General features: G+C 73.5%; 14 protein-coding genes (2 of these 14 running past the window's edge). 12 read left to right on the top strand and 2 right to left on the bottom strand.

Annotated features, from left to right (window positions below):
• The 9 genes from RLT58_RS17345 to RLT58_RS17305 all read left to right on the top strand — a co-directional run.
• Window positions 1-11,109, top strand: partial view of an SDR family NAD(P)-dependent oxidoreductase gene (locus tag RLT58_RS17345; RefSeq protein ID WP_311311289.1) — the 3' portion only. It extends 5,130 nt beyond the left edge of the window; 11,109 of the gene's 16,239 nt are visible here — the last part of the coding sequence; its start codon lies beyond the left edge, outside the window; the stop codon is at window positions 11,107-11,109.
• A gap of 25 nt (window positions 11,110-11,134) precedes the next feature.
• Entirely contained in the window at window positions 11,135-21,475 is a 10,341-nt protein-coding gene (locus tag RLT58_RS17340; RefSeq protein ID WP_399131642.1) for an SDR family NAD(P)-dependent oxidoreductase, read from the top strand.
• A 259-nt stretch (window positions 21,476-21,734) separates the two neighbouring features.
• Entirely contained in the window at window positions 21,735-25,058 is a 3,324-nt protein-coding gene (locus RLT58_RS17335) for a type I polyketide synthase (protein ID WP_311311288.1), read from the top strand.
• Window positions 25,059-25,090: 32 nt separating this feature from the next.
• Window positions 25,091-29,959 carry a type I polyketide synthase gene (locus RLT58_RS17330; RefSeq protein ID WP_311311287.1) on the top strand — a complete coding sequence of 1,623 codons (4,869 nt, stop codon included), beginning with the start codon at window positions 25,091-25,093 and terminating at the stop codon, window positions 29,957-29,959.
• 103 nt (window positions 29,960-30,062) lie between these two features.
• Entirely contained in the window at window positions 30,063-46,490 is a 16,428-nt protein-coding gene (locus RLT58_RS17325) for an SDR family NAD(P)-dependent oxidoreductase (protein WP_311311286.1), read from the top strand.
• 43 nt (window positions 46,491-46,533) lie between these two features.
• Complete coding sequence (locus RLT58_RS17320; RefSeq protein ID WP_311311285.1) at window positions 46,534-48,126, top strand: AMP-binding protein; 1,593 nt, start codon at window positions 46,534-46,536, stop codon at window positions 48,124-48,126.
• A 168-nt stretch (window positions 48,127-48,294) separates the two neighbouring features.
• Window positions 48,295-49,923: an MFS transporter gene (locus RLT58_RS17315; protein WP_311311284.1), complete on the top strand. Its 1,629-nt coding sequence runs from the start codon at window positions 48,295-48,297 to the stop codon at window positions 49,921-49,923.
• A gap of 228 nt (window positions 49,924-50,151) precedes the next feature.
• Window positions 50,152-51,534, top strand: coding sequence for a KamA family radical SAM protein (locus RLT58_RS17310; RefSeq protein WP_311311283.1), 1,383 nt, complete (start codon window positions 50,152-50,154; stop codon window positions 51,532-51,534).
• Window positions 51,531-52,781, top strand: coding sequence for a pyridoxal phosphate-dependent aminotransferase (locus RLT58_RS17305; RefSeq protein WP_311311282.1), 1,251 nt, complete (start codon window positions 51,531-51,533; stop codon window positions 52,779-52,781). The genes RLT58_RS17310 and RLT58_RS17305 overlap by 4 nt, the downstream gene beginning before the upstream one ends.
• A gap of 71 nt (window positions 52,782-52,852) precedes the next feature.
• Here the strand turns inward: RLT58_RS17305 and RLT58_RS17300 are convergent, their stop codons facing one another.
• The gene (locus RLT58_RS17300; RefSeq protein ID WP_311311281.1) at window positions 52,853-53,122 is read right to left on the bottom strand and encodes a phosphopantetheine-binding protein; all 270 of its coding nucleotides are present in this window, start codon (window positions 53,120-53,122) and stop codon (window positions 52,853-52,855) included.
• A 73-nt stretch (window positions 53,123-53,195) separates the two neighbouring features.
• Between RLT58_RS17300 and RLT58_RS17295 the strand changes: the two genes are divergently transcribed.
• A complete protein-coding gene (locus RLT58_RS17295; RefSeq protein ID WP_311311280.1) occupies window positions 53,196-54,791 on the top strand; it encodes an AMP-binding protein in 1,596 nt (531 codons plus the stop codon).
• A 44-nt stretch (window positions 54,792-54,835) separates the two neighbouring features.
• Entirely contained in the window at window positions 54,836-56,431 is a 1,596-nt protein-coding gene (locus RLT58_RS17290; protein ID WP_311311279.1) for a BamB-related PQQ repeat family beta-propellar protein, read from the top strand.
• A gap of 73 nt (window positions 56,432-56,504) precedes the next feature.
• On the opposite strand, the gene RLT58_RS17285 is transcribed toward RLT58_RS17290, so the two are convergent.
• Window positions 56,505-57,470 carry an ACP S-malonyltransferase gene (locus RLT58_RS17285; protein ID WP_311311278.1) on the bottom strand — a complete coding sequence of 322 codons (966 nt, stop codon included), beginning with the start codon at window positions 57,468-57,470 and terminating at the stop codon, window positions 56,505-56,507.
• A 146-nt stretch (window positions 57,471-57,616) separates the two neighbouring features.
• Between RLT58_RS17285 and RLT58_RS17280 the strand changes: the two genes are divergently transcribed.
• On the top strand, window positions 57,617-57,671 hold the start of the coding sequence (locus RLT58_RS17280; protein ID WP_399131641.1) for a fatty acyl-AMP ligase. 1,766 nt of this gene lie beyond the right edge of the window; the window shows 55 of its 1,821 coding nt (coding positions 1-55); the start codon lies at window positions 57,617-57,619; its stop codon lies off the right edge, out of view.

Below are 57,671 nucleotides of genomic sequence, written 5' to 3'. Positions count from 1 at the left end.
GACGAGCCGGCCGTGGTCCCCGTACGCGTCAACGCGCGTGCGGTACGGGCCCGTACGGACGGCACGCCCACCCTGCTGCGGGCGCTCGTCCGACCCCGCACGGCCCTCCGCACCGCCGGTGCGAGCACCGCCGCCACCACAGGGGCGGCCCCGCTCGCGGTGCGCCTCGCGGAGCTGGGCGCGGCCGACCGCCTCGCCACCGTCCTGCACCTGGTCCGCACCGAGACCGCGGCCGTCCTCGGCTACCGGAGCGCCGAAGAGGTCACCGCCAACCGGGCGTTCATGGAGACGGGCTTCGACTCCCTCGCTGCCGTGGAGCTGCGCAACCGGCTCGCCACCGCCACCGGACTGCGGCTGAGCGCGACCCTGACCTTCGACTACCCCACGGCCACGGCCCTGGCGGAGCACCTTGTCACCAAGCTCGTGGCCTCCGCCGCGCCCGAGACAGCGGCGGCGGCTCCGGTGGCCCGTACGCGGGCCACGGAGGACGATCCGATCGTCATCGTCTCCATGGCCTGCCGCTACCCGGGCGGGGTGACCTCGCCCGAGGAGCTGTGGCAGCTCGTCGCCGAGGGCTCCGACGCCATCGGGCCCTTCCCGACCGACCGGGGCTGGGACGACGACCTCTACGACCCGGAGATCGGCAAGCCCGGCCGGACGTACTCGACCGAGGGCGCGTTCCTGTACGACGCCGCCCGGTTCGACCCCGCGTTCTTCGGGATCAGCCCGCGCGAGGCCCAGGCCATGGACCCGCAGCAGCGGCTGCTCCTCGAGGTCGCGTGGGAGACCTTCGAGCGCGCGGGGATCGACCCCCGCTCGGTGAAGGGCAGCTCCACCGGTGTCTTCGCGGGCGTGATGTACCACGACTGGGGGCTGCGGCTCGGCCCGCTCCCCGAGGACGTGGCCGGCTACCACGGCAACGGCAGCCTCGCCAGCGTGGTGTCCGGAAGGGTCGCGTACACGCTGGGACTCGAGGGCCCGGCGGTCACGGTCGACACGGCGTGCTCGTCTTCGCTGGTGGCCCTGCACATGGCGTCGCAGGCGCTGCGGTCCGGTGAGTGCTCGCTTGCCCTGGCCGGCGGGGTCACGATCATGTCCACCCCGGACACCTTCCTCGACATGGCCCGCCAGCGCGGGCTGGCCTCGGACGGCCGCTGCAAGTCCTTCGGCGTCGGCGCGGACGGCACGGGCTGGGGCGAGGGCGCGGGTGTCCTCCTGCTGGAACGCCTTTCCGACGCCCGCCGCAACGGACACCGGGTGCTGGCCGTGGTGCGCGGCTCCGCGATCAACCAGGACGGCGCGAGCAACGGCCTGACCGCCCCGAACGGACCGGCCCAGCAGCGCGTGATCCGCGGGGCCCTCGCCCATGCGGGCCTGACGGCCGCCGAGGTCGACGTGGTGGAGGCGCACGGTACGGGAACCCGGCTCGGCGACCCCATCGAGGCGCAGGCGCTGCTGGAGACGTACGGGCAGGAACGCCCCGACGGGCAGCCGCTGTGGCTGGGCTCCATCAAGTCCAACATGGGCCACACGCAGGCGGCGGCCGGGGTCGCGGGCATCATCAAGATGGTCATGGCCATGCGCCACGGCGTCCTGCCCAGGACTCTGTACGCGGAGACGCCGTCGGACCAGGTGGACTGGGCCGCCGGTGAGGTGGAACTGCTCACGGAGGCCCGGGAGTGGCAGCCGGTGGACCGGCCCAGGCGGGCCGGTGTCTCCTCCTTCGGGATCAGCGGCACAAACGCCCACGTGATCATCGAGCAGGCCCTCGAAGAGCCGGCGGACGTGGCCGTTCCCGCCGCGCTCCCCGCCCTCTCCTGGCCGGTCTCCGGTGCCACGCCCGAGGCGCTGCGTGCCCAGGCCGACCGGCTCCGCGCCCGGCTGGACCTGCTGACCGACGAGGAACTGGTCCCCGCCGCCCTCACCCTGGCCACCGGACGGGCAGCGCTGGAGCACCGCGCGGTCGCCCTCGGCGCCGACCGCGAGGAACTCGCCCGCGCGCTGGAACTGCTCGCGGCTGCGGAGGGCGCGGACCCGGTGCAGGACGGCAGGACCGCTTTCCTGTTCACGGGTCAGGGTGCGCAGCGGCTGGGGATGGGTCGTGGGTTGTACGAGGCGTTCCCGGTGTTCGCGGCGGCGTTCGATGCGGTGTGTGCGGAGGTTGACGCGCACTTGGGTCGGTCGTTGCGGGATGTGGTGTGGGGTGAGGATGCGGGCGAGCTGAATGCGACCGCGCACGCTCAACCGGCTTTGTTCGCCTTTGAGGTGGCGTTGTTCCGGTTGGTCGAGGGCTGGGGTGTGACGCCTGATGTGGTGGTGGGGCACTCCATTGGTGAGGTGGCTGCCGCGCATGTGGCGGGGGTTCTGTCGCTGGCGGATGCGGTCCGGTTGGTGGTGGCTCGTGGTCGGTTGATGCAGGAGCTTCCTGCTGGTGGTGCGATGGTCGCGGTCCAGGCGACCGAGGCGGAAGTCCTGCCGCTGTTGACGGAGGGTGTTGGCATTGCGGCCGTCAACGGACCTACGTCCGTGGTGGTTTCCGGTACGGAGGCTGCCGCGCTGGCCGTGGGCGAGCACTTTGCCTCCGCAGGCCGCAAGACCAGCCGGCTCGCTGTCTCGCACGCCTTCCATTCGGCGTTGATGGAGCCGATGCTGGACGAGTTCCGTGCGGTGGCGCAGGGGCTGGCCTTCAGCGAACCGCGTATCCCGGCCGTCTCCACCGCCACCGGGGAGCTGTCCTCGGAGTGGCAGTCGCCGGAGTACTGGGTCGGCCAGGTCCGTGAGGCAGTGCGCTTCGCCGACGCGGTGCGGACGGCCGAGGGCCTGGGCGCGCGGACGTTCGTGGAGATCGGGCCGGACGCGGTGCTCACCGCGCTCGGGGCCGGGGCCGTCGACTCCGGCACGTTCGTCCCGCTCGTGCGGCGGGACCGCGACGAGGCGCGCGAGGCGCTGGCCGGGCTCGGAGCGGTCTGGGCGCGCGGGACCGAGGTCGACTGGCCTGCCGCGCTCGGTGCCCGGGGCGGCAACGGGCCCCTCGTCGATCTGCCCACGTACGCCTTCCAGCGCAAGCGCTACTGGCTCGATGTGACCGCCGGGGCCGGCGATGTCGGCTCGGCCGGGCTCGACCCCGTCGACCACCCCGTGCTCAGCGCGGCCGTCCTGTCGCCGGAGTCCGGGTCCCTGGTCCTGACGGGACGGCTCTCGACCGCCGCCCAGCCCTGGGTCGCGGACCACGGCGTGCACGGCGCTGTGCTGCTGCCCGGCACCGGGTTCGTCGAGCTGGCGGTCCGCCTCGGTGACCAGATCGGCTGTGACCTCCTGGAGGAACTGACCCTGGAGGCGCCGCTCGTGCTGCCCGGGTCCGGGGGCGTGGCCCTGCGGGTCGCCGCCGGTGCTCCGGAGCCCTCGGGCCGTCGTCCGCTGCACATCCACTCGCGGCCCGACGGTGCTCCCGAGGACGCCTGGACCCGGCACGCCACCGGCTTCCTCGCCACCGGCGCACCCGCGCAGGTGGACGCGGATCTCACCCAGTGGCCGCCGCGCGGGGCCACCCCCGTGGACGTCGAGGGCGCCTACGAGCGGCTGAGCGAGCGCGGATACGGCTACGGCCCCGCGTTCCAGGGCCTGACGGCCGCCTGGCGGCGCGGCGACGAGCTGTTCGCCGAGGTCGCCCTGCCCGAATCCGTGCGTGCCGAGGCCGCCGACTACGGGCTGCACCCGGCGCTCCTGGACACCGCGATGCATGTGGACGTCCTCGTCGACCAGGGCGAGGGCGGCACCGAGGCGCTGCTGCCCTTCGCGTGGAGCGGGGTGTCGCTGCACGCGACCGGAGCCGCCGCGCTGCGGGTGTACGTACGCCGCATCCGGGGCGCGGAGGAGTCGGCGATGGTCGTCGCCGACGAGACCGGCAGCCCCGTGATGACCGTGTCCTCGCTGATCTGCCGTCCGGTCTCCGCCGACCAGCTGGCGCGGGCGGACGGCCCGGTCTCCGACGCGCTGCACCACATCGCGTGGACGCCGCTCGCGGAGCCGGTCGAGCCCCTGCCGGCCTCCACCGTCGTGCTCGACGAGTACGGGCTCGCGATCCTCAGCGACCCGTCGGCCGCCGTGCTGGCCTGCTGCCCCACCCCGGCCGGCCGGCCGGTGCCCGAGGCCACGCGCACGATCACCTCGTACGTGCTCGACCTGCTCCAGTCCTGGCTGATCGACGAGCGGTTCGAGTCCACCACGCTGGTGGTCGTCACCCGGGGCGCGGTCGCCACCGACGAGGGCACCGCCCCCGATCTGACCCAGGCCCCCGTGTGGGGCATCGTCCGGGCGGCCCAGGCCGAGAACCCGGGCCGGATCGTCCTGCTCGACGCCGACCCCGGCGACACCGCCGACGCGGCGGGCTTCCCGGCCGCCGCCGCTGCCTCCCTGGCCCTCGGGGAACCCGAACTCGCCCTGCGTGAAGGCAGGTTCCTCGTCCCGCGCCTGGTCCGTACGGCCGTGCCGGAGGGCGACGCCCCCTGGAACGGCGACGACACCGTCCTGATCACCGGCGGCACGGGCGGGCTCGGCGCACGCATCGCGCACCACCTCGTCGCACGGCACGGCGCCCGTCACCTGGTGCTCACCAGCCGTCGGGGCCTCGACGCGCCCGGCGCCGTCGGCCTCCGCGACCGGCTCGTGGAGGCCGGTGCCGCGGACGTCCGGATCGCCGCCTGCGACGTCTCCGACCGGGACGCCCTGGCCCGGGTCCTCGACGGCATCCCGTCCACGCACCCGCTCGGCGGCGTCGTCCACGCGGCCGGAGTCGTCGACCCCGGGCTGATCGGCGCGCTCACCCCCGAGCGGCTGGACACCGTCCTGCGGCCCAAGGCGGACGCGGCCTGGCACCTGCACGAACTCACCTCGGACATGGACCTGTCGGCGTTCGTGATGTTCTCGTCCGCCGGCGGGCTCGTCCTGCCCGCAGGACAGGGCAACTACGCGGCGGCCAACGTCTTCCTGGACGCCCTCGCCGCCCACCGGCACGCCGCCGGACTGCCGGCCACCTCACTCGCGTACGGGCTGTGGGCCGTCAACACCGGGCTCGGCGGTGAACTCACCGACGCCGACGTGGAGAAGATGAACCGGCTCGGCCTCCCCGCCCTGCCCGCCGCGCGCGGCATCGAGCTCTTCGACGAGGCTCTGCGCACCCGGCACGCCCTGCTGGCGCCCCTGCTCGTCGACCCGGCCGCCCTGCATGCCCGGGGCGGCGACGTACCGCCGCTGCTGCGCGCCGCGGCGGCCGCCGGCCGGCCCGCGCTCCGCCGTACGGCCGCCGCCGCACCCGTGGGCGACAGCCTGGCCCGACGGCTGGCCCCGCTCACCGCGGCCGAACGCCGCCAGAGCCTCCGCGACCTGGTCGCCGGGCAGGTCGCGGCCGTCCTCGGCCACGAGTCCGCCGACACCGTCGGGATCGACCGCGCCTTCAAGGAGCTCGGCTTCGACTCGCTGGCGGCGGTGGAACTGCGCAACGCGCTCAACTCCGTCACCGGGCTCCGGCTCCCCGTCACTCTCGTCTTCGACTACCCGAACACCCGGGCCGTCGCCGACTACCTCGACACCGAACTCGGCGGTACGGAGGACGAGTCGGCGGCCCTGACGGCCGGCACGGCCCCGTCCGCCCTCTCGGACGACGAACCCATCGCGATCGTCGGCATCAGCTGCCGCTTCCCCGGCGGGGTCCGCTCCGCCGAGGATCTGTGGACGCTCGTCGCCGAGGGCCGCGACGCCGTCGACGTGTTCCCCGCCGACCGGGGCTGGGACACCGACGGCATCTACGACCCGGAACCGGGCCTGCACGGCAAGACGTACGCCCGCGAGGGCGGATTCCTTTACGACGCCGCCGAGTTCGACCCCGCGTTCTTCGGGATCAGCCCCCGCGAGGCCGTCGCCATGGACCCGCAGCAGCGGCTCCTGCTCCAGTCGGCCTGGGAGGCCTTCGAGGACGCGGGGATCGACCCGACGGCCATGCGCGGCAGTCAGACCGGGGTCTACGCCGGGGTGATGTACCACGACTACGCCTCCCGGCTCCAGCACATCCCCGACGACGTCGCCGGCTACCTGGGCAACGGCACCGCGGCCTCCATCCTCACCGGCCGTGTCGCCTACACCCTCGGCCTGGAAGGGCCCGCCGTCAGCGTCGACACCGCCTGCTCCTCCTCCCTGGTCGCCCTCCACATGGCCTGCCAGGCGCTGCGGCGCGGCGAGGTCGGCATGGCCCTGGCGGGCGGTGTCACCGTGATGTCGACCCCCGAGATCTATGTCGAGTTCGCCCAGCAGCGCGGGCTCTCCGCCGACGGCCGCTGCAAGGCGTTCGCGGGCGGCGCCGACGGCACGGGCTGGGCGGAGGGCGTCGGCCTGCTGCTCGTCGAGCGGCTCTCCGACGCGGAACGCCTCGGCCACGACGTCCTCGCCGTGATCCGTGGCTCCGCGATCAACCAGGACGGCGCGAGCAACGGCCTCACCGCCCCCAACGGCCCCTCGCAGCAGCGGGTCATCCACCGCGCCCTCGCCGCGAGCGGCCTCACCACGGCCGATGTGGACCTCGTCGAGGGCCACGGCACCGGCACCCGGCTCGGTGACCCCATCGAGGCCCAGGCCCTCCTGGCGACCTACGGCCAGGGACGTCCCGCCGACGACCCGGTCTGGCTCGGCTCCATCAAGTCCAACATCGGCCACGCCCAGGCGGCGGCCGGCGTCAGCGGGGTCATCAAGTCCGTCATGGCCCTGCGCCACGGTCTGATGCCGCAGACCCTGCACGTGGACGAGCCCTCGCCCGAGGTGGACTGGGAGGCCGGAAACGTACGTCTGCTCACCGAGGCCCGCCCCTGGCCGCGCCGGGCGGACCGGCCGCGCCGCGCGACCGTCTCCTCCTTCGGGCTCAGCGGCACCAACGCCCACCTGATCGTCGAAGAGGCACCGCAGCCGGTGGCGGCGGCCGGGGAGTCACGGGTGCGGCCCGTGACCGGCCACCCGCTGCCCCTGGTCCTCTCGGGTTCGGACCCCGAGGCCCCCGCCCGCCAGGCCGCCGCGCTCCGCGACCGCCTGCTCGCGGACCCGGACACGGACCTGGCCGACATCGCGTACACCCTGGCCACCGGCCGGGCGACGCTGGAACACCGCGCGGTGGCCCTGGCCACGGACACGGAGAGCGCGCTGCGCGAGCTGGACGCCCTGGTGGACGGCGAGGGCGTGCGGGACACCGCCACGCAGGGCAGGACGGCGTTCCTGTTCACGGGTCAGGGTGCGCAGCGGCTGGGGATGGGGCGTGGGTTGTACGAGGCGTTCCCGGTGTTCGCGGCGGCGTTCGATGCGGTGTGTGCGGAGGTTGACGCGCACGTGGGTCGGTCGTTGCGGGGGGTGGTGTGGGGCGAGGATGCGGGCGCGTTGAACGCGACGGCGATGGCTCAGCCCGCACTGTTCGCGTTCGAGGTGGCGTTGTTCCGGTTGCTCGAGGCGTGGGGTGTGACCCCGGATGTGGTGGTCGGTCACTCGATCGGTGAGCTGGCTGCCGCGCATGTGGCGGGGGTTCTGTCGCTGGCGGATGCGGCCCGGTTGGTGGTCGCGCGTGGTCGGTTGATGCAGGAGCTGCCGACCGGGGGCGCGATGGTCGCGGTCCAGGCGACCGAGGCGGAAGTCCTGCCGCTGTTGACGGAGGGTGTGGGCATTGCGGCCGTCAACGGACCTACGTCCGTGGTGGTTTCCGGGACGGAGGCTGCCGCGCTGGCGGTGGGTGAGCACTTTGCCGCGCTCGGTCGTAAGACGAGCCGCCTGTCTGTCTCGCATGCGTTCCATTCGGCGTTGATGGAGCCGATGTTGTCGGCGTTCCGGGAGGTCGCGGCGGGGCTGGTGTACTCCGAGCCGCAGGTCCCGGTGGTCTCCACCGTCACCGGGGAGCTGTGTTCGGAGTGGCAGTCGCCGGAGTACTGGGTCGATCAGGTTCGCCGGCCGGTCCGGTTCGCGGACGCCGTCCGCAGTGCGGAAGAGGCGGGTGCGCGGACGTTCGTGGAGATCGGGCCGGATGCGGTGCTCACCGCGCTCGGGGCCGGGGCCGTCGACTCCGGCACGTTCGTCCCGCTCGTGCGGCGGGACCGCGACGAGGCGCGCGAGGCGCTGGCCGGGCTCGGAGCGGTCTGGGCGCGCGGGACCGAGGTCGACTGGGAGGCGTTCTGCGCCGGTACCGGTGCGCGCCGGGTGGACCTTCCCACGTACGCATTCCAGCGCACGCGGTACTGGCTGGACGCCCCCGCCGCCGTCGGTGATGCCGCCGGGCTCGGGCAGCTGCCCGCCGGGCATCCGCTGCTCAGTGCCGTCGTGGTCTCGCCGGAGACCGGGGCGCCCGTGCTCACCGGCCGGCTCTCCGTCGCCACGCATCCGTGGCTCGCGGACCACGCCGTGCACGGCAGCGTCCTGCTGCCCGGCACCGCGTACGTCGAGATGGCGCTGCGCGCCGGTCACGAGGCGGGCTGCGGGCAGTTGGAGGAGCTGACCCAGGAGACCCCGATGCTGCTGCCGGCCAAGGCCGGTGTCGCGGTGCAGGTCGCCGTGGGGGAGGCGGACGAGTCAGGGCGGCGCGATGTCGCGGTGTACTCGCGGGCCGAGGATCTGCCCGCCGACGCGCCGTGGACGCGGAACGCCCGTGGTGTCCTGGCCGCCGAGCCCGCGCCCGTCGTGCCGGACCTGGAGGCCTGGCCGCCGGCCGGGGCCCAGGCGGTCGATGTGAGCGGGATGTACGAGGACCTGGCGGGGCTCGGATACGGCTACGGGCCGGTCTTCCAGGGGCTGACGGCGGCCTGGCGGCGCGGGGACGAGCTCTTCGCGGAGATCGGCCTGCCCGAGCACGCCCGCACCGACGCCGCCGCGTTCGCTCTGCACCCCGCGCTGCTCGATGCCGCGCTGCACGCCGAGCGCATCTTCGACGCGGACCACGACGGACCGGTCCGGGCCTCGCTGCCCTTCGTCTGGAACGGCGTCACCCTGCACGCCACCGGCGCCCCCGCCCTGCGGGTGCGGCTGACCAAGCCGGGCCCCGACGCCGTCGCCCTGCGGATCACCGCGCCGACGGGCGAGCCCGTGGCCGCGGTCGAGTCGCTGGTGGTCCGTGAGGTGTCCGCCGCGCAACTGGCGGGCGACGGGGACGGCCGGGGCGCGGCTCTCTTCCGTATCGACTGGCAGGCGCCGCAGGCGAACCAGGCGGCCACCGCGCCCGGTTCCACCGATGACTGGCTCGTCGTCGGTGCCGCGCTCCCCGGCATCCGGTCGGTCGACTCGCTCGCGGAGGCGGTCTCCGGGGCCGGGGTCCCCGGCACGGTGCTGCTGACCGCGCCGGACGTCTCCGACGTCTTCGGCACGGCGGGCGGGGTGCCCGAGCAGGTGCGCACGTCGGTCGGGCGGCTCCTCGACGGGCTCGGCCAGTGGCTGGCCGACGGGCGGTTCGCCGACACACGGCTGGTGCTGGTCACCCGGAATGCCGTGGTCGCGGGCGACGGGGACGAGGTGGACTGCGTGCAGGCCCCGCTCTGGGGTGTCCTGCGCGCGGCACAGGCCGAGAACCCGGGCCGCTTCACCGTCGTCGACCTCGACAGCGCCGACGCGTCGGTGGCGGCGCTGCCCGCGGCCCTCGCCTCGGCCGAGACCGAGATCGCCGTCCGCCGGGGCCGGATCCTGGTCCCCCGCTACACCGCCACCACCGGCGACGCCGGGTCCCCGGTGTGGTCGCCGGACGGCACCGTACTGATCACCGGCGGCACCGGCCTGCTGGGCGCGGTCCTCGCGAAGCACCTGGTCGCGGAGAAGGGCGTACGACACCTGGTGCTCACCAGCCGACGGGGTGCGGACGCCCCGGGGGCGGAGGAACTGCGGTCGCAACTCACGGAGTCGGGCGCCGAGTCGGTCCGGATCGTCGCCGTCGACGCGGCCGACCGGTACGCGCTCGCCGCGCTGCTCGACGAGATCCCCGCCGCGCACCCGCTGACCGGCGTCGTGCACGCGGCCGGGGTCATGGACAACGCGCTCGTCGGAGCCGTCACCCAGGAACAGGTCGGCAAGGTGCTGCGGCCCAAGGTGGACGCGGCCTGGCACCTGCACGAGCTGACCCGGAACCTGGATCTGTCGGCGTTCGTGCTGTACTCCTCGGCCGGCGGCCAGATCCTCTCCGCCGGGCAGGCCACCTACGCAGCCGCCAACGTCTTCCTGGACGCCCTGGCCGCCGAGCGCCGAGCGGCCGGTCTGGCCGCCACCTCGCTGGCCTGGGGGCTGTGGGAGGGCACGGTCGGGGAGGGCCCGGAGCTGACCGAAGCCGACCTGCGCCGGATGGGCCGCTCCGGGGTGCTGGAACTGTCCTTCGCCGACGGGCTCGCGCTGTTCGACGCGGCCCTGGGCGTGGACGCGGCGCTGCTCGCACCGGTCCGGCTCGACCGGGCCGCGCTGCGCGAACGGGCCGACGAGATTCCGGCGCTGCTGCGGGGCCTGGCCGGTCCGCCGGTCCGCAGGGGGCCCCGGCCCGCCGCGGTCCCGGCGGCGGGTGCCGGCGACACCGGCGGCTCCCTCGTCCGGGCCAAGCTGGCCGGGCTGCGGCCCGGCCCGGAGCAGACCCGCTGTCTGGAGGAGCTGGTACGGGGCCACGCGGCCGCCGTGCTCGGCCACGGCGACCCGACCGGGGTCGCGGCAGACCGGGGCTTCACCGAACTCGGCCTGGACTCCCTCGGCGCGATCGAACTGCGCAACCGGCTCCAGAAGGCGACGGGGCTCCGGCTCCCCGCCACCCTGATGTTCGACTACCCCAACTCGGCCTCCCTGGCCGCGTTCCTGCTGGAGGAACTGGCGCCCGAACCGGCGGCCACCTCCCCGGGCGGGGAGTCGCTGGACGAGGACGGCATCAGGCGGGCCCTGCTGTCGATCCCGGCCGCGCGGCTGCGCGAGGCGGGACTCCTCGACACCCTGCTCGGCCTGGCGGCCGGCACTTCCGATGCCGCCGACGCCGCCGAAGCGTCCGACGCCTGCGCCGAACAGGGTCCGGCCATCGAGGAGATGGCCGTGGACGACCTCGTACGAGCCGCCATGGCCGGCGGCGAACTCAGCTGATCCCGACCTGGATGATGAGGATGACGTGACCAGCACATCGATGGAACAGGTCGTAGCAGCGCTCCGTAAGTCGCTCACGGACAACGAGCGGCTGCGCGAGGAGAACGCCCGGCTCACCTCCGTGAGCAACGACCCGATCGCGATCGTGGCCATGGCGTGCCGCTACCCCGGCGGGGCCGGCACGCCGGAGGACCTGTGGCGGCTGGTGGCCGACGGCGTCGACGCGGTCTCCGGCTTCCCGGCCGACCGGGGCTGGGACCCGGAGGTGTACGACCCCGAGCCGGGTGTGCCGGGGAAGTCGTACGCCCGGGACGGCGCGTTCCTGTACGACGCCGCCGAGTTCGACCCGGCGTTCTTCGGGATCAGTCCGCGCGAGGCGCTGGCCATGGACCCGCAGCAGCGGTTGCTGCTGGAGGTGTCGTGGGAGGCGATCGAGCGGGCCGGGGTCGACCCGACGACGCTCAAGGGCAGCCGGACCGGTGTGTACGCCGGGGTGATGTACCACGACTACGCCGACGGCAGCGCGGGCAGCTTCGTCTCCGGCCGGGTCGCGTACACGCTGGGCCTGGAGGGACCGGCCGTCACGATCGACACGGCGTGCTCGTCCTCGCTGGTGGCGCTGCACACCGCCGCCCAGGCGCTGCGGTCCGGGGAATGCTCGCTGGCCCTCGCGGGCGGCGTCACCGTCATGTCCACCCCGGACATGCTGGTGTACTTCAGCGAGCAGCGCGGCCTGGCTCCCGACGGCCGCTGCAAGCCGTTCGCAGCCGCTGCCGACGGCACCGGCTGGGGCGAGGGGGCCGGGGTCCTGCTGCTGGAGCGCCTCTCCGACGCACGCCGCAACGGCCACCCGGTGCTGGCGCTCGTCAGCGGCTCGGCGGTCAACCAGGACGGTGCGTCGAGCGCGATGACCGTGCCCAACGGACCGGCCCAGCAGCGGGTGATCCGTGGCGCGCTGGCCGACGCGGGCCTGACGGCCGCCGAGGTCGACGCCGTGGAGGCCCATGGCACGGGGACCCGGCTCGGTGACCCGATCGAGGCGCAGGCGCTCCTCGCCACCTACGGCCGGAGCAGGCCCGAGGGCCGGCCGCTGTGGCTGGGTTCGGTGAAGTCGAACTTCGGCCACACGCAGGCGGCTGCCGGGGTCGCGGGCATCATCAAGATGGTCATGGCCATGCGCCACGGCGTGCTGCCGAAGTCCCTCCATGTGGACACGCCGTCGGACCAGGTGGACTGGTCGGCGGGCGAGGTGGAACTGCTGACCGAGGCCCGGGACTGGCAGCAGGCGGGTCACCCGAGGCGCGCGGGCATCTCCTCGTTCGGGCTGAGCGGGACGAACGCCCATGTGATCGTCGAGGAGGCCCCCGCGGAGGCCGCGGAGCCTGCGGCGGAGCGGTCCGAACTCCCCGCCGTTCCCTGGGTGGTGTCGGCCAGGACGCCGGAGGCCCTGGCCGACCAGGCGGAACGGCTGCTCACCGTGACCGGCGCCCACAGCCCCGAGGACATCGGATACTCCCTGGCCACCACCCGTACTGCCTTCCCTCACCGAGCCGTGGTGCTCGGCGACCGGACGGACGCGCTCGCCGCCCTTGCGAGCGGCGAGGAGCACCCGGGGCTGGTGCGGGGAGCGGTGGCGCAGGGCAGGACGGCGTTTCTGTTCACGGGTCAGGGCGCGCAGCGGCTCGGGATGGGCCGTGGGTTGTACGAGGCGTTCCCGGTGTTCGCGGGCGCGTTCGACGCGGTGTGCGCGCAGGTGGATGCGCACGTGGGCCGGTCGTTGCGGGACGTGGTGTGGGGTGAGGACGCGGGCGCGCTGAACGCGACCGGGTATGCCCAACCGGCTCTGTTCGCCTTCGAGGTGGCGTTGTTCCGGCTGGTCGAGGCATGGGGTGTGACCCCTGATGTGGTGGTCGGGCACTCCATCGGTGAGCTGGCCGCTGCCCATGTGTCGGGAGTGCTGTCCCTGGCGGATGCGGCCCGACTCGTGGTGGCCCGGGGCCGGTTGATGCAGGAGCTTCCCACCGGCGGCGCGATGGTGGCAGTCCAGGCGTCGGAGGCCGAGGTCCTGCCGGTGCTGACGGACGGTGTGGGTATCGCGGCCGTGAACGGCCCGCAGTCGGTGGTGGTGTCGGGCACGGAGGCTGCCGCGCTCGCGGTCGGTGAGCACTTCGCCGCCGCAGGCCGCAAGACCAGCCGCCTGTCCGTCTCGCACGCCTTCCACTCGGCCCTGATGGAGCCGATGCTGGACGAGTTCCGGGCGGTGGCGCAGGGTCTGGTGTACAGCGAGCCGCGTCTCCAGGTCGTCTCCACCGTCACCGGGGAGCTGTGTTCGGAGTGGCGGTCGCCGGAGTACTGGGTCGACCAAGTCCGCCGGCCGGTCCGGTTCGCGGACGCCGTCCGCACCGCCGAGGGCCTGGGCGCGCGGACGTTCGTGGAGATCGGACCGGACGCCGTACTGACCGCCCTCGGCACCGACTCCGGCGTGTCCGTCCCGCTGCTGCGCAGAAACCGTCCGGAGCCGGAAGCCGTGGTCGCGGCCCTGGGGCGGCTGTATGCCGAGGGCGCCCGGGTCGACTGGGAGGAGTTCTACGCCGGTTCCGGTGCCCGGCGCATCGGCCTGCCCACGTACGCCTTCCAGCGCACCCGCTACTGGGTCGACGCGATCCGGCCGGGGAGTGCTCAGCACACACATCCGCTGCTCGGTTCGGTCGTCACGCTGGCCGACTCCGGTGGCGCGGTGCTCACCGGCCGGCTCGCCGTCGCCGCGCAGCCCTGGCTCGCGGATCACGTCGTGCGGGACACGGTCCTCTTCCCCGGTGCGGGGTTCGTGGAGCTGGCGGTGCGCGCGGGTGACCACGTGGGCTGCGAGGCGCTGGAAGAACTCGCGCTGCACGCGCCCCTCGTTCTCCCCGAGGACGGTGCCGTCGCCGTGCAGGTCGTCGTCGGGGCCGCCGACGACTCGGCCCGCCGCACGGTCGGTGTGTACGCGCGCGACGAGAGCGGCGCCGACCCGGACTGGACCCTGCACGCGGAAGGAGTGCTGGCCGAGGGCGGCGACGAGCCCGCCTTCGACCTGGCCGCGTGGCCCCCGCCGGGCGCGGCGCCCTTCGCGCTCGACGGTGCGTACGAGGCGTTGCGCGCGAGCGGTCTCGCGTACGGTCCTGCCTTCCAGGGCCTGACGGCCGCCTGGCGGCTCGACGGTGATGTGTACGCGGAGGTGGTGCTCGACGAGGAGGTTGCGGCCGACGCGTACGGGCTGCACCCGGCGCTGCTTGACGCCTCGCTGCACGCGGCGCTGGTGGAGGGTGCCGGGGAGAGCGACGGCGGGACGGTTCTGCCGTTCGTGTGGAAGGACGTGCGGCTGTTCGCGGTCGGGACGTCCGCCGCCCGGGTACGGATCTCCCGGCCGGACCCGCAGAGCCTGGCCCTGGAGATCGCGGACGCGGACGGGGCCCCGGTGGCCTCGGTCGGCGGGGTCGTCGGGCGGGCGATGGAGGACGTGCCCGGTGCCGGGGGCGCGGCTGCGGACCCGCTGTACCGGGTCGTGTGGCAGCCGGTCGGCGGCGCCGCCCCTTCGCCGGGCGAGTGGCAGCGCTGGGAGGACGTACCCGCCGACGGCCCCGTGGCCGGCACGGTCGTACTGGACTGCGCACAGGGAGAGCCGGCGGACCGGAACGGTCCGTCCGCCGCCCATGCGGTGGTCGAACGGGTGCTGGACGTGCTCCAGCGGTGGCTGGCGGACGAGCGGTTCGCCGCGGCCTCCCTCGCGGTCGTCACGCGCGGCGCCGTGGCCGTGGCCGACGGCGAGCCGGTCGACGTAGGGCAGGCCCCGGTGTGGGGTCTGGTGCGGGCCGCGCAGGCGGAGAACCCCGGCAGGTTCCTGCTCCTGGACACCGACGGTTCGGAGGACTTCGGGCGCGTCCGGGCCGGCGAGGAGCCGGAGTCGGCGGTCCGCGACGGACGGACCCTGGCTCCCAGGCTGGCCCGCGTCACCGCCCCCGCCGCTCCCGAAGCGGTGTGGGACCCGGACGGGACCGTGCTGATCACCGGCGGTACGGGCGGGCTGGGCGCGATCGTCGCCCGCCACCTGGTGACCGAGCACGGCGTACGCCACCTGCTGCTCGCCGGCCGCCGTGGCGCACAGGCGCCGGGTGCGGACGAACTGCGTTCGGATCTGGAGGCGTTGGGGGCAGGCGTCGCGTTCGCCGCGTGCGACGTGGCCGACCGTGACGCCGTTGCCGCGCTGCTGGCCGGGGTGGGCCCGGCCCACCCGCTGCGGGCGGTCGTCCATGCGGCGGGCGTGCTCGACGACGTGATGGTCACCTCGCTGACGGCCGAGCGCCTGCGGGGTGTCCTCGCGCCCAAGGCGGATGCCGCCCTGCACCTGCACGACCTCACCCGCGACCTCGACCTCACCGCGTTCGTCCTGTTCTCCTCCGTCGCCGGGACCCTCGGCTCGACGGGACAGGCCAACTACGCGGCCGCCAATGCCTTCCTCGACGGTCTCGCCGCGCACCGACGGGCCGAGGGCCTGCCGGCGTCGTCGCTGGCCTTCGGGCTGTGGGACACCCCCGGCGGCATGGGCACCCGGCTCGGAGCGGCCGAACTGGAACGCATGCGCCAGGCCGGCACCCCCGCGATCCCCGCCGACCGCGGCCTCGCCCTCTTCGACACCGCCCTGCGGTCCGGCGTGGCGGCCACGGTCCCCGTCCGCCTCGACCTCGGGGTCCTGCGCGCGCACGCCGACGAGATCCCCGCCCTGCTGCGCGGTCTCGTACGCGCCCCCGGGCGCCGGGCGGCCAGGGCGGGATCCCCGGTCCTGCGGACCCGGCTCGCCGGACTGACCGGCGCCGACCGGGCGGACGCCGTCCTGGAGCTGGTCCGTACGAAGATCGCGGCGGTCCTCGGACACGCCTCGGGCGAGGCCATCGAACCGGGCCGCGCCTTCGACGAGCTGGGCTTCGACTCGCTCACCGCCGTCGAACTCCGCAACCGGCTCGACGCCGAGACCGGACTGCGCCTCCCGGCCACGCTGATCTTCGACCACCCGACGGCCGAGGCCGTCGCCGCGTACGTCCTGACGCGCCTCGACGGCACTCCGGACGCGCCTCCCGGCCCGTCCGCCGCAGTGCGGGCGGGCGACGGGGATCCGGTCGTCATCGTGGGCATGGCCTGCCGCTACCCGGGCGGGGTGACCACGCCCGACGGCCTGTGGCAGCTGGTCGCGGACGGTGTGGACGCGATCGCCCCGCTGCCCGACGACCGGGGCTGGGACCCGGGGGTGTACGACCCCGAGCCAGGTGTGCCGGGGAAGTCGTACGCCCGGGACGGGGCGTTCCTGTACGACGCGGCGGAGTTCGATCCGGCGTTCTTCGGGATCAGTCCGCGCGAGGCGTTGACCATGGATCCGCAGCAGCGGTTGCTGCTGGAGGTGTCGTGGGAGGCGATCGAGCGGGCCGGGGTGGACCCGACGACGCTCAAGGGCAGCCGTACCGGTGTGTACGCCGGGGTGATGTACCACGACTACGCGGGCGGCACGGCCGGGAGCCTGGTCTCCGGGCGCGTGGCCTACACCCTGGGTCTGGAGGGCCCCGCGCTCACGGTGGACACGGCGTGCTCGTCGTCTCTGGTGGCGCTGCACACCGCCGCCCAGGCGCTGCGGTCCGGGGAATGCTCGCTGGCCCTCGCGGGCGGCGTCACGGTCATGGCGACCCCGGACATGCTGGTGTACTTCAGCGAGCAGCGCGGCCTCTCGCCGGACGGCCGCTGCAAGTCCTTCGGCGCCGGCGCGGACGGTACGGGCTGGGGCGAGGGCGCGGGCATGCTGCTGCTGGAGCGGCTGTCGGACGCCCGGCGCCACGGTCATCCGGTGCTGGCCGTGGTGCGCGGCTCGGCGCTCAACCAGGACGGCGCGAGCAACGGCCTGACCGCTCCGAACGGACCGGCCCAGCAGCGGGTGATCCGCGGTGCGCTGGCCGATGCGGGCCTGACGGCCGCCGAGGTCGACGTGGTGGAGGCGCACGGTACGGGGACCCGGCTTGGTGACCCGATCGAGGCGCAGGCCCTGCTGGAGACGTACGGCCAGGGGCGCGAGGAGGACCGGCCGCTGTGGCTGGGGTCCATCAAGTCCAACATGGGTCACACGCAGGCGGCGGCCGGGGTCGCGGGCATCATCAAGATGGTGATGGCCATGCGCCACGGGATGCTGCCGCCGACGCTGCACGCGGAGGAGCGGTCCGACCAGGTGGACTGGTCGGCGGGTGAGGTGGAACTGCTCACCACCGCTCAGGACTGGCAGCCGGGCGACCGGCCCAGGCGCGCGGGCATCTCGTCGTTCGGGCTGAGCGGGACGAACGCCCATGTGATCGTCGAGGAGCCGCCTGCGGAGGTGGCGCAGCCGGCCGAGCGGGCCGAACTGCCCCTGGTCCCCTGGGTGGTGTCGGCGAAGACCCCGGAGGCGCTGGCGGGTCAGGCCGCGCGGCTGTTGACGGTGGCCGATGAGTACGTCCCCGAGGACATCGGGTTCTCCCTGGTGACCTCGAAGGCGGCGTTCGAGCACCGCGCGGTGGTCCTCGGAGACCGGGAGAACGCGCTCGCCGCCCTTGCGGGGGGCGAGGAACACCCGGGGGCCGTGGTCGGCCAGGCGCGTCGTGGCGGGAAGACGGCGTTCCTGTTCACGGGTCAGGGTGCGCAGCGGCTGGGGATGGGTCGTGGGTTGTACGAGGCGTTCCCGGTGTTCGCGGCGGCGTTCGATGCGGTGTGTGCGGAGGTTGACGCGCACTTGGGTCGGTCGTTGCGGGATGTGGTGTGGGGTGAGGATGCGGGCGAGCTGAATGCGACCGCGCACGCTCAACCGGCTTTGTTCGCCTTTGAGGTGGCGTTGTTCCGGTTGGTCGAGGGCTGGGGTGTGACGCCTGATGTGGTGGTGGGGCACTCCATTGGTGAGGTGGCTGCCGCGCATGTGGCGGGGGTTCTGTCGCTGGCGGATGCGGTCCGGTTGGTGGTGGCTCGTGGTCGGTTGATGCAGGAGCTTCCTGCTGGTGGTGCGATGGTCGCGGTCCAGGCGTCGGAGGACGAGGTCCTGGCGGTGTTGACGGACGGTGTGGGTATCGCGGCGGTCAACGGGCCGCAGTCGGTGGTCGTTTCGGGCACGGAGGCGGCTGCTCTCGCGGTCGGTGAGCACTTCGCCGCGCTCGGTCGCAAGACGAGCCGCCTGTCCGTCTCGCACGCCTTCCATTCGGCGTTGATGGAGCCGATGTTGTCGGCGTTCCGGGAGGTGGCGGCGGGGCTGGTGTACTCCGAGCCGCAGGTCCCGGTGGTCTCCACGGTCACCGGGGAGCTGTGTTCGGAGTGGCAGTCGTCGGAGTACTGGGTCGAGCAGGTTCGCCGGCCGGTCCGTTTCGCGGACGCCGTCCGCAGTGCGGAAGAGGCGGGTGCGCGGACGTTCGTGGAGATCGGGCCGGACGCCGTGCTCACCGCGCTCGGTGACGGTGACGCCGCCTTCGTCCCGCTGCTGCGCAGGAACCGTCCCGAGCCCGAAGCCGTGGTCGCTGCCCTCGGCCGGTTGTACGTGGAGGGTGCCCGGGTGGACTGGGAGGCCTTCTACGCCGGCTCCGGTGCGCGCCGGGTCGAGCTGCCCACGTACGCCTTCCAGCGCACCCGCTACTGGGTCGAAGCCCCGGTCGCCGGTGGTGACGCCGCAGCCTCCGGGCAGACCGCGCTCGACCACCCGGTGCTCCGGGCGGCCGTCGTTCTGCCTGACGACGGCGGGCTCGTCCTCACGGGCCGGGTCTCCGCCGGTACGCATGGGTGGATCACCGACCACGATGTCCTCGGGTCGATCCTGCTGCCGGGCACCGGGTTCGTGGAGCTGGCCGTCCGGGCGGGCGAACAGCTCGACTGCGGGGTCCTGGAAGAACTCACCCTGCAGGCGCCCCTGGTGCTGCAACCGATGGGCGGCACGGCCGTTCAGGTGGCGGTGGGGGCGGCGGACGACACCGGGCGCCGGACCGTGACGATCCACTCGCGCACCGACGACCATCCGGACATGCCGTGGACGCGCCACGCGGAAGGCGTGCTGGCACCGGTGCAGGAGGACGCCCCGGCGGAGGGCCTTGCCGACTGGCCGCCGACGGGGGCCGAGGAACTGTCCGTGGCCGGCGCCTACCCGGACCTCGCGTCCGCCGGGTATCACTACGGGCCGACCTTCCAGGGGATCAAGGCCGCCTGGCGGGACGGCGAGGTGCTGTACGCGGAGGTGGCCCTCCCGGAGCAGGCGCACGAGGACGCCGCCCGGTTCGGTCTCCACCCCGCCCTGCTGGACGCGGCGATGCACGTCGGACTGCTCGACATCCCGGGCCGGGAGGACGGCGGACAGACCCTGCTGCCCTTCGCCTGGAACGGGGTCGCGCTGCACGCGGCCGGGGCCAAGGCGCTCCGGGTGCGGATCACCCCCGTCCCGCAGCGGGACGGGCTCTCGCTGACGGTCGCCGACGAACACGGCAACCCCGTGCTCTCCGTGGAATCGCTCCTCTCCCGGCCCGTGTGGGCCGACCAACTCGGCACCGGGGCCGGCGATGCGCTGCTCCGGGTCGACTGGCAGCCCGTACCCCTGACCGGGCAGTCGGCCGATCTGCCCGACTCCGCCGCCTACGTGTGCGAGGTGGACGACCGGGGCGGCGATGTTCCGGGTGCGGTGCGTGGCGTGGTGGGTCGTGTGTTGGGTGTGGTGCAGGAGTGGTTGTCGGTGGAGCGGGCTGGGGGTGTGGTGTTGGCGGTGGTCACGCGGGGTGCGGTGGCTGTGGGTGATGGTGATGTGGTGGATGTGCGGCAGGCTCCGGTGTGGGGTTTGGTGCGGGCGGCGCAGGCGGAGAATCCGGGCCGGTTCGTGTTGGTGGATACGGATGGTTCGGTGCCGTGGGAGCGGGTGGCGGTTCTGGGTGAGCCGGAGTTGGTGGTGCGGGATGGTGTGGTGTGGGTGCCGCGTCTGGTGCGTGCCACGGGTGGGGGTTCGGGTCCGGTGTGGGGTGCGGACGGGACCGTGTTGATCACGGGTGGTACGGGTGGTCTGGGTGCGCGGGTGGCGCGTCATCTGGTGTCTGTGCATGGTGTGCGGAGTCTGTTGCTGGTCGGTCGTCGGGGTGCGGGGGCGCCGGGTGTTGGTGATCTGGTCGCGGAGCTGTCCGGTCTGGGTGCGTCGGTGTCCGTGGCCGCGTGTGATGTGGCGGACCGGGATGCGTTGGCGGGGGTGATCGCGTCGGTGGATCCGGCGTATCCGCTTCGTGGTGTGGTGCATGTGGCTGGTGTCGCGGACAACGGTGTGGTTGGTTCGTTGACGGTGGAGCGTGTGGATGCGGTGTTGCGTCCGAAGGTGGATGCGGCGTGGTATCTGCATGAGTTGACCCGTGATCTGGACTTGTCGGCGTTTGTGATGTTTTCCTCTGCCGGTGGTCTTGTGCTGGCGGCTGGGCAGGGCAACTACGCGGCGGCCAATGTTTTCCTGGATGCGCTTGCTGTCCGTCGTCATGCCGAAGGGCTTCCGGCCAGTTCCATGGCGTTCGGCCTCTGGGCCGTCGACACCGGCATGGCCTCCCACCTCGCCGAAGCCGACCTGGAGCGCATGCGCCGGGCCGGGACTCCCGCGCTGTCCGAGGCCGAGGGGCTGGCGCTGTTCGATGCCGCGCTGGCGTCGGGCCTGGCCGCCACCGTGCCGCTCCGGGTGGACGCGGGCGCCCTGCGCACCCGTACCGACGAACTCCCCGCCCTGCTGCGGGGCATGGCCCCGCCGGCCCGCAAGCGGTCCACCGCAGGGCAGCCGCAGGGCGCCTCGCTCGCCGCGCGGATCGCCGGGAAGAGCGAGGAGGAGCGGACCCGGATCATCCTGGATGTCGTACGGGACCGTGCGGCGGCCGTGCTCGGGCACTCCTCCGCCGAGGCGGTCGAACCGGACCGCGCGTTCGGGGAGCTGGGCTTCGACTCGCTCGGCTCGGTGGAGCTGCGCAACCAGCTGACGGCGGTCAGCGGCGTGCGGCTGCCCGCCACGCTGATCTTCGACTACCCGAGCGCTGCGGAGGTCGCCGGGTACATCGACGCCCGCCTGGTCCCGGCCGAACCGGTGTCCAGGGCGGAGGCGGACCTCCGGAAGCTGGAGGCCCTGCTGACGACCGAGGCGCCGCCGGCCGGACCCGGGCGCGCGCGACTCGTCGAGCGGCTGCGGGAGTTGGCCGGACGGCTCGACGGACCGCGTCCGGACGACCTGGTCCCGGCCGCACCGGAGGTGTCCGGCCCCGACCTCGACGAGGTCACCGCGGACGAGCTGTTCGACATCCTCGACAACGAGCTCGGCAGCACCCCCGCGACCTCCTGAGACGCCGGGCCCGCCCGACCTGCGGGCACCCGGCCCACCCCGGCCGGGGTGCGTGACAGCTGTACGGCAGCCGTCGCGCACCCCGGCCTTTCGCCTGCCGGTTTTCCTGCCCGTTCCCCTGTCCGGCCGGGGTCGTGCGGCAGGGGTGGGCTAAGGGTAGGCCGCCCCTCAGCCCTCTCAGTAGCGTTCGAATCCGATCAACGTTGGACGCCGCGTGAGTGAGTCGCCACGGATCGTCGACCAGAGGGAGTAGGTCTCGGTGAGCAACGAGGAGCGACTTCTCGAGTATCTGAAGCGGGCCACGACCGACCTGCGCGAGGTCCGTCGCCGGCTGGCGGAGGCCGAACGCCGTCTCAGTGTGTCGAACGGTTCCGGTGGCCGTCCCGGGCACCACGACGACCCGGTGGTGATCGTCGGGATGGGCTGCCGGTACCCGGGCGGGGTGACCACCCCGGATGAGCTGTGGCGGCTGGTCGCGGACGGTGTCGACGCCATCGGCGAGTTTCCGACGGACCGAGGCTGGGACCCGGAGGTGTACGACCCGGAGCCGGGTACGCCCGGGAAGACGTACGCACGGGAGGGCGGCTTCCTTTACGAGGCAGCGGACTTCGACCCGGTGTTCTTCGGGATCAGCCCCAACGAGGCACTGATGACGGACCCTCAGCAGCGCTTGCTGCTTGAGGTCTCCTGGGAGGCGATCGAGCGGGCCGGGATCGACCCGACCACGCTCAAGGGGTCGTCGACCGGGGTGTTCGCCGGTGTGATGTACCACGACTACGCACTCGGCGTGGAGCCCGGAAGCACCACGGCCGGCAGTGTGGTCTCCGGCCGGGTGGCCTACACGCTGGGTCTTGAGGGCCCGGCGGTCAGCGTCGACACGGCGTGCTCGTCCTCGCTGGTGGCGCTGCACATGGCGGCCCAGGCACTGCGGTCCGGCGAATGCTCGCTGGCCCTGGCCGGCGGGGTCACGGTCATGCCGAGCCCCGACATGTTCGTGTACTTCAGTACGCAGCAGGGCCTCGCTTCCGACGGCCGCTCGAAGTCCTTCTCCGCGTCCGCCGACGGCGTCGCCTGCTCGGAGGGCGCGGGCGTGCTGCTGCTGGAACGCCTCTCCGACGCCCGCCGCAACGGCCACCCCGTGCTCGCGGTGGTCCGGGGCTCGGCGCTCAACCAGGACGGCGCGAGCAACGGCCTGACCGCCCCGAACGGGCCCGCCCAGCAGCGCGTGATCCGTCGCGCCCTCGCGGACGCGGGCCTGTCGGCGGCAGAGGTCGACGCGGTCGAGGCGCACGGCACCGGGACGACCCTGGGCGACCCGATCGAGGCGCAGGCGCTGCTGGAGACGTACGGGCAGGAACGCCCCGAGGGACACCCGCTGTGGCTGGGCTCCATCAAGTCCAACATGGGCCACAGCCAGGCGGCCGCCGGTGTCGCCGGGATCATCAAGATGGTCATGGCCATGCGCCACGGCACCCTGCCGAAGTCCCTGTACGCGGACGAGCCGTCGGATCAGGTGGACTGGTCGGCGGGCGAGGTCGAGCTGCTGGCCGAGGGGCGCGCGTGGGTGCCCGCCGGCGCGGTACGACGAGCCGGTGTGTCCTCCTTCGGGATCAGTGGGACGAACGCCCATGTGATCGTCGAGGAGGCTCCGGCGGAGACGGGGGAGACGGCCGTGCGGGCCGGACTCCCGGTGGTTCCCTGGGTGGTGTCGGCGAAGACTGAGCAGTCCCTCGGTGCTCAGGCCGCCCGCCTGCGGGACCGGGTCGAGGGAGAGCCCGGGGCCGATGCGGCGGACATCGGGCTCTCCCTGGCCACGACACGTACGGCTTTCACCCACCGCGCGGTGGTCCTCGGCGACCGGACGGACGCGCTCGCCGCGCTCGCGGTGGGCGAGGAGCACCCGGGTGTGCTGACCGGCCGGGCCCGCCGCGACGGGAAGACGGCGTTCCTGTTCACGGGTCAGGGTGCGCAGCGGCTCGGGATGGGCCGTGGACTGGACGAGGCGTTTCCCGCGTTCAAGGCCGCCTTCGACGCCGTGTGCGCGGAGGTCGACGCGCACCTCGGGCGGTCGTTGCGGGATGTGGTGTGGGGTGAGGATGCGGGCGCGCTGAATGCGACCGCGCACGCTCAACCGGCCCTGTTCGCCTTTGAGGTGGCGTTGTTCCGGTTGGTCGAGGCGTGGGGTGTGACGCCGGATGTGGTGGTGGGGCACTCGATCGGTGAGGTGGCTGCCGCGCATGTGGCGGGGGTTCTGTCGCTGGCGGATGCGGTCCGGTTGGTGGTGGCTCGTGGTCGGTTGATGCAGGAGCTTCCTGCTGGTGGTGCGATGGTCGCGGTCCAGGCGTCGGAGGACGAGGTCCTGGCGGTGCTGACGGACGGTGTGGGTATCGCGGCGGTCAACGGGCCGCAGTCGGTGGTGGTGTCGGGCACGGAGGCCGCCGCGCTCGCGGTCGGTGAGTACTTCGCCGCCGCAGGCCGCAAGACCAGCAGGCTCGCCGTCTCGCATGCGTTCCATTCGGCGTTGATGGAGCCGATGTTGTCGGCGTTCCGTGAGGTGGCGGCGGGGCTGGTCTTCAACGAGCCGCAGGTCCCGGTGGTCTCCACCGTCACCGGGGAGCTGTGTTCGGAGTGGCAGTCGTCGGAGTACTGGGTCGAGCAGGTTCGCCGGCCGGTGCGGTTCGCGGACGCGGTCCGCAGTGCCGAGGAGTGTGGCGCGCGGACGTTCGTGGAGATCGGGCCGGACGCGGTGCTCACCGCGCTCGGTGACGGTGATGCCGCCTTCGTCCCGCTGCTGCGCAGGAACCGTCCCGAGCCCGAAGCCGTGGTCGCTGCCCTCGGCCGGTTGTATGTGGAGGGTGCCCGGGTGGACTGGGAGGCCTTCTACGCCGGCTCCGGTGCGCGCCGGGTCGAGCTGCCCACGTACGCCTTCCAGCGCAGCCGCTACTGGGTCGAGGGCAACAGCTCCGAGGCCCGGGGGCCGGTGGCGGTCGAGGAGGTTCCGTCGGCCGAGGAGTCCCGGCAGGCCGCCGCGGATCTGCGGGCGGAGCTGGCCGGGCTCGGGGCCGCCGAGGGCGGGCGGGTGCTGCTGGCTCTGGTGCGTACGCATGTCGCGGTCGTCCTCGGGTACGCCTCCGGCACCGTCGTCGAGACCGATCTCGCCTTCCGTGACATGGGCTTCGACTCGCTGGCCGCCGTGGAGCTGCGCAAACGGCTCACCGCCGCCAGTGGCTGCGATCTGCCCGCCACCCTGATCTTCGACTACCCGACCCCCCGGGCCGTCGCCGCGTTCCTGGCGGAGCGCCTGGAGTCCGAGTCCGACGCCGCGGCCGGTGATCCGGCCGCCGCCGCCCTGGCCGAGCTGGACCGGATCGAAACGGTGCTCAGCGGGTTCCCCACCGCCGAGGGGGACGCGGAGACGATCAGCGCCCGTGCGGCCGCGATCACCACTCGGCTGGAAGCCCTCGTACGCCGCTGGCGCGACGTGCACGGCGACCCGGCGTCGACCGGCGAAGGACCCGACTTCGAAACGGTCACCGACGAGGAGCTGTTCGACGTGCTCGACAGCGAATTCGGCATCTCCTAGCCAGCGATCAGCTCTAGATTGGTTGAGGTTCGATGAGCAACGACGAGAAGCTCCGGGACTATCTCAAGCGCGCCACCTCCGAACTGCAGCGCACCCGACGCCAGTTGGCGGATCTCGAGGAGCGCGGCAGCGAGCCGGTCGCGATCGTGGCGATGGGCTGCCGCTTCCCCGGCGGCATCACCTCGCCCGAGGAGCTGTGGCAGCTGGTGGACGCCGGGCGGGACGCCGTCTCGCTCTTCCCGGACGGCCGGGGCTGGGACACCGAGGCCCTGTACGACCCCGAGCCCGGGACGCCCGGCAGGACGTACTGCAGGGAGGGCGGCTTCCTCCACGAGGCGGGTGCGTTCGACGCGGGCTTCTTCAAGATCAGCCCGCGCGAGGCCCGGGACACCGACCCGCAGCAGCGGTTGATGCTGGAGGTGGCCTGGGAGGTCATCGAGCGCGCCGGGATCGACCCCACCTCGCTGAAGGGCAGCCGCACCGGGGTGTTCGCCGGGGTGGTCTACCACGACTACCCGGGCGGCGGCGGTACCGGCGGGCTGGCCAGCGTCGCGTCCGGGCGGGTGGCGTACACGCTCGGGCTCGAAGGCCCCGCCGTCACCGTGGACACGGCCTGCTCCTCCTCGCTCGTCGCCCTCCACCTCGCCGTCCAGTCGGTGCGCAGCGGCGAATGCTCGCTGGCGCTCGCGGGCGGGGTCACCGTCATGGCGAGCCCGGACTCCTTCGTCGGCTTCAGCCAGGACCGGGGCCTGGCGCCCGACGGGCGGTGCAAGTCGTTCGCGGACGCCGCCGACGGCACCACCTGGTCCGAGGGCGCGGGCATGCTCCTCGTCGAGCGGCTCTCCGACGCCCGGCGCAACGGCCACCCCGTCCTCGCCGTCGTCCGTGGCTCCGCGATGAACTCCGACGGCGCGTCCAACGGCCTGACCGCGCCGAACGGCCCCTCGCAGCAGCGGGTCATCCAGCAGGCCCTGGCCTCGGGCGGGCTGGTCCCCACCGATGTCGACGCCGTCGAGGCGCACGGCACCGGCACCACCCTGGGCGACCCCATCGAGGCGCAGGCCCTCATCGCGGCCTACGGCCGGGACCGGGCGGCGGACCAGCCGCTGTGGCTGGGCTCGTTCAAGTCGAACATCGGCCACGCGCAGGCCGCGGCCGGGGTCGGCGGTGTGATCAAGATGGTGCAGGCGATGCGGGCCGGCGTCCTGCCGCGCACCCTGCACGTGGACGAGCCGAGCCACAACGTCGACTGGAGCGCGGGCGCCGTACGGCTGCTGACCGAGCCGGTCGCCTGGCCGGAGCGCGGACGCGCCAAGCGGGCCGGGGTGTCCTCGTTCGGTCTGAGCGGCACCAACGTCCATGTGATCGTGGAGGAGGCGCCGGCGGCCCCGGCTGCCCCCGACGAGGCCCCCGGGGCCGCCCCCCGCTTCGTCCCCTTCCTGGTGTCCGCCCGCCGCCCCGAGGCGCTGGCCGCTCAGGCGGCCCGGCTCGCTGACCATGTGGAGGCCCACCCCGAAGAGGCGCTTGCCGACACCGGCTGGTCGCTGGCCACCGGCCGGGCCGCGCTGGAGCACCGGGCCGTGGTCGTCGCCGACGGCCGGGACGCGGACCGGGGCGAGCTCGTCCGGTCCCTGCGCGCCCTGGCGACCGGGTCCGCCGGCTCCCTCGTGGGGGAGTCCCGGCCCGACGCGCTCAGCGCCGTCCTGTTCACCGGACAGGGCTCCCAGCGCCTCGGCATGGGGCGCGAACTGCACGGCGCTTACCCGGTGTTCGCCCGCGCCTTCGACGAGGCGGCCGAGGCCCTCGACGCACACCTCGACACGCCGCTGCGTGCGGCGATGTGGGGCGGGGACCGTGCGCTTCTCGACGGGACGGGCCGGGCCCAGCCCGCGCTGTTCGCCTGCGAGGTGGCGCTGTACCGGCTCGTCGAGTCGTGGGGGGTGCGCCCCGACTTCCTGGCCGGGCACTCCGTCGGTGAGTTCGCCGCCGCCCATGTCGCCGGGGTGCTGTCCCTCGCCGACGCGGCCCGGCTGGTCGCGGCCCGGGGCCGTCTGATGCAGGCCCTCCCGGAGGGCGGCGCGATGATCGCGGTCGAGGCGTCCGAGGACGAGGTGACACCCCTGCTCACTCCGGCCACCGGCATCGCCGCGCTCAACGGGCCGACGTCCGTGATCGTCTCGGGCGACGAGAGCGAGGCCCTGGCGATCGCCGGTCACTTCGCCGGCCGGGGTCGCAGGACCAAGCGGCTCGCCGTGTCGCACGCCTTCCACTCGCCGCTGATGGAGCCGATGCTCGACGCGTTCCGTGCCGTCGCCGAGAGCGTCACGTACGGCACCGCCCGGATCCCCGTCGTCTCCACCGTCACCGGTGAGCTCGCGGGCGCCGACGAACTGGCCTGCGCGGACTACTGGGTACGCCATGTCCGGGCGGGCGTCCGGTTCGCCGACGCCGTCCGCCTGCTGGCCGACAAGGGCGTCCACACCTTCCTGGAACTCGGTCCCGACGCCGCCCTCACCCCGCTCGGACCCGACTGCCTCGACGGCCGGGACGAGGCGGCGGACCAGCCGCTGTTCACCGCCGCCCTGCGGCGCGGCCGGGACGAGGAACGCGTCCTGATCGAGGCCGTCGCGCTCGCCCACACCCGGGGTGTCCCCGTCGACTGGGACGCCTGCCTCACGGCCACCGGCCACCGGCCCGCCCGTGTGGAGCTGCCCACCTACGCCTTCCAGCGCCGGACCTACTGGGCCGCCCCCTCCGACGCGCCCGCCGCCACCGCCGCAGGCCCGGCCGACCCGGGTGAGGCGCAGTTCTGGGAGGCGGTGGAGCGCGACGACACGGCCGGGCTCGCGGAGCGGCTGGGGCTCGACCCCGCCGACCTCGCCCCCGTGCTGCCCGCGCTCACCAGCTGGCGGGCCGGCCGGCGCGAGGCCTCGGCGGTCGACGCCCTGCGCTACCGGATCTCCTGGGCACCGGTCCCCGCCCCCTCGGCGCCCGCCCCGCTCACCGGCGACTGGCTCGTCCTCCACACCGCCGACGAACAGCCGGCCGCCGCGGTCCTCGCCGCCGCGCTCACCGCCCGGGGTGCGAACCCGGTGCAGGTGGAGACCGGAGGCGCGCACGGCTCCCCGCTCCCCGAGCGGCTGTCCGCCCCCGCCGGGGTGCTGAGCCTGCTCGCCCTCGACGACACCCCGCACCCCGTCCACCCCACGCTCTCCCAGGGGCTGGTGGACACCGTCGCCCTGGTGCGGGAGACGGCGGCCCGGGAGTGGGACGCCCCCGTGTGGTGCCTCACCCGGGGCGCGGTGGCCACCGATGACAGGGAGGCGAAGGCCCGGCCCGTGCGTCCCGGGCAGACCGCCGTCTGGGGACTGGGGGCGGCGCTCGCCCTGGAGGCGCCCGCGACCTGGGGCGGCCTCGTGGACCTCCCGGCCGGAACCGGCCTCGACGAGACGTCCGCGCTGCGGCTGTGCGACACCCTCTCCGGGGCCACCGGCGAGGACCAGATCGCGCTCCGGCCCGAGGGCGTTCACGCCCGCCGCCTGGTCCGTCCCGCGCAGCCCGACCCGGCCGGTCCCTGGCAGGCCCGGGGCACCGCCCTGGTCACCGGCGGCACCGGCGGGATCGGCGCCCATGTCGCCCGGATGCTGGCGGAGGACGGCGCGGAGCACATCGTCCTCGTCGGCCGGCGCGGACCGGACGCACCGGGCGCCGCCGAACTCGCCGCCGAGATCGGCGCGCTGGGCGTCCGGGTCTCGGTCGAGGCCTGCGACATGGCCGACCGCGAGTCCGTCCGCGCCCTGCTCGCCGGGCTGCCCGGACTGACCTCCGTCTTCCACGCGGCCGGGCTGCCGCAGCGCATCGCCCCGCTCGGAGACCTCACGCTCGCGGAGCTGGCCGGGGTCGCCGACGCCAAGGTGCTCGGCGCCCGCCACCTCGACGAACTCCTCGCGGACACCCCGCTCGACGCGTTCGTGCTCTTCTCCTCCGGCGCCGCCGTCTGGGGCAGCGCCGGCCAGACCGCGTACGGCAGCGCCAACGCCTACCTCGACGGCCTCGCCCACAGCCGCCGCGCCCGCGGCCTCGCCGCCACATCCGTGGCCTGGGGCTCCTGGGACGGCGGGATGGTCGACGCCGAACTCGCCGCCGTCATGCGCCGGATGGGCGCCCCCGCGATGCGTCCCGACCTCGCCGTGGGCGCCCTGCGCCGCATCCTGGCGGGCCCCGCCTCGCACGCCGTCGTCGCCGACTTCGACTGGGAGCGCTTCGCGCCCGCCTACGTACTCGCCCGGCCGCGCCCCCTCCTCGACGCCCTGCCCGACGCCCGCGCCGCCCTCGGCGGGGACGGTGCGCAGGAGGGCGCCGGGGGTGGCTCCGGCCTCGCGGACCGGCTGGCCGGCCTGGCACAGCCCGAGCAGCGCTCCGTGCTCCTCGACCTCGTCCGTACGCACGTGGCGGCCCTGCTCGGCTACGACGACCCGGCCGAGGTCGCGCCCGACCGCGGCTTCACCGACCTCGGCTTCGACTCCGTCGCCGCCGTAGACCTGCGGACGAAACTCGTCGCCGCCACGGGACGCCCCCTGCCCACCGGCATGATCTACGACCACCCCAGCCCCGGGGCGCTCGCGGCCCATCTGTGGTCCGAGCTCTGCCAGGACGACAGCCCCGGCGAACTCCCCGTCCTGGCACAGCTCGACCGGCTGGAGGAGGCCGCGGCGGGACTCGCCGCCGAGGACATCGAGGCCACCCGGATCACCGCCCGGCTGCAGAGCCTGCTGGCCCGGCTGACCGGCACCCTCGACGCACAGACCGGCAACGGCGGCCAGGGCGTGGGCGAGCAGCTCGAAACCGCCTCCGCCGACGACGTCTTCGCCTTCATCGACAACGAACTCGGCCTCACCTGACCCCGACCGCGCGGCCAGTGCTGTGACCGGCACCGGGCCCGCCTCGCAACCCCGCGACCCGACTCGACCTCACGGCATGAACAAGGACTCGGTGGGACCCAACATGTCCAATGACGACGCACGGCTTCTCGACTACCTCAAGCGGGTCACGGCGGATCTGCACCAGACCCGGCGCAGGCTCCAGGAGGCCGAGAACCAGGACCACGAACCCATCGCCGTGGTGGCGATGAGCTGCCGCTACCCGGGAGGCGTCAGCACCCCCGAGGACCTGTGGCGGCTCGTGGCCGAGGGCCGGGACGCCATCTCCACCTTCCCCACCGACCGGGGCTGGGACCTCGACGCCCTGCGCGGCGACGAGGCCGACAGCAGCGGCGGGTCCGGCAGCAGTTACGTCAACGAGGGCGGCTTCGTCAGCGACGTCGCCGGATTCGACGCCGGCTTCTTCGGGATCAGCCCCAATGAGGCGCTCACCATGGACCCGCAGCAGCGGCTGCTGCTGGAGGTGTCCTGGGAGGCGATCGAGCGGGCCGGGATCGACCCGGAGTCGCTGCGCGGCAAGCCCGTCGGCGTGTTCGCGGGCTCCGGGATCCAGGACTACGAGTACATCGTCGGGGCGGCGGGCGAGGTCGCCGAGGCCTATATGACCACCGGCAACGCCGCCGCCGTCATCTCCGGCCGGATCTCCTACGCCCTGGGCCTCGAAGGCCCCGCCGTCACCATCGACACCGCCTGCTCCTCCTCGCTGGTCTCCCTCCACCTGGCGGCGCAGGCGCTGCGGCAGCGCGAATGCTCGCTGGCCCTGGCGGGCGGCGTCATGGTGATGTCGACCCCGTCGCCGTTCATCGCGTTCAGCCGGCAGCGCGGCCTCGCCCCCGACGGCCGCTGCAAGGCCTTCGCCGAGGCCGCCGACGGCACCGGCTGGTCCGAGGGCGCGGGCATGCTCGTCCTCGAACGGCTCGCGGACGCCCGGCGCAACGGCCACCCCGTCCTCGCCGTCGTCCGTGGCTCCGCCGTCAACCAGGACGGCGCCAGCAACGGCCTGACCGCCCCCAACGGCCGCGCCCAGCAACGCGTCATCCGCCAGGCCCTCGCCAACGCCCGGCTCTCCGCCGCCCACGTCGACGTCGTCGAGGGGCACGGCACCGGCACGACCCTGGGCGACCCGATCGAGGCGCAGGCCCTGCTGGCCACCTACGGCCAGGGGCGCGAGGAGGACCGGCCGCTGTGGCTCGGCTCCATCAAGTCCAACATGGGCCACGCCCAGGCCGCCGCCGGTGTCGGCAGCATCATCAAGATGGTCGAGGCACTGCGCCACGGCGTGCTGCCCAGGACGCTCCACGTGGACGAGCCGTCGAGCCATGTCGACTGGTCCGCCGGGCGGGTCCGGCTGCTGACCGAGACCCGGGAGTGGGAGCGGGCCGAGGACCGCCCGCGACGGGCCGGTGTCTCGGCCTTCGGAGTGAGCGGCACCAACGCCCACATCATCCTTGAGGAGGCCCCGGAGGAGCCGGCCGAGGAACCGGCGGCGGACACGGACAAAAGCCCCGAGACCTCCGAGGCCCCCGCCGTCACCCCGCTGCCCGCCCTCCTGCCCTGGCTGGTCTCCGCCCGCGACGCCCCGGCCCTCGCCGCCCAGGCGGGCCGGGTGCACGCCCGTGTCACGGCCGGTCCGGAGCTGTCCGAAGCCGACCTCACGTACTCCCTGGCGACCGGGCGCGCCTCCCTCGACCACCGCGCGGTGGTCCTCGCGGAGAGCCGTGACGCGGCCCTCTCCGGTCTCGCGGCACTGGCCGAGGGGCAGGCGGCGCACCCCGGGCTGGTGCGGGGGACGGTCACGCAGGGCAGGACGGCGTTTCTGTTCACGGGTCAGGGTGCGCAGCGGCTGGGGATGGGCCGTGGGTTGTACGAGGCGTTCCCGGTGTTCGCGGCGGCGTTCGACGCGGTGTGTGCGGAGGTCGACGCGCACCTCGGGCGGTCGTTGCGCGAGGTGGTGTGGGGTGAGGACGCGGAGGCGCTGAACGCGACCGCGCTCACCCAGCCCGCGCTGTTCGCCTTTGAGGTGGCGTTGTTCCGGCTGGTCGAGGCGTGGGGTGTGACCCCTGATGTGGTGGTCGGGCACTCCATCGGTGAGCTGGCCGCCGCCCATGTCTCCGGTGTGCTGTCCCTGGCGGATGCGGCCCGACTGGTGGTGGCGCGTGGTCGGTTGATGCAGGAGCTTCCCGCCGGTGGCGTGATGGTGGCAGTCCAGGCGACCGAGGCCGAGGTCCTGGCGGTGCTGACCGAGGGCGTGGGCATCGCGGCGGTCAACGGCCCGCAGGCCGTGGTGGTGTCGGGCACCGAGACGGCGGCCCTCGCGGTGGGCGAGCACTTTTCCGCTCTCGGCCGCAAGACGAGCAGGCTCGCCGTCTCGCACGCCTTCCACTCGGCGCTGATGGAACCGATGCTGGAGGAGTTCCGGGCGGTCGCGGCCGGGCTGGCCTATGGAGAGCCGACCGTCTCGGTGGTCTCGACCGTCTCCGGCGCGCTGTCCTCGGAGTGGCGGTCGCCGGAGTACTGGGTCGACCAGGTCCGCCGGCCGGTCCGGTTCGCGGATGCCGTCCGCACCGCCGAGGGCCTGGGCGCGCGGACGTTCGTGGAGATCGGGCCGGACGCCGTACTGACCGCCGTCGGCGCCGGTTCGGCCACCGACGACACCACCGCTTTCGTCCCGCTGCTGCGCCGCGACCGCGTCGAGGCCCGCGAGACCCTGACCGGGCTCGGGACGGCCTGGGCGCGGGGGGCCGACGTCGGCTGGGACGCGTTCTACGCCGGTTCCGGTGCGCGCCGCGTCGACCTTCCCACGTACGCCTTCCAGCGCACCCGTTACTGGGTCGAGGGCAGTGCGTCCGCCGGTGACCTCTCGGCCGCCGGGCTCGCCGCCGCCGAGCATCCGCTGCTCGGTGCCGTCGTCTCGCTCGCCGACTCCGGCGGTGTCGTCCTGACCGGCCGGCTGTCCGTGTCGTCCCAGCCGTGGCTGGCCGACCACGTCGTCGGCGACTCCGTCGTCTTCCCCGGCACCGGCTTCGTCGAACTGGCCGTCCGCGCCGGTGACCAGGTCGGCTGCGAGTCGCTCGACGAGCTGATGCTCCGGGCCCCGCTCGTCCTCCCGGAGCGGGGTGCCGTCGCCCTTCAGGTCGAGGTCGGCGCGGCGGACGCCTCCGGCCGGCGCCCGGTCAGCGTGCACTCGCGCCGCGACGACCAGCCCGACCAGCCCTGGACGCTGCACGCGGCCGGGGTGCTGGCGGCCACGACCGCCGGCTCCGCCTCCTTCGACCTGGCCGCCTGGCCGCCCGCCGCCGCGACACCGATCGCGACGGACGGCGTGTACGAGGAGCTGGCCGCCGCCGGTCTCGCGTACGGGCCCGCCTTCCGGGGGCTGACGGCCGCCTGGCGGTCCGGGACCGAGATCTTCGCCGAGGTCGCGCTGCCCGAGCGGGCGCGGCCCGGGGCCGCCGCGTTCGGTCTGCACCCGGCGCTGCTGGACGCCTCCCTGCACGGTTCCGTGTTCACGGACCTCTTCGCCGGGGCCACCGGCCCGGTCCTGCCCTTCGTCTGGACGGGGGTACGGCTGCACGCCTCCGGTGCCGCGCGGCTGCGGGTCCGGATCGCCCCGGACGGCGCGGGCTCCCTCGCGCTGTCCGTCGCCGACGAGTCCGGCCGGCCCGTGCTGTCCGTCGACTCCCTCGCGATGCGCGAGGTCTCCGCCGAGCAGCTCGCCGCCGCCCGCACGGTCGCCCACGAGTCCCTGTTCGCCCTGGACTGGGCCGAAGTCCCGGTGGTGGAAGCCCGGTTCGCGCCGGTCGACTGGTCCGACCTGGACGCCGACGGGCCGGTGCCCGAGAGCGTCGTCCTGCGGTCCCGGCACAGCGGCACCGACCCCGGGGCCATCCGTGCCGCCACCACCGAGACACTTGCCGCGCTCCAGCGCTGGCTGGCCGACGAGCGGTACGCGGGCTCGCGCCTGCTCGTCGCGACCAGCGGGGCGGTCGCCCGCGACGGCGGCACCCACGAGGACGTCACCGACCTGGCCGGGTCCGCGGTCTGGGGCCTGGTGCGCTCCGCGCAGGCGGAACACCCCGGACGGTTCCTCCTCGCGGACCTCGACGACCTCACCGACGCCGAGCAGGCCGCCGCCGCGCTGGCCTCCGGCGAGTCCCAGACCCTCGTGCGCGGCACGACCGTGTACGGCGCCCGCCTCACCCGCCTCACGGACGACCCCGAGCGGCGTGTGCGCCCGGACTTCGGCAACGGCACCGTCCTGGTCACCGGTGCGACCGGCGCGCTCGGCCGCCTGGTGGCCCGCCGGCTCGTCGAGCACCACGGGGTGCGGAGCCTGCTGCTGGTCTCCCGGCGCGGCACGGACGCCCCCGGCGCGGTGGAGCTGCGCGCCGAACTCCGGGGCCTCGGCGCGGAGGCCACCGTACGGGCCTGCGACGTCGCGGACCGCGACGCGCTCGCCGCCCTCGTCACCGGGGTGCCGCTCACCGGCGTCGTCCACCTCGCCGGGGTGCTCGACGACACGCTGATCGCCTCGCTGACCCCGCAGAGCCTGGACACCGTCCTGCGGGCCAAGGCCGATGCCGCGCTGCACCTGCACGAACTGACGCGCGGCCTGGAGCTGTCGGCCTTCGTGCTGTTCTCCTCCGCCACGGGCGTGCTCGGCGTGCCCGGACAGGGCAACTACGGCGCGGCGAACGCCCTGCTCGACGGGCTCGCCGCCCACCGCCGGGCCCACGGCCTGCCCGCCCTGTCCCTCGCCTGGGGGCTGTGGGCGAGCGGCATGTCCGGCGCCCTGACCGACGCCGACCTCCAGCGCATGAGCCGGACCGGCATCGGCGCCCTCACCTCCGCGTACGGCCTGGACCTCTTCGACCGGGCCCTGACGGTCGGCACCCCCGTCGTCCTGCCGATCCGGCTGGACGTGCGCACCCTGGCGGAGGCGGGCGACGCCCTGCCACCGCTGTTCCGGAAGCTCGTGCGCGTACGGCCCCGGCGCGCCGCCGCCTCCACGCCGGAGGCGGCCGGGGCCCTGCGCGGCCGGCTGGCCGGTCTCGGCCGGGAGGAGCAGGAGACCGTCCTGCTCGACCTGGTGCGTACCCAGGTCGCGGTGGCCCTCGGCTACCCCGGGCCGGACGCGGTCGACGGGACCCGCGCGTTCAGCGAACTCGGCTTCGACTCGCTCACGGCCGTCGAGTTCCGCAACGCCGTCAGCGCCGCCGCCGAGGTCCGGCTGCCCGCGACCCTGGCCTTCGACTACCCGAGCCCCCGTGCCCTGGCCCGGCACCTGCTCGACGAACTCGGCGGATCGGCCGACGAGGTGCGGCCCTCGCGCGCGGCCCTCACGGCGGGCTCCGACGAGGACGACCCGATCGTCATCGTCTCCATGGCCTGCCGCTACCCGGGCGGGGTGACCTCGCCCGAGGAGCTGTGGCGGCTCGTCGCCGACGGCGTGGACGCCGTCACCGGCTTCCCCGGCAACCGGGGCTGGGACCTCGACCGCATCTACGACCCCACCTCCGAGCGCCCGCACACCAGCTACGCCAACGAGGGCGGATTCCTGCACGAGGCCGGGGAGTTCGACCCGGCGTTCTTCGGGATCAGCCCCAACGAGGCCGCCGTCATGGACCCGCAGCAGTTCCTGCTGCTGGAGACGGCCTGGGAGGCGTTCGAGCGGGCCGGGATCGACCCGGAGACCCTGCGGTCCAGCATGACCGGCTACTACGCCGGGATGATGTACCACGACTACGCGGCCAACAACAGCACGGGAGCCATCGCCTCCGGACGCGTCTCGTACGTGTTCGGACTGGAAGGCCCGGCCGTCACCGTGGACACGGCGTGCTCGTCCTCGCTGGTGGCACTGCACATGGCGGCCCAGGCGCTGCGGTCCGGCGAGTGCTCGCTCGCGCTGGCCGGAGGCGTGGCCGTGATGGCCACCCCCGAGGTCTTCGTGGAGTTCAGCCGGCAGCGCGGCCTGGCCCCGGACGGCCGCTGCAAGTCTTTCGGCATCGGCGCCAACGGCACCGGCTGGGGCGAGGGCGCGGGTGTCCTGCTGCTGGAGCGGCTGTCGGACGCGCGGCGCAACGGCCACCCGGTCCTCGCGGTGGTCCGGGGCTCGGCCCTCAACCAGGACGGCGCCAGCAACGGTCTGACCGCCCCCAACGGGCCGTCCCAGCAGCGCGTCATCCGTCAGGCCCTCGCCAACGCGGGCCTGACGGCCGCCGAGGTCGACGCCGTCGAGGCGCACGGCACCGGGACGACCCTGGGCGACCCGATCGAGGCTCAGGCCCTGCTCGCCACCTACGGCCGGGACAGGCCCGAGGGCCGGCCGCTGTGGCTGGGCTCCATCAAGTCCAACATGGGTCACACGCAGGCGGCGGCCGGGGTCGCGGGCATCATCAAGATGGTCATGGCGATGCGGCACGGTGTGCTGCCGCCGTCCCTGCACGCGGAGGAGCGCTCGGACCAGATCGACTGGTCGGCCGGTGAGGTGGAGCTGCTGACCGAGGCCCGGGAGTGGCAGCCGGGCGAACGGCCGAGGCGCGCGGGCATCTCCTCGTTCGGGATCAGCGGGACGAACGCCCATGTGATCGTCGAGGAGGCCCCCGCCGACGCGGAGGAGCCGGTGACGGAGCGGGCCGAACTCCCGTCGGTCCCCTGGGTGGTGTCGGCCAAGTCGCCGGAGGCGCTGGCCGGTCAGGCCGCGCGGCTGTTGACGGTGGCCGATGAGTACGCCCCCGAGGACATCGGGTTCTCCCTGGTGACCTCGAAGGCGGCGTTCGAGCACCGCGCGGTGGTGCTCGGCGACCGAGTGGACGCGCTGACAGCCCTCGCGGCGGGCGCGGACCATCCGGAACTGGTGCGGGGAGTGGTGGCGCAGGGCAGGACGGCGTTCCTGTTCACGGGGCAGGGCGCGCAGCGGCTGGGAATGGGGCGTGGGCTGTATGAAGCGTTTCCGCGGTTCGCGGAGGCGTTCGACGCCGTGTGCGCGGAGATCGACGCACACCTGGATCGGCCGCTGCGCGAGGTGGCGTGGGGCGAGGACGCGGAGGCGTTGAACGCGACAGCGATGGCACAGCCCGCGCTGTTCGCGTTCGAGGTGGCGTTGTTCCGGTTGGTCGAGGGCTGGGGTGTGACGCCTGATGTGGTGGTGGGGCACTCCATTGGTGAGGTGGCTGCCGCGCATGTGGCGGGGGTTCTGTCGCTGGCGGATGCGGTCCGGTTGGTGGTGGCTCGTGGTCGGTTGATGCAGGAGCTTCCTGCCGGTGGTGCGATGGTCGCGGTCCAGGCGACCGAGGCGGAAGTCCGGCCGCTGCTGACGGAGGGTGTGGGCATTGCGGCCGTCAACGGACCTACGTCCGTGGTGGTTTCCGGGACGGAGGCTGCCGCGCTGGCGGTGGGTGAGCACTTTGCCGCGCTCGGTCGTAAGACGAGTCGGCTGTCTGTCTCGCATGCGTTCCATTCGGCGTTGATGGAGCCGATGTTGTCGGCGTTCCGGGAGGTGGCGGCGGGGCTGGTCTTCAACGAGCCGCGTCTGTCGGTGGTCTCCACGGTCACGGGCCAGCTCTCGTCGGAGTGGCAGTCGCCGGAGTACTGGGTCGATCAGGTCCGCCGGCCCGTCCGGTTCGCGGACGCGGTCCGCAGTGCCGAGGAGTGGGGCGCGCGGACGTTCGTGGAGATCGGCCCGGACGCGGTGCTCACCGCGCTCGGCACTGAGTCCGGTGTGTCCGTTCCGCTGCTGCGCAGGAACCGTCCGGAGCCGGAAGCCGTGGTCGCGGCCCTGGGGCGGTTGTATGTGGAGGGTGCTCGGGTGGACTGGGAGGCCTTCTACGCCGGCTCCGGTGCGCGCCGGGTGGAGCTGCCCACGTACGCCTTCCAGCGCACCCGCTACTGGGTCGGCACCGAGGAGTACCTCGCCAACTCCTGGATCGCTTCCGGCGGCGGCAGCATGGCGACGGCCGGTCTGACCGATGCCGGGCACCCGCTGCTCGGTGCGGTGCTGCCGTCCCCCGACACCGACGTGGTCACCTTCACCGGCCGGCTCTCGGCCGGTACGCACGGCTGGATCGCCGACCACGACGTCCTCGGGTCCGTCCTGCTGCCGGGCACCGGTTTCGTGGAGCTGGCCATCCGGGCCGGTGACCAGGTCGGCTGCGACGTCCTGGAGGAGCTGGCCCTTCAGGCGCCGCTCATCCTCCCCGAGCGCGGGGCCGTGGCCGTGCAGATGGTGCTCGGCGCCGCCGACGCCTCCGCCCGGCGTTCGGTGAGCGTCTACTCCCGGGCCGAGGACCGCCCGGATCTGCCCTGGACCCTGCATGCCGACGGCGTACTCGCCTCCGGCGCCGGGGCCACCGGCTTCGACCTCTCGGCCTGGCCGCCCGCAGGGGCGGACGAACTGCCTTTGGACGGTGCGTACGAGGGGCTGCGCGAGCGGGGCTTCGGATACGGGCCGACCTTCCAGGGGCTCAAGGCCGCCTGGCGGGACGGCGAGGTGCTGTACGCGGAGGTGGCCCTCCCGGAGCAGGCCCACGCCGAGGCCGAGAAGTTCGGCATCCACCCGGCGCTCCTGGACGCCGCGATGCACGCGGCACTGGTGAACGGCACCGGCGGCGACGAGACTGTACTGCCCTTCGTATGGCGGGACGTCACCCTGCACGCGACGGGTGCTTCCGTCGTACGGGTACGCATCACCCAGCCCACCCCGGAAAGCCTCTCCTTGCAGGTCGCCGACGCCACCGGAGCCCCCGTGGCCACCGTTGGCGCGGTCGTCGGCCGGCCCGTCTCCACCGAGCAGCTCGACACCGACGGGCACGACTCCCTCTTCCGTATCGCCTGGAACCAGCTTCCCGCCACGCACACGCCGCCCTCGGCCGACGTACCCGCGCCGGTCGTATTCGAGTGCGGACTGCGCGGCCTGGACGAGGACGTTCCGGGTGCGGTGCGTGGCGTGGTGGGTCGTGTGTTGGGTGTGGTGCAGGAGTGGTTGTCGGTGGAGCGGGCTGGGGGTGTGGTGTTGGCGGTGGTCACGCGGGGTGCGGTGGCTGTGGGTGATGGTGATGTGGTGGATGTGCGGCAGGCTCCGGTGTGGGGTTTGGTGCGGGCGGCGCAGGCGGAGAATCCGGGCCGGTTCGTGTTGGTGGATACGGATGGTTCGGTGCCGTGGGAGCGGGTGGCGGTTCTGGGTGAGCCGGAGTTGGTGGTGCGGGATGGTGTGGTGTGGGTGCCGCGTCTGGTGCGTGCCACGGGTGGGGGTTCGGGTCCGGTGTGGGGTGCGGACGGGACCGTGTTGATCACGGGTGGTACGGGTGGTCTGGGTGCGCGGGTGGCGCGTCATCTGGTGTCTGTGCATGGTGTGCGGAGTCTGTTGCTGGTCGGTCGTCGGGGTGCGGGGGCGCCGGGTGTTGGTGATCTGGTCGCGGAGCTGTCCGGTCTGGGTGCGTCGGTGTCCGTGGCCGCGTGTGATGTGGCGGACCGGGATGCGTTGGCGGGGGTGATCGCGTCGGTGGATCCGGCGTATCCGCTTCGTGGTGTGGTGCATGTGGCTGGTGTCGCGGACAACGGTGTGGTTGGTTCGTTGACGGTGGAGCGTGTGGATGCGGTGTTGCGTCCGAAGGTGGATGCGGCGTGGTATCTGCATGAGTTGACCCGTGATCTGGACTTGTCGGCGTTTGTGATGTTTTCCTCTGCCGGTGGTCTTGTGCTGGCGGCTGGGCAGGGCAACTACGCGGCGGCCAATGTTTTCCTGGATGCGCTTGCTGTCCGTCGTCATGCCGAAGGGCTTCCGGCCAGTTCCATGGCGTTCGGCCTCTGGGCCGTCGACACCGGCATGACCAGCGTCGACATGCTGGACCTGGCCTCGGAGCGGATGGCGTCCCAGGGGCTGCCCGCGCTGTCCGAGGCCGAGGGGCTGGCGCTGTTCGATGCCGCGCTGGCGTCGGGCCTGGCCGCCACCGTGCCGCTCCGGATCGACATGAACGTCCTGCGCACCCGTGCCGCCGGGCTTCCCGCCCTGCTGCGGGGGCTCGTACGGGTTCCCGTACGCCGCAGCGCACAGTCCGCCGACGGCGGTGACGGGCTCCTTGCCCGGCTGGCCGGACTCGACGCGGTTGCGCGCGCCGACGCGCTCCTGGACCTCGTACGGGCCCAGGTGGCCGGCGTGCTCGGACATGCCTCCGCCGAGGCGATCGAACCCGAACGGGCCTTCAGCGAACTGGGCTTCGACTCGCTCGCTGCCGTCGAGCTGCGCAACCGGCTCGGTGAGGCGACGGGCCTCCGGCTCCCCGCCACGCTGATCTTCGACTACCCGAGTGCTCAGGCGGTCGCCGCGTTCATGGGCGAGGAGGTGGCCGGTTCGGACCGGGCCGCGCTCGTGGCCGCTCGTACGCCGTCCGTCGTTGGCGGGGCGGACGACGACGACCCGGTGGTGATCGTCGGGATGGGCTGCCGGTACCCGGGCGGGGTGACCACCCCGGAAGAGCTGTGGCGGCTGGTCGCGGACGGCGTCGACGCCATCGGCGAGTTTCCGACGGACCGAGGCTGGGACCCGGAGGTGTACGACCCGGAGCCGGGTGCGCCCGGCCGGACGTACGCACGGGAGGGCGGCTTCCTCTACGAGGCAGCGGACTTCGACCCGGTGTTCTTCGGGATCAGCCCCAACGAGGCGCTGATGATGGACCCTCAGCAGCGACAGCTCCTTGAAGTGTCCTGGGAGGCGATCGAGCGGGCCGGGATCGACCCGACCACGCTCAAGGGGTCGTCGACCGGGGTGTTCGCCGGGGTGATGTACCACGACTACGCACTCGGCGTGGAGGCCGCGGCCAGCAGCGGCGGCAGCCTCGTCTCCGGCCGCACCTCGTACACGCTGGGCCTCGAAGGGCCCTCCGTCACCGTCGACACCGCCTGCTCGTCCTCGCTCGTGGCCCTGCACATGGCCGCCCAGGCCATCCGGTCCGGCGAATGCTCGCTGGCTCTGGCCGGCGGGGTCGCCGTCATGGGCACCCCGGGCATGTTCGTGGAGTTCAGCCGGCAGCGCGGGCTCGCCCCCGACGGCCGGTCCAAGTCCTTCGCGGCCTCGGCGGACGGCGTCGCCTGGGGCGAGGGCGCCGGCGTCCTCCTGCTGGAGCGGCTCTCCGACGCCCGGCGCAACGGCCACCCCGTGGTCGCCGTCCTCCGTGGCTCCGCGCTCAACCAGGACGGCGCGAGCAACGGCATGACGGCCCCCAACGGGCCGTCCCAGCAGCGGGTCATCCGTCAGGCCCTCGCCAACGCGGGCCTGACGGCCGCCGAGGTCGACGCCGTCGAGGCGCACGGCACCGGCACCACTCTGGGCGACCCGATCGAGGCGCAGGCGCTGCTGGCCACCTACGGCCAGGGGCGCGCGGAGGACCGGCCGCTGTGGCTCGGCTCCATCAAGTCCAACATGGGCCACACGCAGGCGTCCTCCGGCGTCGCGGGGGTCATCAAGATGGTCATGGCCATGCGCCACGGGGTCCTGCCGAGGACGCTGCACGTGGACGCGCCGTCGGACCAGGTCGACTGGGCCGCCGGGAACGTCGCACTGCTCACCGAGGCCCGCGAGTGGGAGCCCACGGACCGGCCGCGCCGGGCCGGCGTCTCCTCCTTCGGGATCAGCGGGACCAACGCCCATGTGATCGTCGAGGAAGCGCCCGAGGCGGTCGCGGAGACGGTGTCCCCGGGCGCCGGACTCCCTTCCGTGCCCTGGGTGTTGTCGGCCAAGAGTCCGCAGGCCCTGGCGGCTCGGGCCGAGCGGCTGCTGGAGCAGGTCGCGGAGCGGCCCGACACGGCTCCGGCCGATCTCGGGCTGTCGCTGGTCGCCACCCGCACCGCCTTCGCCCACCGTGCCGTGGTCGTGGGCGCGGAGAACGAGGAGCTGCTGCGCGGTCTGACCGCCCTGGCCCAGGGGCGCAACGCGCCCGCTGTGGCCGTCGGCCAGGCGCGCCGCAGCGGAAGGACGGCGTTCCTGTTCACCGGGCAGGGCGCGCAGCGGCTGGATATGGGGCGCGGGCTGTACGACGCGTTCCCGGTGTTCGCGGGCGCGTTCGACGCGGTGTGTGCGGAGGTCGACGCGCACCTCGGGCGGTCGTTGCGCGAGGTGGTGTGGGGTGAGGACGTGGAGGCGCTGAACGCGACCGCGCTCACGCAACCCGCGCTGTTCGCCTTCGAGGTGGCGCTGTTCCGGCTCGTCGAGGCATGGGGCGTGACGCCGGACGTGGTGGTCGGGCACTCCATCGGTGAGCTGGCCGCCGCCCATGTGGCGGGGGTTCTCTCCCTCGCGGACGCGGCCCGACTGGTGGTGGCGCGTGGTCGGCTGATGCAGGAGCTTCCTACTGGTGGTGTGATGGTCGCGGTCCAGGCGTCGGAGGACGAGGTCCTGCCGCTGCTGACGGACGGCGTGGGCATCGCGGCGGTCAACGGGCCGCAGTCCGTCGTCGTTTCGGGCACCGAGGCCGCCGCGCTCGCCGTCGGAGAGCACTTCGCCGCCGCAGGCCGCAAGACCAGCAGGCTCGCCGTCTCGCACGCCTTCCACTCGGCCCTGATGGAGCCGATGCTGGACGAGTTCCGGGCGGTGGCGCAGGGTCTGGTGTACAGCGAGCCGCGTCTCCAGGTCGTCTCCACCGTCACCGGCGAGCTGTCCTCGGACTGGCAGTCCCCGGAGTACTGGGTCGACCAGGTCCGCAGGCCCGTCCGCTTCGTCGATGCCGTGGACGCGCTGGAGCGGCAGGGCGTCACCCGGTTCCTGGAGATCGGCCCGGACGGCATCCTGACCGGCCTCGCCCAGCAGATCGTCGACGCCGACGGCGCACCCCACGAGGGCGGCGGCGAGCGCGTCCTCGTGCCGGCCGTGCGCCGGAACCGGCCCGAGCCGGAGGCCCTGGTCACGGCCGTGGCCCGGCTGCATGTGGACGGTGTCCGGGTGGACTGGGAAGCGTTCTACGCCGGTACCGGCGCGCGTCGGGTCGACCTTCCCACGTACCCCTTCCAGCGCACCCGCTACTGGGTGGACGCGGCCAAGCCGGCGACCGACGCCGTGGCCGTGGGCCAGGACGCGCTGGATCACCCGCTGCTCGCGGCCGTCGTGACGTCCCCCGACTCCGACACGGTGACCTTCACCGCCAGGATCTCCCTGGACGCCCAGCCCTGGGTGGCCGATCACGCCGTGCACGGCAGCATCCTGCTTCCCGGCACGGGCTTCGTGGAGCTCGCGCTCCGGGCCGCCGACCACGTCGGCTGCGGGCTGCTGGAGGAACTGACCCTCTACGCACCGCTCGTCCTGCCGGAACGGGGCGGCGTCGCGCTCCAGGTCGTCGTCGGCGAGCCCGACGCGCGGGCCCGGCGCACCGTCCGTGTGTACTCGCGGCCGGAGAGCAGTCCCGAGGAGCCCTGGACCCGGCACGCCGACGGTGTCCTCGCCCCCACCGCCGGTGCTGCGGGCGACGGGCTCGCCGTCTGGCCGCCCGCCGGTGCGCAGGAGCTGGACGCCGACGGGCTGTACGACGGCCTCCAGGAGCGCGGCTTCGGCTACGGCCCCGTGTTCCAGGGGCTGACGGCGGCCTGGCGGCACGGGGACGCGCTCTGCGCCGAGATCGCGCTGCCCGAGCAGGCGCATCCGGACGCCGGGCGCTTCGGACTGCACCCGGCCCTGCTGGACGCCTCGCTGCACGCGCTCGGCTTCGGCGGGCTCGGGGCCGAGGAGGACGCGGGTCAGGCGCTGCTCCCCTTCTCCTGGTCCGGCGTCACCCTGCACGCGACGTCAGCGACGGCCGTACGGGTCCGGCTCGCCCCGGTCGAGGGCCTGCGCAACGCCGTGCGCATCGACCTCACCGACCCGGCCGGGGCCCCCGTGGCCTCGGTGGACGCGCTGCAACTGCGGCCGGTGGCGGCCGAACAGCTCGGCAGCGCCGGGTTCCGGGACGCGCTGCTGGCCGTCGAGTGGCAGCCGGTCGGCGGCGGCAGCGGGCCGCGCGGGGACTGGGCGGTCGCCGGGCCCGGTCTGGAGGCCGCCGGGGTTCCGGTGGTCGCGGGGCTCGACGCGCTGGGCGCGGCGGGGGCCGATGTGCCGGACCTGGTGCTGCTGCCCGTCCTCGCGGACGGGCCCGGCGCGGGCGGTGAGCGGGAGGTCCCGGCCGGGGTGCGCACCGCCGTGGACGCGGCGCTCGCCGCCGTGCAGCGGTGGCTGGCCGAGCCGAGGTTCGCGCGGTCCCGGCTGGTGCTGGTGACACGGTCTGCGGCGGCCGTCGCAGACGGCGACCCGGTCGATGTGCGGCAGGCTCCGGTGTGGGGTCTGGTGCGGGCGGCGCAGGCGGAGAACCCGGGCCGGTTCGTACTGCTGGACCTGGAGGAGGGCGAGCCGTCGCCGAGGGCGCTGGCCGCCGCGCTCTCCTCGGACGAACCGGAACTGGCCGTGCGCCGGGACAAGGTGCTCGCGCCCCGGCTCGCCCGGTCCGCGGCGCCCGGCGGGGAGACCCCGTGGGACCCGGACGGGACCGTTCTGATCACCGGCGGCACCGGGGGGCTGGGCGCGATCGTCGCCCGTCATCTGGTCACCGAGCACGGCGTACGGCACCTGGTGCTGGCAGGCCGGCGCGGGCTCGGCGCGCCCAACGCGGCCGGGCTCCGCGACGAACTGGCCGCGCTCGGGGCCGAGGTGGAGATCGCCGCCTGCGACGTCTCCGACCGGGCGGCCGCGGCCGCGCTGATCGGGGGCATCGACCCGGCGCACCCGCTGCGCGGAGTCGTCCACGCGGCCGGAATCGCCCACAACGGTCTGGTCGGGGCGCTCACCCCCGATCAGGTGGACCGGGTGCTGGCGGCCAAGGCGGACGCCGCCTGGCATCTGCACGAGCTGACCGCCGGGCTCGACCTGTCCGTGTTCGCGCTGTTCTCCTCGGCCGGCGGCCTCGTCATGGCGGCCGGGCAGGGCAACTACGCGGCGGCCAACGTCTTCCTGGACGCCCTCGCCGCGCACCGCCGCGCGCAGGGGCTCGCCGCCACCTCCATGGCCTTCGGGCTGTGGGCCACCGAGACCGGGCTCAGCCAGTGGCTGGGCGAGGCCGACCTCCAGCGGATGCGGCGCACCGGGACCCCGGCGCTGACCGAGGAGGAGGGCCTGTGGCTCTTCGACGCGGCCGTCGCCGCCGACGCCGGGGCGCTCGTGCCGCTCCGGGTCGACCTGGGCGCGCTGCGGGCCCGTACGGACGAAGTGCCCGCGCTGCTGCGGGCCCTGGCGCCCGCCGGACGCCGCCGGGCCGGAGCAGCGGTCACGGCCCGGGAGGCGGGCGGGCTGGTCCGGAAGGTGCGCGGGCTCGACGAGGCGGCCCGGACCCGGGTCGTGCTCGACGAGGTGCTCGGCCATGCCGCCGAGGTGCTGGGGCACGCCGACCCCGGCGCGGTCGACGCCGAGGCGGGCTTCCTGGAGGCCGGGTTCGACTCGCTGACCGCCGTCGAACTGCGCAACCGGCTGAATGCCGCCTCCGGGCTCTCGCTGCCGGCCATGGTGGTCTTCGACAGCAGGAACCCGCTCGACCTCGCCCGGCAGCTCGCCGGGCGGCTGGCCGCCGCCGAGGGGGAGGCGGGGCAGAGCGCCGCGCCCGCCCCGGACGCCGGGAACGGGATCGACGACACCCTGTACGGGCTGTTCCTCGACGCGATCATGTCGGGGAACCTCCAGCCCGGTCTGGCCATGCTGCGTGCGGTGGCCGCGCTGCGGCCCTCCTTCGCCTCGGCGGCCGATCTGGAGGTGCTGCCCGAAGCGGTCTCGTACGGTCCCCGCACGAAGCCCGCAGCCGAGGGGCCGACGCCGCCCCGGCTGATCTGCCTCAGCACCCCGACCGTGGCCGGCGGAGTGCACCAGCACGCACGGCTCGCGGCCCGGCTCTCGGTGCCGGTGTCCGGGATCCCCACCCCCGGGTTCGCACGCGGGGACGCGCTGCCGGAGTCCTTCGACGCGGCCGTTGACGTCCTCGCCGAGGCCGTCCTGCGGACCGCCGACGGCGATCCGTTCGTGCTGCTCGGCTTCTCCTCGGGAGGTCTGCTGGCCCACGCCACCGCGGCACGCCTGGAGCGGGTGCACGGGGTGCGGCCGGCCGGACTCGTCCTGCTGGACACGTACTACATGGGCCGGACCAACGACGCGATCTTCGACCAGATGGCCTTCGCCGTCCCCGACAAGGCGGCCACGCTCGGCTCCTTCAGCAGCGCCGAACTCTCCGCGATGGGGCGGTACGTGGAGCTGCTGCCGCAGTTCGGCCAGGCGGACATCGAGGCGCCCGTGCTGTTCGTCCGGGCCGGTGACCTCTTCGAGGCGGGCGAGGACGCCGGGATCGGCGGCCGGGACTGGCAGGCCGACTGGGAGGGCGCGGACACCGTGGCGACCGTCCCGGGCACGCATTTCACCATCGTCGAGCAGCACGTCGACACGACGGCCCCCGTCATCGACAGCTGGCTGAAGGACATCAAGGAGCGGATCTCCTCATGAGCACTGGACGACGCGCACACGGACGAGCAGAGGAGGCCGGGCGATGAGCCTGAGTACGCGCCACCCGGCGGCGGTCGGCGCCCCGGCGGAACGCATCCATGAATTCATGCTGGCGGCGGCCGGGACCGCACCCGACAGCCCGGCCGTCTGGGAGGCCGCCGGCGACGGCACCTCCCGGGTGCTGAGCTACCGCCAACTGGAGCGCAGGGCCCACGACTACGCCCTGACGCTGGACGCGCTCGGCCTCGACATCGGGGACCGGGTGATCCTGGAGAGCGACAACTCGGCCTCCGCCGTGGCCGCGCTGCTCGCCTGCTCGATGCTCGGGCTCACCTTCATCCCGGTCAGCCCCGACGTCCCCGACGCCCGGCTGCTGGCCATCACCGCCACCGCCCGCCCCGCCCTGCACCTCCAGGCGGTGACCGGAGGACGGGGCGGGGTGCCGGAGTCCGTCGGTACGGCCCGCTTCGGCCCCGACGGGGTGAGCGTGGAACGCGCGCCGGTACCGCGTACCCGCCACCGGCGCGACCCGGTCTCCACCGACGCCGCGTACATGATCTTCACTTCGGGCACCACGGGCCGCCCCAAGGGCGTGGTCATGAGCCACCGGGGGGTGCTCTCCTTCTACCGGGGCATGCTCCGGCACGCGATCGTCACCGCCCAGGACCGGCTGGCCACCACCTCGCCGCTCCAGTTCGACTTCGCGCTGCTGGACATCGGCCTGGCGCTCGGCTCGGGCGCCCAGCTGATCCCCGTACCGCGCGAACTGATGCACTGGCCGCGCCGGCTGCTGCGCTTCCTCGCCGACACCGGGGCCACCCAGGTCGACGGGGTGCCGTCCATCTGGCGGCCCGTGCTGCGCCACGAGTCCAAGGGGCTGGCCGCGCTGGCGGGGCAGGTGCGCGGGGTGCTGTTCTCCGGCGAGGCCTTCCCGCTGCCCGAACTGCGGCAGCTGCAGGGCCTGTTGCCGCAGGCCCGGGTGGTGAACTGCTTCGGCCCGACCGAGGCGATGGCCTTCTCCCTCACCGATGTGCCCCGTCCGCTGCCCGAGGGCGTCGACAAGCTGTCCATCGGATTCGCCTACCCCGGCGCGGAGATGCTCCTGATCGACGACGAGGGCCGTCCCGTGGAGGAGCCGGGCGTGGTGGGCGAGATCCATCTGCGCGGTCCGTCGCTGTTCACCGGGTACTGGGACGACCCCGAGGCGACCCGGTCCGTGCTCGTGCCCGATCCGCTCAACCCCGCGTCGGGCCAGCTCGTGTACAAGTCGAGCGACCTGGCCTACCGGGGCGAGAGCGGGGAGCTCTACTTCGTCGGGCGCTCCGACCTCCAGGTCAAGATGCGCGGGAACCGGGTGGAGCTGGGCGAGATCGAGCGCCGGCTGCTGGAGTTCCCGGGGGTCGAGGCAGCCGCGGTGGTGGTGCGGCCCCGGCCTGGCGAGGACCCCGAGCTGTACGCGTACGTGGTGCCGTCCCGCGGCTTCGACGCCCTGCCCGTGGCGGTCAGCGCCTTCTGCAAGGAGACCCTGCCCGACTACATGGTGCCGAGGAGGGTCGAGCTGATCCCCGCCCTGCCGCTCACCCCCAACGGCAAGACGGACCGCAGGGCGCTGGCGGCGCTCGTCACCGGGGCCTGACCGCCGTACGTGAGGGGCCCGGACCCGGTGTCCGGGCCCCGACCCCTGTTCCGACCCCTATTCGGGGCCCTGTTTCCACCCCTGTTCCCGTGCACGGAGGACCCTGCCGCGCAGGACTTTCCGTTCACTGGTAGATACGTCCCGTCCCCACAGCATTGGACAGCTTCCATGACCAGCTCCCAGAGCGAGAACGCCACCACCGCACCGGAGGCCAGAGCGGGCCGCAAGGAATGGATCGCCCTCGGCGTCCTGATCCTGCCCGTGCTGCTCGTCTCGATGGACCTGACCGTCCTCTACTTCGCCATCCCGGCCATCAGCGAGGACCTGGGGCCGTCCGGCAGCCAGCAGCTGTGGATGATCGACATCTACGGCTTCGTGCTGTCCGGGGTCCTGCTCACCATGGGCGCGCTCGGCGACCGCATCGGCCGGCGCCGGCTCCTGCTGATCGGTGCCGTGGTCTTCGGCGGCGGCTCGCTGCTGGCGGCCTACGCCTCCAGCCCCGAGATGGTGATCAGCGCCCGCGCGTTCCAGGGCCTCGGCGGCGCCACCCTGATGCCCTCCACGCTCGCCCTCATCCGGAACCTGTTCCGCGACCAGACCCAGCGCCGTACCGCGCTCGCCGTCTGGTCCACCGGCATGGCCGCCGGCGCCGCGCTCGGCCCGGTGGTCAGCGGCGCCCTGCTGGCCGGCTTCTGGTGGGGCTCGGTCTTCCTCATCAACGTGCCCGTGATGCTGCTCCTGCTGGTCGCGGCGCCGTTCCTGCTGCCGGAGTTCAAGGACGCCGCAGCCGGCAAGCTCGACCTGATCAGCGCCGCGCTCTCGCTCGCCGTGGTCCTGCCGGTCATCTACGGCTTCAAGAAGATCGCCGTGGACGGCTTCTCGGTCCCCTATGTCGTCGCGATCGTGGTGGGCCTCGCCATCGTCCCGGTGTTCCTGCGCCGCCAGCGCGCCAGCAGCGACCCGATGATCGATGTCTCGCTCTTCCGCAACCGGGCGTTCGGCGCCTCGGTGACCGTCAACATGCTGGCCTGCTTCACCCTGGTCGGCTACTCGCTCTTCTCCACCCAGTACATGCAGTCGGTCCTCGGGATGAGCGCCCTGAAGTCCGCGCTGTGGACGATCCCCGGCACCATCGCGGTCGGCGCCGTCGTGCCGGTCGCCACCGTCCTGGTGCGCACCGTGCGCCCGGCCGTCATCATCGCCAGCGGTTTCGGCCTGGCCACCGTCGCCCTGCTGATGCTCACCCAGGTGCCGGAGAAGGACGGCCTGGTGCTGATCCTGATCGGCATCATCGCGCTCGCGGTCGGTCTCACCCCGGTCCTCACCCTGGTCACCGAACTCGTCGTCGGACAGGTGCCGCCGGAGCGCGCCGGTACGGCCTCCGCGCTGCTGCAGACCTGCCAGGAGCTGGGCGGCGCCCTCGGGGTCGCCGTCCTCGGCAGCATCGGCGCCACCGCCTACCGCAACAGCGATGCGCTGGAGGCGCCCGCCGGGGTGCCGGCCGGTGCGCTGGACCAGGCGAAGGAGACCATCGGCGGTGCGCTGGCGGCGGCCGGACGGCTGTCGGGCGACGCGTCGGGGAACCTGGTCGACGCCGCGCGCGCCGCGTTCACCACCGAGGTGCACGCGGCGTCCGTGGCCGGTGCCGTCGTGATGGCGGGGGCCGCCGTGGTGGCCCTGGTCGGACTGCGCTCCGTCCAGCACGACAACGCGCGCGCCGCCGAGCCGGCCGAGCCCGAGACCGCCGCGCAGACCTCCAAGGCAGCCGCCCAGGAGCCCGGCACCGGCCTCGCGTAGCACCTCTTCGCCCGGTCTTCGCCGGGCCCCGGAGACAGCCGTCCAGGAGCCCGACCCCCGTCGCTCCTGGGCGGCTTCACCATGCCCACCCCAGCCCCGGCGGGGGGCCGTCGTAAGGGTAGGGCTGGGGTCGGTTCTGGGGTCCGGTGGCCGATTCGCGTCCCTAGCATCGCATCGTGTTCGAGCACACGCTCGAACTGCCAGGCACCAGGCTGGAGGAATATCCGCATGTCCCTGCTGGCAACCGATTCGGCCGAGGCGGCACGGTTCCGCGCCTACGGACCACGGCAGCTCGATGAGATAGCCGACCGCCACGGCCTGCCCGCCGACATACGGGAGACCGTCCGGCTCGTGTCGATGGTGCTGCCCTTCCGGGTCAACGAGTACGTCCTGTCGCAGCTGATCGACTGGGACCGCATCCCCGACGACCCGATGTTCCAACTGGTCTTCCCCCAGCGGGGGATGCTGACCGAACAGAACGAACGGGATCTGGCCACCCTCTCCGCCGACCCCGCGAGCAAGATCGCCCTGCGCGCCCTGGTCCAGCAGATCCGGGGCCGGCTCAACCCGCATCCCTCCGGGCAGAAGGAACTCAACGTCCCCACCCTGGAGGGCGTCGAGATCCCCGGCATGCAGCACAAGTACCGCGAGACGGTCCTGTACTTTCCGAGCCAGGGCCAGACCTGCCACGCGTACTGCACCTACTGCTTCCGCTGGGCCCAGTTCGTCGGCGACACCGAACTGCGCTTCGCCGCCCCGGACCCGCGCGGGCTGATCAGCTACCTGGAGGCCCATCCCGACGCGGGTGACGTGCTCGTCACCGGCGGCGACCCGATGGTGATGACCACCGAGCGGCTGCGCAACCACCTGGAGCCGCTGCTCCTGCTGGACAGCGTGCGGACCATCAGGATCGGTACGAAGTCCGTCGCGTACTGGCCGCAGCGCTACGTCACCGACCCCGACGCGGACGACGTCCTGAGGCTGTTCGAGAAGGTCGTCGCCTCCGGCCGCAACCTCGCCGTGATGGCCCACTTCAGCCACCCCCGCGAACTGGAGACGGACCTCGCCCGGCGGGCGGTCGCCCGCATCCGGGCCACCGGCGCCCTGGTCTACTGCCAGGCCCCGCTGATCGCCAAGGTCAACGACGACCCGGACGTGTGGAGCCGGATGTGGAGGGCCGAACTCGCCGCGGGCGCCGTGCCGTACTACATGTTCGTCGAGCGCGACACCGGCCCGCACGACTACTTCCGGGTGCCGCTCGCCCGCGCGGCGGAGATCTACCGCGACGCCTACAGCACCCTGCCGGGACTGGCCCGCACCGTGCGCGGCCCGGTGATGTCCGCGACGCCCGGCAAGGTCGCGGTGGACGGGATCGTCGAGAAGGCCGAGGGCCGCTTCTTCCAGCTGCGCATGATGCAGGCCCGTGACCCCTCGCTCGTCGGCCGCCCCTTCCTCGCGCACTACGACCCGGACGCCGCCTGGCTCGACGAACTGCGCTTCGACCGCTCGGTGCCCGCCGACATCGCCCGCGCCATCGCCGGACCGGCCTGGTCGGGCGAGCCCGAACTCTTCGGCACGAGGGCCGCCGCGCCCGTGGGGAGCCAGGCATGAGCGGCATGAGGATGTCCCCGAACCTGGCGCTCAACCAGCTGGTGGCGCAGCGGCAGGCAGCCGGTGAGCAATTGGTCCACCTCGGTTTCGGCGAGTCCAGGCTGCCGGCCTTCGGGCCCCTGGTGGAGCGGCTCGTCGCGGGGGCGCACCGCAACGCGTACGGCCCGGTGGCCGGTTCGGCGGAGGTACGCGAGGCGGCGGCGGGCTACTTCGGCCGCCGCAGGCTGCCCACGGACCCGGAGCAGATCGTGGTCGCCCCGGGCAGCAAGCCGCTGCTCATGGCCGTCAACCTGACGGTCCCGGGCGATGTGCTGCTGCCGCGCCCGGCGTGGAACACCTACGCGCCCCAGGCGCGGCTGGCCGGCAAGCACCCGATCGCCGTGCCGATCCCGCAGGAGTGCGGCGGGGTCCCGGACCCGGCCGTGCTGCGGGAGACGATCCGGGCGGCCCGGACACTGGGCCACGACCCGCGCATCATGGTGCTGACCCTGCCGGACAACCCGACCGGCACCCTCGCCCCGCCCGCGATGATCCGCGAACTGTGCGCGATCGCCGAGGAGGAGGGCCTGCTGATCGTCTCGGACGAGATCTACCGGGACGTCATGCACGATCCGGATGCCGACTACCTCAGCCCCGCCGAGGTGGCCCCCGGCATCACCGTGGTCGCCACCGGTCTCAGCAAGAGCCTGGCCGTGGGCGGCTGGCGCATCGGGGTGGCCCGCTTCCCCGAGGGCCCGTGGGGCGAGTGGATCCGCGGCGGTGTGGTCTCCGTGGCCAGCGAGATCTGGTCGACCCTGGCGGGGCCGATGCAGGAGGTGGCCGCGTACGCCTTCGCCGAGCCCGAGGAGGTGCGGGACCGGCTGCGGGCCAGCGCCCGGCTGCACGGGGCCGTCGCCCGTGAGGTCCACCGCATCACCGTCGACGCCGGGGCCCGCTGCCGGCCGCCGACCGGGGCGTTCTACGTCTACCCGGACTTCGAGCCGGTCCGCGAGGAGCTGGCCAAGCACGACGTGGACGACTCCGCTTCGCTGGCCCGGCGGATGCTCGACCTGGGGATCGTGGTCCTCGCCGGCCATCTGCTCGGCGACGAGCCGGGGGCCCTGCGCTTCAAGTGCGCGACCAGCATGCTCTACGGCGCGGACGCGGAGCAGCAGGAAAGGTCGCTGGCGGCCGACGACCCGCTCGCGCTGCCCCATGTCCGGTCCGTTCTCGACCGGATCGAGGAGAGTTTCCAGCGGCTCTTATGAGGCGTTCCTGAATGAGAGCGGCCCGACCCGGATGCGATATCCGTGTCGGGCCGGGCAGTCGGTCGTTTTTCTCACGCGGCGGATTCTGTTTTGGTGATCAGCGTATTCCAGAGGATGTCCGGGCTGGCGAAATTCTCCAGCTTCAGGGCGTCGTCCAGGAAACGCACCGAATAGGCGCTTTCCAGTGCCGCGAGCAGCTCGATCGTGCCCATCGAGTCCAGTCCGAGTTCCTTGAGCTGCGAATCTTCGGCCAGTTTGTCGGACAGGTCGAGATAGGGCAGGAACGGGCGGATGACGGCCTCGAAGGCTTCGTCCCAGGTGTGATTCGTGAGTTCTGGCATAAGGGAATGATGAGGGCGGCCTTCGACGGCTGTCAATGTGTCCCGTGAATGTGCCGGGAAATGAGGAGCGGAAATGGAATCATTGGCGCCAGGCGCGCTGCACGCACGTTTCCTGCGCGGCCTGGAGAAATCGCCGCGAGGAGTGGCGGTGCGCGTGGGCGGGGAGACCGTCGACTACACCACCGCCCATGCCGCGGCCCTGTCCTGGGCGGGCGCCCTGCTGGCCGCCCCCGGCGGTCCGCCGAAGGCCGTCGGCATCCTGACCGGCCGCAGCCCGATCGCGTACGTCGCCATTCTGGCGAGCCTGTACGCGGGACTGCCCGCGGTCCCGGTCCCGGCCGACTTCCCGGCCGGCAAGATCGTCTCGATGCTGGGGGCGGCGGAGGTCTCCGCCCTGGTCGTGGACGAGGAGGGCGCGGCCCTGCTCGCCGGGAGTACGGGAGCGGAGCTCGGGGACCTCCCGGTGCTGGCGCCCCACCTCGACGGGGCCGGGACGCGGGCCCTGGCCGACGGCACCGCGCTGCGGCCGCTGACGGCGGCCCCGGACACCGCGCTCGCGGCGCCCCGGTCCGCAGCGCCGCAGGACGTGGCGTACGTCCTGTTCACCTCGGGCTCCACCGGCCGCCCCAAGGGAGTCCGGCTCACCCACGGCAACATGGCGCACTACTTCGCGCTGATGGACGACTGGTACGACTTCACCGAGGCGGACGTCTTCTCCCAGGCCGCCAACCTCAACTGGGACTCGGCGGTCTCGGACCTGTGGTGCGCCTGGGCGGCCGGCGCCCCGCTCGTCTCCGTCCCCCCGCACGCCTACCGCGACCTGCCCGGCTTCGTGGCGCAGCACGGCATCACCGTGTGGTTCTCGGCGCCGAGCGTGATCTCGCTGTCGCGCCGCACCGGGCGGCTGGAGCCGGGCCGGATGCCGTCGCTGCGCTGGACGTTCTTCGGCGGCGAGGCCCTTCAGTTCGAGGACACCGACGCCTGGCAGCGGGCCGCCCCGGACTCCGCTGTGATCAACGTCTACGGGCCGACCGAGATGACCATCACCACCCACCGCCACCGCTGGCACCCCGAGGAGTCGACCCGGCTCGGCGTCAACGGGGTGGTCCCGCTCGGGCTGCTCCACGACGGCCACGGCGAGCTGCTGCTCGACGAGCGCGGTGAACCCGCCGCCGACGAGGGCGAACTGTGGCTCTCCGGCCCGCAGCTGTCGGCCGGCTACCTCGATCCGCAGGACGGCCTGGGCAAGTACCTGGAGCAGGACGGGGTGCGCTGGTACCGCACGGGCGACCGGGTCCGCCGGCTCGCCGGCGGTGAGCTGGTCTACCTGGGCCGGATGGACTCCCAGGTGCAGGTCCAGGGCTACCGCGTCGAACTGGCCGAGGTGGAGCACGCGCTGCGCGCCGCGTCCCCGGTCGGCGGGGCCGTCGTCGTCGGCGTCCCGGTGGCCAACAGCACCGAACTGGTCGCCTTCTACCTCGGCGAGCGGCGCTCCCCGCAGGAGTTCCTGCGCGATCTGTCGCCCGTCCTGCCCGCCCAGCTGATCCCGCGCCACTACCACCGGCTGGACGAGTTCCCTCTCAACACCAACAAGAAGACCGACCGGCTGGCGCTCACCGCGCTCGCGGCCGAGCGGCACGGCGCCCGGGTGCCGGTCCCTGTCGCATGAACCCGCAACCACTCCCACCACCGTCCTCAGGAGGACAGTCAGCCATGTACACAAGACCCTGGTCGCCGCGGAAGACGGCCCGCAGGTTCACCCTGTTCGCCGCCATGGCGATGGCGGCCACCCTCGGCCTCGCGCCGTCCAACGCGTGTGCCGCGCAGGCCGAGTGGCCGACCGGCGGGCACGACCTGGGCAACAGCCGCTCTGCCGCCCAGGAGCACACGATCACCAAGAACAACGCGAGCCGGCTGAAGGCCAAGTGGACGTACGCCACCCACGGCGACGTGTCCGCGACGCCCGCGGTCGTCGGCGGCGCGGTCTACTTCCCCGACTGGGGCGGCTATCTGCACAAGATCGACGCGAAGACCGGCAAGGAGATCTGGTCGCACAAGGTGTCCGAGTACACCGGTGACGCGGCCTCCGTCTCCCGGTCCAGCCCGACGGTCGTCAACGGCAGGGTGTACATAGCCGACTGGACCAAGGCCGTCCTGATGTCGGTCGACGCGAAGACCGGCAACAAGGTGTGGACGCGCGAGATCGACACCCAGTACAAGGCCGTGCTGACACAGTCGCCGGTCGTGCACAACGGGGTGATCTACCAGGGCGTCTCCTCCCGCGAGTCCGAGGGCGCCTACGACCCCACGTACCCGTGCTGCACCTTCCGGGGCAGCGTGAACGCCGTCTCCGCGGCGACCGGCAAGGTGCTGTGGCGCCAGTTCACCACCCCGGACAACGGCGGGAAGACCGGCGGCTACAGCGGTGTCGCCGTCTGGGGCACCCCGGCCCTGGACCCGTCGACCAACACGGTGTACTTCACCACCGGGAACAACTACACGGTCCCGCAGTCCGTCTCCGACTGCCAGACGGCCGGCGGCACGCCCGCCGAGTGCTACCGGGACGACAACTACGTCGACACCGTCCTGGCCCTGGACATGACCACCGGCCGGATCAAGTGGCACACCGGCGCCAAGCGGTTCGACGCCTGGAACACCGGCTGCCTGCCCGGGCTGCCGCCCAACAACTGCCCGCCGAACCCGGGCTACGACTACGACTTCGGCGACGGGGCGCACCTGTTCACCGTCAAGGGGAAGAACGGCCGTGCCCGCAAGGTGATCGGCGCGGGTGAGAAGAGCGGCGAGTACTGGCTGATGGACGCCACCACCGGCGAGGTCGTCTGGAGCGCCGCGGCCGGTCCCGGCGGACACGTCGGCGGCATCGAGTGGGGCACGGCCAACGACGACAAGCGGATCTACATCGCCGAGGCCAACTTCAACAGGCTGGAGTACCAGCTGGCCGACGGCACCACCACCACGCGCAGCTCCTTCGCCGCGCTCGACCCGGCGACCGGCAAGATCCTCTGGCAGGTCGCCGACCGTACCGACGGCTTCGCCTGGGGCGCGCTGACCGCCGCCAACGGCGTCGTCTTCGGCGGCTCCACCAGTGGTCACATGTACGCGCTGGACGTGGCCACCGGCGCCTATCTGTGGGAGTTCACCGCGCCGTACTCCTCGAACGCGGGCCCCGCGGTCGTCGACGGCACCGTCTACTGGGGCAACGGCTACGCCCGGTTCGCCGACGGCGCCGGCACCACCGGCAGCAGCACCGAGGGCACCTTCTACGCCTTCACCGTGGACGGCAAGTAGCACCAGGCACACGGAAGTGGCCGGCGCCCGAGGGGGTGCCGGCCACTTCCGTCGTCGCGTACGGGCGGCCGTGTCAGGCGGCCACCGGCAGCCTCCGCCGTACCGGGCGCATCGCCGACCTCGGCGTCACCGGCACCACCTCGAAGGCGCGGGTGGTGCACGCGACCCGGGTGAACAGCCCGTCCGCGCCGGAGACATGCAGCCGGCCGACGCCCGCCTCCTGGAGCGCGGCGACCACCGAGGGCCACTGGACCGTGCGGACGAAGCCGTCCAGGAGCATGTCGCGCACCCCGGCCCCGGTGGTCACGGTCCGGCCGTCCTGGTCCGCGATCAGCGGCAGCGCCGGCTCGGACCAGGTGAGCCCGTCGAAGATCTCCTCGGCGACCCGGTCGCGCAGCCCGCCGAACAGGTGCGAGTGCATGGGCGGCTTCATCGTGTACATGGACATCCCGCCGAGCGAGCGGATGCGCCGCTGGAGCCAGTCCAGGACCGATTCGTGCACGGTGAGCATCGTGAAGTCGTGGTCGACGACACAGGAGATGTCGCTCCACTCGCCGCGCTCCGCCAGCTCCCCGCGCAGCAGCTCGACCTTGTCCTGCGGCACCCGGGCGATGGACTGGGTGACCAGCGCGGGGTGTTCGCGCGCGAAGTACTCCTCCATCGTGCCGGCCAGGCGGGCGGTCATCCGCACGGCGTCCGCGAAGTCGAGCACCCCGGCGTGGACGGCGGCGGCCCGGGCGCCGAAGCTCGGGCCCGTCACGTACGAGGGCCGGATCTCCAGCCGCTCACCGGCCCAGCGCGCCAGGGCCAGGCAGTTCACCACGAAGGAGATCTGCCCGTACACGGAGTAGTCGCCCTCGGTCTGCCGGTAGCGGTCGGCCAGCCGGTATCCCAGGGTCTCGTCGGCGATCGCGTACAGCTCGCGCGCGTGCGGGTTGACCAGCATGAATCGGGCGACCTCGGAGAAGGCCGTCGGCTGCATCCCGGGAAAGACGATCGCCGTCCTCGGCGCACTCCCGGATTCGGTGTGAGTGTTCATGGACCGAGCCTGGCGCGTCCCCCGGCCCGCGAGCACCCCTGCCGCCCCCTGAGTCGGCGGCCCGCGCAAGCGAACCGCAAGGGCGCTTGCGGAGGATCGGCGGGAAACAAGGGCCGCACCATCCACGGGCCCGCAGACGCGAGGGGATGCCGCGGATGTCAGATGCACGCTTCGCCACCTTCACCGAACTGCTCCGCGCCC

The sequence above is a fragment of the Streptomyces sp. ITFR-16 genome (assembly GCF_031844705.1).
Lineage (GTDB): Bacteria > Actinomycetota > Actinomycetes > Streptomycetales > Streptomycetaceae > Streptomyces.
The sequence above is the reverse complement of the archived record's forward strand: the minus strand, read 5'-3'. Positions and strand labels throughout refer to the sequence as shown.

What these genes read in the sequence shown, in the direction of transcription:
- RLT58_RS17330 (WP_311311287.1), top strand. Translation starts at nt 25,091, where the DNA reads ATGAGCAACGACGAGAAGCTCCGGGACTATCTCAAGCGCGCCACCTCC.
- RLT58_RS17325 (WP_311311286.1), top strand. Translation starts at nt 30,063, where the DNA reads ATGTCCAATGACGACGCACGGCTTCTCGACTACCTCAAGCGGGTCACG.
- RLT58_RS17320 (WP_311311285.1), top strand. Translation starts at nt 46,534, where the DNA reads ATGAGCCTGAGTACGCGCCACCCGGCGGCGGTCGGCGCCCCGGCGGAA.
- RLT58_RS17315 (WP_311311284.1), top strand. Translation starts at nt 48,295, where the DNA reads ATGACCAGCTCCCAGAGCGAGAACGCCACCACCGCACCGGAGGCCAGA.
- RLT58_RS17310 (WP_311311283.1), top strand. Translation starts at nt 50,152, where the DNA reads ATGTCCCTGCTGGCAACCGATTCGGCCGAGGCGGCACGGTTCCGCGCC.
- RLT58_RS17305 (WP_311311282.1), top strand. Translation starts at nt 51,531, where the DNA reads ATGAGCGGCATGAGGATGTCCCCGAACCTGGCGCTCAACCAGCTGGTG.
- RLT58_RS17300 (WP_311311281.1), bottom strand. Translation starts at nt 53,122, where the DNA reads ATGCCAGAACTCACGAATCACACCTGGGACGAAGCCTTCGAGGCCGTC.
- RLT58_RS17295 (WP_311311280.1), top strand. Translation starts at nt 53,196, where the DNA reads ATGGAATCATTGGCGCCAGGCGCGCTGCACGCACGTTTCCTGCGCGGC.
- RLT58_RS17290 (WP_311311279.1), top strand. Translation starts at nt 54,836, where the DNA reads ATGTACACAAGACCCTGGTCGCCGCGGAAGACGGCCCGCAGGTTCACC.
- RLT58_RS17285 (WP_311311278.1), bottom strand. Translation starts at nt 57,470, where the DNA reads ATGAACACTCACACCGAATCCGGGAGTGCGCCGAGGACGGCGATCGTC.